Here is a 56,847-nt window from a genome sequence, read left to right on the forward strand (position 1 = left end):
AATCGACCATGGCGAAGAAACTATCGCGCGCCTCGTCCAGCTTCGACGCACATCCCGTCATCGCACATCACCCACACCTGATCAGGAGCCGTGGTGCATCGACCGGTTGACCCCGCCTGAGCTGAACGTGTGTGACATTCGTCGGGTCGCATGTTTGACAACTCGACCATGCCTCCTGCATTCTCGATTCCAGGTCACGAGTACCAGCGTCAAGCCCCGGCTAGCTGGTCGGCAACCCTCCACCGCGGCGGGGTGCTCCGGGTGACGACCGGGCCGAGGTTCGAACCCGAATCCGGCAAGCGCGGACTCCGAGTAGTCACCCCGCAGTGCGGGATGTCTTGCGACGGGTCCCATGATGACGAGGGATGTCGTGATGACTGTTCTGTCGACCGCTACTGCTCCACTTGCCCGCGTGACGGGCGCCGACCTGTGCGTTCCGATCGAGGACGGCAGCTTCCGGACCTACGCGAACTTCGACTACGCAGCGAGCGCACCTGCGTTGGCCCAGGTGGCGGCACGAGTCGACCAACTGCTCCACACGTACTCGAGCGTCCATCGTGGAGCCGGTTACGCCTCGAAGGTGTCGACCGACAACTACGAGAACGCCCGCGACGTCGTGGCTCGATTCGTCGGTGCCACCGACGATCACGTGGTGGTGTTCACTCGCAACACCACTGATTCGTTGAATCTGCTGGCCGGATGTGTTCCGGGATCCGTGGTGGTACTCGACATCGAACATCACGCAAATCTTCTGCCGTGGAAGGGGTCTCGCATCGTTCGGGCTGCGGACACCGTCGAGGAGACCATTCGAGCCCTCGTCGCCGAGCTGTGCGCCAGGCCGGCTGCCCTTGTTGCGATCACGGGCGCATCGAACGTCACCGGCGAGGTACTTCCCATCGCCAGGATCGCGGATATCGCGCACCGACTCGGTGCCCGAATTCTGGTGGATGCGGCGCAGTTGGCGCCGCATCGCGCGATCGACATCGATGCGTGGGGCGTCGACTACCTGGCGTTCTCCGGCCACAAGCTGTACGCCCCGTTCGGTGCCGGTGTGCTCGTCGGTCGACGCGACTGGCTCGATTCGGCAGATCCTTACCTCGCCGGTGGGGGAGCAGTTCGCGAGGTCACCGTCGAGGCGACGAGGTGGGCGCCATCGCCGGCCCGGCACGAGGCGGGGACACCGAACGTACTTGGTGCCGGAGCGCTCGCGGCGGCGTGCGAGACGATCGAAGATCTGGGATTCTGCGCGATCGCCGAACACGAAGGTGTCCTGCGTGAGCAGTTGGTGGCCGGTCTCGAAAGTGTGCGCGGCCTGGAGTTTCTGAGCCTGTGGCCGGACGCCTGCGAGAGTGTCGGGATCGTCACCTTCACGATCGCCGGGTACGAGCCGAGGGCGATCGCAACGTACCTCTCCGATGCGCACGGCATCGGAGTCCGCGACGGACGCTTCTGCGCACACCCGCTTCTCGCCAGGCTGGGACACGCGGAAGGTGCGGTGCGTGCAAGCATCGGACTCGGAACGAGTTCCGTCGACGTCGAGCGGTTGGTCGAGGCTCTCCGCACACTCGTGTCGGAAAGCGCGCTAGCATGAGCGGCATGGCATCGCAGGCAGGGACCACGCACGTGGCTCACTGGTGCCGTCGGCACGTGGATCTGTGCCGAACCGCCTCGGGCATGTGTTTCGGCTGACGATCCGTCAGCTCGCATCCACACATCACTTCCCCGAGGAGAACCCATGTCTCGAGTCGATTCCGCATTCACCCGTCCGCTTCGTGTCGCGGTCGAACTGACCGGAGCCGGTCATCATCCTGCCGCTGCGTTGGCACCCGGAAACCAGGCAGTGCCCGAGGACTACTGGGTCGAATTGACGGCCCCCGGTGTCACTTCCGCGCTGGACCTCACGTCGAATCCGGCACAGGTCGTCCGCATCCGGGCCGGCGACCTGCGGGAAGCGCAGCAACAGCGCACCCGAATCAGGGCCGCTGCGGCCGAGGACGGGCGTGATCCCGACTCGATCACGGTCCTGGTCGATGTCGAGGTCCTCGTCGCCGACGAGGCGCGAGCGGCTCGAAAAGAGTTGGCGCAGTTGGACAGTGCTCTCGAAGTGGCGCGAGTCCCGAGATCGTTGCAATACATCGGAACGGGGTCGGGGCTTGCGGGGCTGATCTCGGACATCCAGGCAGCTGGTGTCGCGGACGGCGTGACGCTGCTTCCGTTGTCACTGCCTCGGGTGCTGCAGAAGCTGGTCGACGTCACGCTGCCGCATCTCGGCGATCGGGGAGTGGAACTGGCTCCCGGTGCCGCCGACGACGCGTTGGCCCGATTCGGCCTTTCACGCGATCGTCGGGTGCTGGCGTCCTGAGAACCCGGCCTACTCCGTGATCGGGGTAGGCCGGTAGTACCGGCCCTCGTGGTAGAGCAACGGCGCCGCAACGGTTTCGTCCACCGTGTCGCTGTGCACGCGGGTGACGAGGCCGATGACGAGTGTGTGGTCGCCGACCGGAATGAGCTGATCGACGTTCACGCGTAGCCAGATCGGCGTGCCGTGCAGTACTGGCTCGCCACTGTCGAGTCGGGTCCACAGGGACTCGTCGGCGAACCGCTCGTCTGCGCTGCGCGAGAAGCGCTGGGCGAGATGCTGCTGATGCTCACCGAGCAGGTGAATGACCAGCGTGTCCGCGGCGTGCACCGCGTCGATGCTCGACGACGTGTTCGCGATGTTCAGCGACACCAGCGGCGGGTCCAGCGAGAGGGATGCGAACGACGTGGCCGTGAACCCGACCGGCCCGGAGCCGACGTCCAGGGTCACGATGGTGACTCCCGCAGGGTGTCGGCGCAGGGCATCGCGGTATTCGGTGGCCCCGATACCGCCACTGCGGTACTCGGACAGATTCTTCACTGGTTCGGACAACGATTTCTCCGTGTTTTTGCGTGGGTCGTATCAGGGGTGGTCGCACTGCGGGGCAGGCGAACACAGAGATGCCTCTGTACGGCACAGGTCGACGTGACGTCGGCTCCACACTCGGATCGTCATGATGACTCCACTATAGGTCAGCAACGGAAGCGGGCCCGGCCTGCAGGGCGGTGATCACGCCATGTCGACGGCGAGGCCTGCGGTGATGCGGAGAAGTTCGGAAAAGGTCGTGCGGAACACGAAACTCGGATGTCCCGCTGCTGCCCACAGTTCTCGGTGGTCGCGGAGTGCGGTGTCCACGAAAGTGGGCAGGTTGGTGGGGTGGCCGAGTGGCGCGACGCCTCCTACCGGCTGAGCGGTCGCCGTGGCCACCATCTCCAGCGACGCCGGCGTGAGCGTCCCTTCGAGCTGCTTCCCGGCCGTGCGCAGATCGACCCGATGGGCACCCGACACCAGAAGCAGAACGGGTCCGTCGTCGAGGAGGAACACCAGCGACTTCACGATCGCGCCGACTTCGGTGTCGAGTGCAGTCGCTGCCTCGGCCGCGGTGTGCGCGGCGTCGGGGCTCGCCACGATCACGCCGTGATGGCCGCGGGCGATCAAGGTCTCGGAGACGTGCGCCGCATTGGGATGCAGTGTCGTCGACATGATCTCAGGGTAGGTCGACTCCGTGTGGGGTAGCGGCCGTACGAGGTCACGGCTTGGCGAAGACGGTCAATCTTTGCTGCGCCGCGCCCGCAGGAAGGCCCGAATCCGGTACTTGACGAGCGCGAAGCCGATGTCGACGACGTAGAACTTCGCGGTCACCAGGAACTGCTGGAAACCGTTTCGGTGGATCGCGAACTCGAGGGCGCGGACCAGGTCGGAGTCGGTTTCGCCCTGGGCGCGAAGGCGTTCTACGTTCTCCTTCGCGAAGAGTTCTCCGCCTTCACCGCCTGCTCGGAGGTACATCCATCGGACACTTCGCGGGCTGATCTTCTTCGGCAGGCTTTCACACCGGCCCCCGGCGCCCACGATGTGCAGTCCGATCATCGTTCGGATGCACTTCTCGCAGATGCCGCAGTTGTATTTGCCCGACAGATTCGACCAGCACACCCGCAGGTGCCGCATCGCGGTGGGCGAGTCCTTCAGAACCGCCAGTTTGGCGACTCGATCGGCCTCGATGCCGTCGTGAACGATCGTGACCTGGCTGCTCGACCACAGCGGATCGAGATCCGGGTGGGTACCCAACGGGGCCAGGCGCGTCTCGTCGTCCGAGGCCGGAATGAAGACCTTCCCGAGGACCGGAGACAACAGCAGGGAAATGTGGGCGAGGAAGGCCCCGTGCGCCTGGTTCTGCCAATGCGGACCGTGCTTCGCATGTAGATACCGCATGTTGGAGCGAACCTCGATCAGTTCCTTGCCCAGATCGGCCGCCATCTTGCGAGCGCGTTCGACGGCCTCGTCCCAGAGCGCCTCGTTGTCGAGGCTGATGTCCAAGCCGTGGATGATGATCAGGTGGGTGATCTCGTCGATGTGCTTCAGCGCCGTGTAGAACGAGTCGACACCGCCGGAGAAGAAGCACCCGACGCCTCGAGTGTCGGGCCTAGTGCGCTCGGGCGTGGCCGTCTCGGTTCGGGTGGCACTGCGCTGTAGCTGGTCGGGATACCAACCGAGGAGCACTTCCTCGGCAGCAAGGCTTCCTGTCAGCGCGACCTCGTCGACGGCCGGTGTGACGTCGAGAGTGAGCCCCTTCGGCATCGACGTCACACGTAGCGGCGGCAACCACGGTGTTCCGGTGACGTCGATATCCACGTTGGACTCGGTCCACACCGTGAAAGGTTCACCTCCGATCGTCAGTTCGGCAGTGGAACGGCGCCCCCGACGGTCGGTCGACACCGACGCAGAGAGGTCAGTCGACACTGACGCAGAGAGGTCGGTAGACATGGTGAAGCCTTACTGTCGGTGGAATTGTCCGATTGTCGAATAGTTTACGCAGGTACGCGATTGCGAACACGTTCTACTGCTGCGTGAATTTCGTCGACGACGAGGTTGGGCTCGGCCAGTTGAATATCGTGACTCGAATGCCTCGAATAGAGGTGTCGCCCCTCGGGCGACAATTCGGCGATACGTGCGTGCGCTGCGCCGAGAAAGTCCCGATGGCGATCGCGTTCACGGCTCATGCGATTCGAGGAAATGCTCGTCAGCGGGACGTACGGAACAATCGGGCCGTTCGCATGCAGCTTCTCGAAACTTGCTCCGAACGAACGCCACTCTTCGCGGGCCGCCCGCACGGAATCCAGCCGTGCTGCCTCTGCTGCTGCAGCCCGTGCCTCGTCCTCGTTCAGATCCGAGAACCGAAAACGCTCGAGCAGCGGGGCGAGAAGGCCGAGCCGCGCCAGTAACACCTGGGCGCCGTAGATGAGGGAGGCGCCACGCATCGCGGCCGACATCTGTGCCGGGTCGCACGTCTCGGGAACCTCGTCCACCAGCGTCAATGCATCGTAGGTACCCGGGCGCACGCTCTCGGTCATCCGTACCAGGGGGCCGCCGTAGCTGTGGCCGACACCCACCGTCGTGCCGTCAGTCGCCGCATCGACGACGGCGAGGTGGTCCGACAGCAACCTGTCGAAGTCTCGGCCCTCCAGGTCCGGATCGCTCAGTCCGTGCCCCGCGCGGTCGTAGACGACGGTGCGCGCGAACTCGGCAACCCGCGGCTGTACGAGAGCCCACGTCGACCGGCTTCTTCCCATTCCTGCCTCGAAAAATACAGTTACCGGGCCCTCCCCGGCCGTCTGATAATGCAGGCGACGACCACCCAATGAAACGTAATTCGAGGAGCCTGTAATACCCATGTGGAAACGAGACTCCCTTCGTGTGACGTGGGTCGCATTATCGGGTGTTGATGCGACTTGTCCGCGTACCACACTGATGGACTCGCTTCGATCAGTCCAGTTACCTACGGGTAATCGAACGGATCGTTAACGGAACGTGAATTGATGTTCGAATCCCGAAAAGAATGGGAAGAATCGTCAAATTCGGGCGAATCAGGCGGGTACGGCCGAGGCCTCGTTCAAAAAGGTATCGATGTGTGACCAGGAGTTCTCCCGGGCTCCGGGGCCGGCGACGATTCCCAGATGACTGCCGGGCGAGGTCTCGACACGGACGTGCGGTGAGCCTGTGAGTACGGCCTTCGCGTGTGCCACGCATTCCACGGGCGCAAGAACGTCGTCGGTGCCGCCGATTGCGAGGACCGGGACGCGGACGTCTGCGAGGTCGATGCGGCGGTCGCCGAACTGCACGCTGCCGCCGGCGAGTGAATTGTGCAGAACGAGTTGCGAGGCCATCTGCTCGAAGAGGCGTGCCGGGTACCCGGGCATATCCGACTGGAACCGATCGATGGCTTCCATGCGCGCGAGAGTCTCTACGTCGAGCAGGTTCTTTGCGACGAACCACGGCTTCGTGATCTCCCGCTGCAGCGCCGTGAATCGGTAACCGGCCTGGACCAGCGGCGCGGGGAGACCTCCCAGCGCCCCGGTGAGTGCAGTGAGCGGCTTTTCGGAGGTGAATCTGCCGAGGGCGCGTGGCGCCTCGAGAATCGGAATTCGGGCGTAGTCGAGGGGAGTGCCGAGTGCGGTCACGGAGCCGAGTGGTAGTTCCGGGCGGGACGCCGCAGTCAGTAGCGAGATGGTTCCGCCGAGGCTCCATCCGATGAGGTCCACGCCGGCGCCCCCGTGACTGGCGCTCACGCGGCGAATCGTGTCCGGAAGTACGTTCTCCGTCCAGTATTCGAAGCCGAGTCGCCTGTCGGAATAGTGCATCGGGCCGTAGTCGACGACGTAGGTCGGCCGACCCTGTTCTGCCAGATGCGCCGCGAGGCTCTGGCCGGGCCTGAGGTCGAAGCACTGAACCGGGGCGGCCAGTGGGGGTACGAGCAGCACCGGAGCCTTCGTGCCGTCGTCGTCGCCGTCGAATCGGTACAGGTCGCGGTGGTGGCCGGTGAAGACGGCTTCGGACGGGGTCCGTTCGATCGGTGCGATCCCGTCACCGAAAGTGAGGTTCCACGCGTTGCGTGCGGCGTCGGTCAGCTGCCTGGGGCTCGGCACCTGGTCTCGGATGATGTCGAGCACGAGGGTTCCTCTCGGGGCGAAGCGCGAATCTAAGTGTGACGGAAATCTACAGGTACTTCCTTTGCTGCTCGAAATCGCTACCCTCGACCAATGACTGCAGAGAAGAGCTGGAACGCATTCACCGTCGAGACGAAGGCCAACGTCGCCCAGGTGACGCTGATCGGCCCCGGCAAAGGCAACGCGATGGGACCCGACTTCTGGCAGGAGTTGCCGGAGATCTTCGCGGAACTCGACGCGGATCCCGAGGTGCGGGCCGTCGTGCTCGCCGGTTCCGGCAAGCACTTCTCGTTCGGGTTGGACCTGCCTGCGATGAGCGGCGAGTTCGGTGCGGTGCTCGCGGACAAGGCGCAGGCGGGTCCGCGAACCAAGTTCCACGACATGATCAAGCGGATGCAGGCATCGATCAACGCGGTGGCCGACTGCCGCAAGCCGGTGATCGCGGCAGTGCAGGGGTGGTGCATCGGTGGCGGCGTCGACCTGATCACGGCCGCTGATTTCCGCTACGCGAGCGCCGACGCCAAGTTCAGCATCCGCGAGGTCAAGGTCGCGATCGTCGCCGACATGGGCAGCTTCGCTCGCCTCCCCGCGATCATCGGCGACGGCCACCTCCGGGAGTTGGCGCTGACCGGCAAGGACATCGATTCCGGATTCGCGGAGAAGATCGGGCTCGTCAACGCCGTGTACGGCGACGCCGAATCGGTGCTCGCCGCCGCTCACGAGACCGCCGCACAGATCGCAGCCAACCCGCCGCTGGTGGTGCACGGAATCAAGGACGTTCTGGATCACTCCCGTTCCGCCGCAGTCGACGACAGCCTTCGTTACGTCGCTGCGTGGAACGCGGCATTCCTGCCCTCACAGGATCTCACCGAGGCGATCACTTCGGTGTTCGAGAAGCGTCCGCCCGAGTTCAAGGGCGAATAGCGCTCGGTGTCGGGTATCGGCGGGCGTGCGACATTCGAGTCGCGCGCCCGCCGATCTGCGTTCGAACCGTGTTAACAGTCAACATGTTTCGAATGGAGGGCCCGCGTTACACACCTTGGGTGTGATGTATGTCACATTCACCAATCGGTCTCAGTCCCCCCTCCGAAGTACCGGTAGTGCCCGGTACGAACGCCATTCAGGCCGAGGAGGAACATGGACCGCGCAGAGGCAGCAGGCAGTCGATTCGGCGGGACTGCGGATGTCGATCGAATCCATCGATTGTCCGGTGCGCAGCAAGGAATTTGGTTCGGCCAGCAGGTGGCACCGGATAGTCCGCTCTTCAATATTGCGCAGTACCTGGACCTGCGCGGCGCAGTCGACGTCGAGGCGCTCGGTCGGGCCTCGCGGCAGATGTTCGTCGAAGCTCCTTCCCTTCGAGCACGTTTCGTCCACACCGGCAGTGCCTCAGGCCAGGTCATAGACCCGTTCGACGGCTGGACCATCCCGTGTATCGACCTTCGAGACGAAGATGATCCGCTGGAGAGCGCGCTCACCAGGATGCGCGAAGACGCGACCACAGCACTCGATCCCCTCTCAGATGCGTTGCTGCGTACCGAATTGATTCGGATAGAGGACGAGCGCTATCTGTTCTATCTACGCGCGCACCACCTCATGGTGGACGGATTCGGTGCCGCCATGCTCGTGCTTCGTGCTGCGAGCGTCTACACCGCAGAACTCGAGGGCGTCGATGCCGGGCCCGGCTTCTTCGGCGATTTCACCGATCTGATGAAAGAAGACGCCGACTTCCGCGAGTCCGAGGAGTTCGAGACGGACCGACGTTTTTGGTGTGACCGATTCTCCGATCTCCCGGAGGCCACCGCGCTCAGTTCGTCTGCCGCCCCGATGGCGGCGTACTGCCTGCATCGGTCCGCTCGGCTCGACACGGCCGAGGCTGCCGAGGTGACGGACGCGGCGCAGACAGCGGGGACCAGCTGGTCGCCGCTGATGGTCGCTGTTCTGGCCGCCTACCTGCACCGCGCCACGGGCGCTCGCGACGTGGTGCTCGGGCTGCCCGTGAACGCGAGAGTCACTCCGTTGCAACGCACGACACCGGCGATGATGTCGAACGTGCTGCCGCTGCGTCTTGGTGTGGCGCCGGGAACGACCATCTCCGAGCTGGTGCAGCAGACGTCGTCGGAGATCAAGGCCGTTGTGAAGCATCAGCGTTACCGCGGCGAGGAGATGCTGCGCGACCTGGGTCTACCGCGTAGCCGTCGGCTGTTCGGTCCGACCATGAACGTTCTGCCTTCGATCGGTGAGATGCAGTTCGGTCCGCACCAGGCGACGGTGCGGAATCTCTCGGTGGGCCCGGTCGACGACCTGTGGGTCGTAGTGCAGGGCATCTCACCGATCGACGGGATCACGATCGACTTCTATGCGAACCCCGACAGATACTCCGAGGCCGAACTCGACGGGCATCACCAGCGGTTCATGCGTGTGCTTCGCAGTGCCGTTGCCGATCCGAGCCTTCGGATCGGAGACATCGAAATGCTCTCCGAGGAGACACGCCGGGACGTCACGGAGAAATGGAACGGCGCGGAGAACGTCGGCCGGCCCGCCGGCGTCGCGACCGTTCCCGACCTGTTCGCCGAAGCGATGCGAAGGGCGCCGCATGCCGTGGCAGTGTCCGATCGCGACCACGCCTATACCTTCTCCGACCTGGACTGCATCTCGGCGCGAGTCGCGAGTTCTCTGGCTCGCGCCGGATGTGGCCGTGGGGATCTGGTTGCGGTGGCGCTCACACGATCGGCGGACTCGATAGCCGTGATTCTCGGCGTCCTGCGCAGCGGCGCGACGTATCTGCCGCTCGACAGAAGTCACCCGGCTGAGCGTATCGGGCGCATCTTGCGTGACGCTGCACCCGCCGCTGTGGTCGTCGAGGACGGTGAGGAGATGGAAGGACTGTCGTCGCTCCGCGCGTCCGAGATGCTGCACGGGCAGGTGGTCCGCCCGGCCGCCCCACTGCGCGAGTTCTCGGCACGCGACGCGGCATATCTGACCTACACCTCCGGATCCACGGGTACACCGAAGGGCGTGCTCGTCGAGCACTCTTCGTTGGTGAATCTCCTGTATTCGCACGAACAGCGGATCTTCGGGCCTGCCGTCGAGTTCACGGGCCGCGACCGGCTCCGCGTGGCTCATCTCTCCGGTCCTGCGTTCGACGCTTCCTGGGATCCGTTCCTGTGGATGATCGCCGGACACGAAGTACACATGGTTCCCGACGACGTTCGAACGGACCCACAGGAATGTGCCGGATACCTCGTGAAGGCGTCGCTCGACGTGATCGAAACCACGCCGTCCTATCTGCAACAGTTGTTCGACGGAGGGCTGAAGACATCTCGGACGGATGAAGGCCCGTCCGTCCTTGCTGTCGGTGGCGAAGCTGTGGACCCATCGTTGTGGCAGCGCCTTGCGCAAGCAGACGTGTTGGCGTTCAACCTCTACGGCCCGACCGAGACGACGGTCGACGCGACGGCCGCCGTGATCGAGGGCAGCACGCCACACCTGGGCGCGCCGGCCGGCAACGTGACCGCCTACGTACTCGATGCTGCACTTCGTCCGGCCGACGTCGGCGCACGCGGAGAGCTGTACCTCGGCGGGCCGGGTGTGGCGATCGGGTACCACTCCAGGGCAGGTGCGACGGCCACTTCATTCGTGGCAGATCCCATGGCGGGAGTCGGGAAGCGCCTGTATCGGACGGGTGACGTGGTGCGGTGGAACAGAAGCGGCCGTATCGAATTCATTGCCCGCGCGGACTCTCAGCTGAAGATCCGTGGATTCCGTATCGAACCTGCAGAGGTCGAGGCCGCCCTGCAGGAGCTCGCGGGGGTCACGGGTGCCGCGGTACTACCGGCAGGCGACGGCGAGAACCGCCGCCTGATCGGATACGTGCAACACGCTGATCCGGCCGCAGCCGACTCGGCGGCATTGCGTGCGGAGCTACGAGCGACCCTGCCGGACTACATGGTGCCGCAGCAGGTGGTCGTGCTCGACGTACTTCCCCTCACCCCGAACGGCAAGCTCGACCGCGACCGCCTCCCGGCCGCGGCCGATGTCGCGCAGTCGTCACACGGACGTGCACCGGCCGACGCGACGGAAGCCGCCTTGTGTCGGATTTTCGCGTCCGTACTCGAACAGCCGGTGGTGGGCCCGGACGACGACTTCTTCGATCTCGGCGGCCACTCCCTGTTGGGTAATCGGTTGGTTGCCCGGATTCGCTCGGAACTGTCGGCGTCCGTGAGTATTCGGATGCTGTTCGACAGACCGAGTCCGGCGGCTCTTGCTCCCGCCGTCCTTGCGAGCACCGCCGGGGACGGAGTGCCCGTTCTGCGGCGGCGTGATCGTCCGACTCCGATTCCGCTGTCGGCTGCTCAACGTCGGCTGTGGTTTCTCGAGCGTATGTCCCCGGGGACACCGGAATACAACATGCCCGTGGTTCTGCGCCTCAACGGCGTGCTCGACCTGGAAGCGATGCGGGGAGCACTGGCGGACCTCGTAGCCCGTCACGAGAGTCTGCGTACCCGCTTCTTCGAACAGGACGGTGAGCCGTACCAGTACGTGATCGACGCGCAAGAGGCCGTTCCCGAGCTTCGTTCGACCATGGTCGCGCCCACTGCGGCCTACGAGAAGGTCGTGGATCTTGCCGGTACCGGATTCGACCTCGCGGTCGACCTACCGCTGCGAGCGGACGTGCTCGAGACAGCGCCGGACAGTCATGTGCTCGTATTGGTTCTGCATCACATCGCAGGGGACGGGTGGTCCTTCGCCCCGCTCGCCAGGGACCTCGCGCAGGCCTACCAAGCGCGCGTGCGCGGAGATCGCGCCGCCCAGCAGCCGTTGCCCGTCCAATACGTCGACTATGCGCTGTGGCAACAGGAACTGCTCGGGTCGGAGGACGACCCGGACAGTGTGGTGTCCCGCGAGCTGGCTCATTGGCGGTCCGCGCTCGCCGGTGCTCCGGACGAGACTGTCCTCCCGGTCGATCGTGCGCGGCCCGAACGTCCCACCGGCGCCGGTTCGTCCGTGCCGGTGGAGATTCCGGAAGCACTGCACCTGAAGCTCGGCGAATTCGCAGCCGAGAGCGGCTCGAGCCTCTTCATGGTGCTTCACGCCGGTTTCGCTGCGGTTCTGGCTCGCATGGGTGCCGGTGAGGACGTGGTGATCGGGACCCCGGTGGCAGGACGCCCGGACGAGGCTCTGGACGACCTGGTCGGGTTCTTCGTGAACTCGCTCGCGCTGCGCACCCGGATGAAACGGAACGTGAGCTTCCGCGAGTTGGTCGCACACGTGCGGGACGTCGATCTGACGGCTCTCGGACACCAGAGTGTGCCTTTCGAGCGCGTCGTGGAGGACCTCGCTCCCGCGCGTCGTGCAGGTCGAAATCCCTTGTTCCAGGTCCTGTTCACACTGCAGAACGCCACCGAACCCACCATCGCGCTCGACGGTCTCGAAGTGACGGTGGAGTCCGCTGACGTGACCGCGGCGAAGTTCGATCTCTCTCTCACTCTCTCGGAGGGAGGACGAGCCGAGGATGCGTCGGGTATGACCGGCCAACTCGATTTCAGCACCGAGCTGTTCGATCGCCGAACAGCGGAGACACTGGTGGAGTACCTCGTCACGCTCGTGGACAACGCGCTGCGGTCGCCGGACTCGCCCGTGCGAAGCTCACATCTGGTCTCTGCCGCCGAGCGAGAGGTACTCCTTGCTGCTGGGCACGGTCGACGGGTCCAGCACGAGCTGCTCACGTTGCCTGCCCTGTTCGCCGACACCGTGACGACGCGAGGCGACCGCACTGCCGTCGTTGCTGGGGCCGAGACCTTGACGTTCCGCGAGTTGGGCGGTCGGGTGAACCGACTGGCACGCGCGCTACGGGTGCACGGTGTCGGCCCCGGACGTCGTGTGGCCGTTGCACTGCCCCGCTCGGCGGACACCGTGGTGGCTCTCTTCGCGGCGCTGAGTGCCGGAGCCGTGTACGTGCCGATCGACATCGAGCATCCCGATGCTCGCATCCGGTACCTGCTCGAAGACGCGGCACCGACGATGCTCGTCACGCTGTCGGCTCTGTCCGAGCGGCTCGACGTCGACTGCCCGCAACTGTTGTTGGACGATGCGGAGGCACTCGCGGAGCTCGGTTCCGTTGCTGTTCCTTTCGCCCCCGTGGCACCGAGAGGAACCGACAGCGCCTACCTGATCTACACCTCCGGTACGACGGGGCGACCCAAGGGCGTGCTCGTCGATCACGACAGCCTCACGAACCTCTTTCACAGTCACCGTGATCGCCTGTACGGGCCGGCCGTGGAGCACGTGGGGTCCAGAAGCCTCAAGGTCGCTCACGTCGCAGGCGTCGGATTCGATGCGGCCTGGGATCCGATTCTGGCACTCGTGGACGGGCACGAAATTCACATGGTGGACCAGGGGACACGGCGTGACGCGCAGGCGCTCGTCGACTACATCCGTAACGAGGCGATCGACTTCCTCGAGACCACTCCGTCCTACATTCGGCTGTTGTCGGCTTCGGGACTCTTCGACGACGACACCCGGCGCCCGGGTGTGGTGGCGCTCGGGGGAGAAGCCGTCGGCGAAGCGCTGTGGGAAGACTTGGTCAACGATCCGGACGTGCTGGCGTTCAATCTCTATGGACCCACAGAGGCCACGGTCGACGCGATGAGTGTCCGAATGCGAGACTCGGGCACCCCGGTGATCGGTACTCCCGAGCACAACGTGCGGGCCTACGTGCTCGGCGACGATCTCGAACTGTGCCCGACCGGCGGCGTCGGTGAGCTGTACTTGGCGGGGGCCGGCCTGGCCAGGGGGTACCGAAACAGAGCGGGGCTCACGGCCGACCGGTTCGTCGCAGATCCGCATACCGGTGCGGGGGAGCGCATGTACCGGACCGGTGACCGTGCCCGCCGGAACTCGGCCGGAATGCTCGAATTCTTGGGACGCAACGATTCCCAGGTCAAGTTGCGTGGACACCGGATCGAGCCGGCCGAGATCGAGGCGGCACTCGAACAGTGTGCAGGAGTACGCCGTGCAGTCGTCGTCGTCGCGGGCACGGAGGACGAGGCAAGGCTCCTCGGGTACGTGGTTGCGGACGAGGACGTGAACGTCTCGAGCCTTCGGGACCTCGCCGCGGCGCATCTCCCCGGATACATGGTTCCGCAGGCGATCACGTCGATACCCGAGGTTCCGCTGACGGTGAACGGCAAGCTGGATGTCGCCGCCCTACCCGATACCGTCGTACACGGCGGCCCCGGGCGCGTACCTGAGACCGCGCGAGAGCGCGAACTGTGCGAATTGTTCGCCGTCACACTGGGAGTCGAAGATGTCGGCGCGGACGACGACTTCTTCGCTCTGGGCGGCCATTCGCTCTTGGTGACGAAATTGGTCAGCAGGATTCGTACGCGACTGGGTGTCGAAATTCCGATCCGAGCTGTTTTCGACGCGCCGACACCCGCTGCCCTCGCGAGGGTCGGGGCCCACATCCGGTTGCGTGACCCCTTGGTCCGCGCGAAGCGGCCCGAGCGGATTCCCCTGTCCGCCGCTCAGAAGCGGATGTGGTTCCTCAACACCTTCGAGGAGTCTGGCGCGGCCTATCACATTCCGATGGTGATCGAGATGGAGGGCGAGGTCGATACTGCGGCCCTGCGCTCTGCGCTGCGCGACGTGATCGCTCGGCACGAGGTGCTCCGCACGGTGTATCCGGTCGTCGGCGGCTCACCTCATCAGCAGATTCTCGATCCGCACGACGTGAGTTCGGACCTCCCCGTCGTGTCCGTGGACGAGTCCGTTCTCGGTACGCGGATCGCGGAGCTGATGACGGTGACATTCGATCTGTCCGTAGATATTCCGCTGCGCGCGGTTCTCTACGACACCGGGCCGAAGCGCAAGGTTCTGGTACTCGTCGCGCACCACATCGCTACCGACGGCTGGTCTTCGGCCCCTCTCGCTCACGACCTCACCGTTGCGTACGCCGCTCGGGCACAGGGGGAAACGCCGCAGCTCCCGCAGCCGGCAGTCCAGTACGCCGATTACGCGCTTTGGCAGGATCGGATGCTGGGAGACGAGTCCGATCCGGACAGTACATCGCGTTCTCAGCTCGACTACTGGAGCGACCATCTCGCGAATCTGCCGGACGGGCTGCTTCTTCCGTTCGATCGACCGCGACCCGACACGGCGAACCGACCGGCCGGTGAGGTGTCGGTATCCATCGACGAATCCGTTCACGAAGCCTTGGCGGACGTCGCATCCAACCATGGTGCGAGCCTGTTCATCGTGGTGCACGCCGCTCTCGTGGCGACGTTGGACCGCCTCGGCGCGGGGCCGGACATTCCAATCGGCACTGCTGTGGCCGGCCGCCGCGACGAAGCGCTCCACGATCTGGTGGGCTTCTTCGTCAACACGCTAGTCCTCAGGGTGGACGCGTCGGACGATCCCGACTTCCACGAGCTCGTCGACCGTGCACGCACAACCGATCTCGGTGCCTTCGACAACCAGGACGTGCCGTTCGAGCGGGTCGCCGAAGAGTTGTCGCCGCGTCGAGTTCCGAATCGGCACCCGTTGTTCCAGGTGATGTTGGTCCTGCAGAACACGCCGCCCGCGACGCTCGAGCTCGACGGTCTCGACGTGAGCTTTCCCGACAGCGGTGGCTCGGTCTCGGCGAAGTTCGATCTGTCGATCACTCTGCAGGAGAAGCCTGCGGGCGAGCCGGTGGGACTGTCCGGGAAGATCGAGTACGACGCCGCGATCTTCGAGCGGTCGACGGCCGAGAGGATCGCCCGGTGGTTCGAGCGGATGCTCGAGGAACTGTCGAGGCACCCGGATCGTCCCATCAGTCTCGCGCCGATGCTGACCGCTGCGGAGCAGCATGTGCTCATCGAGGGCAGAAACGACACCGGGCGAGACGTGACGGATGCGACGGTGGTGCACTCGTTCGAGCGCCAGGCCGCGATGCATTCCCACTCGATCGCGATGGTGTCCGAGGGCATGGAGATCACGTTCGGTCGACTCGATCGTGATGCGAATCGGTTGGCGCGGGTGCTGGTTCGCCGTGGCGTCACGTCGGGATCCGTCGTCGCGGTGGCACTTCCGCGTTCACCGGCCGGCATCACCGCTCTTCTCGCGGTATTGAAGGCAGGGGCGGTATACGTGCCCATCGACGTGACGCACCCGGTGTTGCGCATCGAGTACGTGCTGGACGACGTGTCACCTGCACTCGTTCTCGTCGATTCGGCCACACCGGAATCCGTGAAACGCCTGTCGGGGGGCGCATCTCTGACGGTGGACGACCCACTGGTGTCGTCGGAGTTGTCCGAGACCAGCTCCGGTCCGCTGCGGGACTCGGAACGAACTCACCCGTTGACCGCAGGAGATCCGGCTTACGTCATCTACACGTCGGGGTCCACGGGGAGACCCAAGGGTGTTGTGGTGGAACATGGTTCGTTGTCGAATCTTCTCGGTCACCATCTGAACGACGTGTTCGACGCGTCGAACCGAGTGTCGCTTCGGGTGGCATTCACGGCTGCGCTCACTTTCGACGCGTCGTGGGATCCGATCCTCGCGATGGTGGCCGGCCACGAACTACACCTCATAGACGACGCGACCAGACGTGACCCGGAGTCGTTGGTCGACTATGTGCGGCGCTGTGGGATCGACATGATCCAGACGACGCCGTCGTTCGCGAGGCAACTCGTCGGTGCAGGTCTGACTGCACCGGGCCGCCACCGGCCGTCCGTGATCACTCTCGGCGGCGAAGCGGTCGACGAAGCCCTGTGCGACGAACTCGGGGACGTTCCGGGCCTCGTCGTGCACAACTTCTACGGCCCCACCGAGTCGACCGTGAACTCGGTGACCACCCGGATCACGGAGGACACCGGCCCGCAGATCGGTCGTCCCGTCGACAACATGCGGGCGTACGTGCTCGACGGAAACCTCCAGCCGGTTCCCGACGGGGTGCCGGGCGAGCTGTACCTGTCGGGCCGCGGCGTCGCCCGCGGCTATCTCGGCAGGGAGTCGATGACCTCCGAGAAGTTCGTCGCCGATCCGTTCGTGCCCGGTGGCTGTCGCATGTATCGGACCGGCGACCTGGCGCAGTGGCAAGCCGGGGGTGATCTGGAATTCCTCGGTCGACTCGACGACCAGGTGAAGCTTCGTGGATATCGAATCGAACTCGGGGAGATCGCTGCGGTTCTCACAAGGCAGCAGGCTGTCGCCGATGCGGCGGTCATCGTCCACGGTCGAGACGGCGCGCTGCAGCGTCTGACCGCATACGTGGTGCCTTCTCCCGGGACCTCGCCGGAGCCGGCGGATCTCCGACGGGCGGTCGCTCTCGAGGTGCCGGAACACATGGTTCCTTCCCACTTCGTCCCATTGGACGGGCTGCCACTCACCGCCAACGGAAAGCTGGATACGGCGGCGCTCCCGGAGCCGTCCGCGGCGCACGCTGCCGAATCGAGCAGAGTCCGGCGGGCCCCACGGTCGCCGGGCGAGGCCGTGCTGTCCAGGTTGTTCGCGGACACGCTCGACGCCGACGAAATCGGTATCGACGACAGCTTCTTCGAGCTGGGCGGCCATTCGCTGATGGCAACCGGACTCGTGGCGCAGATTCGCGAGACGTGTGGCGTGAAGGTGACCGTGCGTGACCTGTTCGCGGCGCCGACCGTCGCCTCGCTCAACTCGCGAATGAACGGGGATGCGAGCGGTGACCGAGACTTTCTCGCGGTACACCTCCCGTTGCGCACGTCGGGATCGCTGCCCCCGCTCTTCTGCCTTCCGCCCGGAAGTGGATTCGCGTGGTCGTACGCCGGCCTCTTGCCTTACCTCGACCGCGATCAGCCGGTGTACGGCCTCCAATCACCCCGACTGACGGACTCGAGCTACGAGCCGGTCGACATCGCCGCATACGCAGCGGATCTGGTGCAGGTGATCAGGCGTACCCGGCCGGTCGGCCCGTATCGATTGCTGGGCTGGTCGTTCGGCGGAAACCTCGCACACGAAGTGGCTGCTCAGCTGCAGGCCGCCGGCGAGGAGGTCGAGTTCCTGGCCCTCCTCGATTCGTACCCGTACGAGAAGGCGGGCACGTTCGACATCACCGACGAGAGCGTCGTTGCCGCAGTGTTCATGGCCAGCCAGCGGCTGATGCCGATACCGACCGATCGACCCGTGACGCGTGCCGACCTACTGGAGGCGTATCAGGCCAACGGGAGTCCGCTCGGCGGTCTGGACGAGGAGTCGATCGGTGCCATGCTCGCAGCATTTCGCACGGTGGTGCGGCTCCGGGAGACCTCGACGCCCTCGCGTTACCAGGGGGACATCACCTTCTTCACGGCCCGAGAAGGACGTAACGAGTGGACGCCCACAGTCGACGACTGGCGGCCGTTCGTCGAAGGATGCATCGACGAACACGACGTCGCGGCCACACACGACCAGATGACACAAACCGAGGGGCTGGTGACCGTGGGTCCCGCTCTCGCATCGCTGTTGAAGGCAGTACCTGCCGGATCCGAAGCTCACCACACAGGAGGAGAAGGAGCATGACCACCAACGCCACCAACCCGTTCGACAACGATTCGGGCGCATTCCTGGTCCTCACCAATCATGAAGAGCAGCATTCGCTCTGGCCTTCGTACCTCGTGGTGCCGGACGGCTGGAAGGTCGCATTCGGGCCGAGTGAGCGTTCGTCGTGCCTCGACTATGTGACCGAGCACTGGAGGGACATCACCCCGAAGAGCCGGCGGCTCGGACGGTTCGCGGCCGGCTCCGATCTGGGTGAGGCCGTATGAGTGGTGCCGAACAGTCGTCGCCGGCCATCGTCATCGAGGGACTCCGAAAGTCCTTCGGCAAGAACACCGTGCTCGGCGGAATCGATTTGGAGATGCCCGCGGGCAAGGTGTTCGGGCTCCTCGGCCCGAACGGTGCGGGTAAGACCACGATCGTCAGGATTCTGTCCACTCTGCTTCGTGCGGATTCCGGGCGCGTGAGGGTCGGTGGATTCTGTACGCGGACACAACCGAACGAGGTTCGTCGCTCGTTGGGGCTGTCCGGGCAGTTCGCGTCCGTCGACGACAAGCTCACCGGATACGAGAACCTGTACTTGGTGGCGAAGCTCTACGGAATGCGGAAGAAGGAGGCCGCCACCACCGCGAACGAATTGTTGCGGCGTTTCAAGCTGGACGACGTCGGTGATCGACTCGCTGCCGCGTATTCCGGTGGAATGCGTCGTCGACTCGATCTCGCCGGCGCTCTCGCCGGTTCTCCGAGCGTGGTGGTGCTGGACGAACCGACGACCGGACTCGATCCGCAGAGCAGGGTCGACACCTGGGACATCGTCGGGGAGTTGGTGGACGGCGGCACGACGGTACTGCTCACCACGCAGTACCTCGAGGAGGCCGATCAGCTTGCCGACAACATCGCGGTGCTCGATCACGGTGAGGTGATCGCGCTCGGTACCCCGGACGAGCTGAAACGTCGGATCGGCGGCGACCGACTGGAGATCATCGTCTCCGATCGTCTCGAACTCGATGTCGCGTATCGAACCCTCGCCGAAATAGGTGACCACGCCCCGACTCTCGACGCTCGAATGTGCCGAGCCGAAGTTGCGGTGCGGGACGGCCAGGCCGCTCTCGGACGAGCCGTCGTCGGTCTCGAGCAATCCGGCGTCCGTGCACTCGAGATCGGCTTGCGTCGCTCCACTCTCGACGACGTGTTCCTCGGGCTCACCGGAGACAGCGCGCCGACCGAACCCGAGGATTCGGAACAGGATTCGAACAGCGACAACCGGGTGGAGGTGTCGGCATGACGGTCATGACCCGCATCGCCACGGACAGTAGTTCACTCGCATGGCGCAATCTTCTGCACATCAGGCGCACCCCGGGGTCTCTCGTGGCCAGCGTCGTCAACCCGATCATGTTCGTCATGTTGATGGGGTACGTCTTCGGGGGCAGCCTCGGCGGCGAGCCGTACCGCGAGTTCATCATGGCCGGCATCTTCGCTCAGACCGTGACTTTCAATGCTTCCTTCACCACCATCGGCTTCGCGAACGATCTACAGAAGGGTGTGCTGGACCGTTTTCGAGCACTCCCCATTTCTCGTGTCGCAGTTGTGTTGGCGCGCACCACATCCGATCTCGTGACCAGCGTGGTGAGTCTCCTCGTGACCACTGTGTGCGGTCTGGCGATCGGCTGGCGCATCCGGGGGAGTTTCGTCGACGCCGTGTTCGCGTTCGCGCTGGTACTCATGTTCGCCTTCGCGATGTCCTGGGTGGGCGCCTACATCGGACTGGTCGCTCGCAGCGTGGAGGTGGCGCAGAGCATCGGGCTCGTGTGGCTGTTCCCGGTGACGCTCGTGTCCTCGGCGTTCGTGTCTGTGGACGGATTGCCGGCGCCACTGCGCACCATCGCGCAATGGAACCCGATCACTTCACTGTCGAACGCGGTGAGATCCCTGTTCGCCAATCCCACGCCCCCCGGAATCACCCAACCGGACAGTTGGCCTACCCAACACCCGATCCTCTACACCGCGCTCTTCTCGGCGGGAGTCGTCGCAGTGTTCATGACACTCGCCGTCCGCCGCTACATGCGCATCGCCAATCGCTGAAAATCACTCGAGAAACCGGAGATCAAGAATGCTCACACGTATCCGCCGAATTGCCGTCACGCTGGCTGTGGCGACGGCAGCCATGGCCGCGCCGATGCTCGCTCAGGCTGCGCCCGCGAATGCCCACCCCGGAATGCCGGTGTCTGCCGTCGCGCCGAGTGGTGAACTGTTCGTGGTCGATACCCCCGGAAACCGGGTGATGAAGTTCGCGCCCGGTCATCTCGCATCGACCGATCTGCCCTTCGACCGTCCGACGAACGTCGCAGTCGGTCCGGGCGGAGCCGTCGTGGTCACGGACGCCGCAGGGGATCACGTTCTCGCCGGGCCGCCGCCGGCCGCTGCGCCCACTCCGCCTGCGGCCCCCGCTCCGGCCCCCGCTCCGGCCGCCCCGTCGGAGGCACCCGAGCCGCCCGAACGGGTGATGAAGAACTGCATCGGCTTCGTCGTGGTCTGCTGACCGCCGGACCGGACGACTACGGCCCCGAGGCGCGATGCCTCGGGGCCGTAGTCGTGAGGTACTTCAGTGTCCGCCGTTGTCCTTCAGACGCTGGAAGGAAGCCTCGATCTCGGCCTTCGCTTCCGCGACGCCGACCCAGTCGGCAGCCTCGACGTGCTTGCCCGGCTCGAGGTCCTTGTAGTGAACGAAGAAGTGCTTGATCGCATCGAGTTCGAACTGCGAAACGTCCTTGATGTCCTGGATGTGATCCCAACGGGTGTCTCCGGCAGGAACGCAGAGAACCTTGTCGTCGCCGCCGGCCTCGTCGACCATCTTGAACATGCCGACGGGGCGTGCCTCGACGATGACGCCGGGGAACACCGACTCGGGGAGCAGCACCATGGCATCCAGCGGATCGCCGTCCTCGCCCAGGGTGTTCTCGATGAACCCGTAGTCGGCGGGGTACCCGAAGGCGGTGTAGAGGTAGCGGTCGAGTTTGACACGACCGGTCTCGTGGTCGACCTCGTACTTGTTTCGCTGACCCTTGGGGATCTCGATGGTGACGTCGAACTCCACGCCGATTCCTCGCTGTCGTGTCGGTAATGATTCGTCGGAAGAATATCGGGTCACCGCTACTGTTGTGTGTGCACCCGGCAATCAGGTGTGCGTGCACACGGTGATCACAGAAAGACGGAGGGGCGTTGGCGGGCCAGGAGAAGAAGAAGGTCGGCTCGTTGCAGGGGCGCCGTAGGCGCAACATCCGCATCCTCGTCGCGTCGATAGTGACCGTGTTGCTGGTGGCTGCGCTGCTGGTCGTTGCGGTGAACAGGATGGCGGGTGACGATCGCGGCGAACTGACGGTCGCGCCGCAGCCGGCACCGGTGACGGCGGCGCCTGCCGTGGTTCCCGTGCCCCCGGACTCCCCGCTGCCGTCTGCGCAGGGCATCGCGGCTGCGATCGGACCGGCGCTCGCCAACCCCGACCTCGGCAAGTTCAGCGGCACGATCGCCGACGCCGCCACGGGTCAGATCCTGTGGGCCGCCGATCCGACGGCACCGATGGTTCCGGCATCCACGACGAAAATTCTGACGGTGGCGGCCGCGCTCACCGCGCTGCCCGCCGACGGACGGGTCACCACGAAGGTGGTTCAGGGTTCGCGGCCGGGTGAAGTGGTTCTCGTCGGCGGCGGCGATCCCACGATCACGGCGAAACCTCCGGGCGAGAACGGGTACTACCCGGGCGCGGCGCACCTTTCGGAACTCGTCGATCAGATCCGGGCTGCCGGAACTCCCGTGGACAGCATCGTCGTCGACACCAGCCTGTACTCGGGCCCGACGATGGCGCAGGGATGGTTGCCCACCGACGTGGCCGCCGGATTCATCACGCCCACGGAGCCGCTGATGATCGACGGCGGACGTTCCGACCCGCTTGTCGACGAATCGCCTCGAACCAACACCCCGGCGCTCGACACCGGACGAGCACTCGCCGCAGCGCTCGGCATCGACCGGAACGCCGTCGAATCGGGAGTGGCGACGCCCGGTGCCGCGCAAGTCGCGGCCGTCCGATCTGCTCCACTACGTGACCGACTGCGCCAGATGATGGAACACTCGGACAATGTGCTGGCCGAAGCGATCGGGCGGGAGGTTGCGATGAAGACCGGAGCGGATGCATCCTTCAGCGGCGCTGCGGCATCGGTGTCCCAGACGCTGTTCTCGGCGGGCTTCGATCTCACCGGCCTCGAACTTCACGACACCAGCGGACTGTCAGTCGACGACCGCATTTCGGCGAAGACACTCGACCAGGTCCTGACCGCTGCAGCGGGTGAGGGGCACCCGGAACTGCGTCCGATGCTCGACTACCTTCCGGTGGCCGGCGGCACGGGAAGTCTCGCCGATCGATATGTGACCGGGAATCGTGTCGGAGCCGGTTGGGTGCGAGCGAAGACGGGCACGTTGTCCGGCGCCAGCGCACTTGCGGGTTACGTGCTCGACCAGAGTGGCAGGGTGCTGACCTTCACCTTCATGTCCAACGATCGTCCGCCGGACGTGAGCCGACCGGCGCTCGACGCACTCGCGTCGTCGCTGCGAACCTGTGGATGCACCTGATGGCCGACAACTCGCTCAGCGGCGTCGTGGACTGGAAGCTCGCAGCCAAGACGGGCGCCAAGCTGGCCCGGAGTGGGCCGGCGACCTCGCGGTACACGGCGGAGAAGGCCGTTGCGGATCTCGCCGACGCATCGGTGCGCGCCGAAATGCCGGTACGCGAGGTGACCGGTCTGGCCGACGGTCTACCCATCCCCACCGCACGGATTCTCGACCGGGCCGGCTGGATCGAAGCGGCAGCGCAGTCGATGGCACAGCTCACCGGTGACGACGGTGAACCGGGATTGCTCGTCGGAAAACCGGCGGGCCTCCAGGCGGGCGCGATGCTGGCGTATCTTTCGTCGGCGATTCTCGGCCAATACGACCCGTTCACGGGGGAAGACGGGACGCTGTTGCTCGTGTCCCCGAACGTCATCGCCGTCGAACGTGCGTTGCGGGTCGATCCGCAGGACTTCCGCTTGTGGGTATGCCTGCACGAGGTGACGCACCGAGTCCAGTTCTCGTCCTCACCGTGGTTGTCCGGGTACATGCAGGAAGCCGTGGAAACCCTCGGCAGCGGCGACGACGAACCGCTGACCGACAGCATCGGCAGGCTGTCCGCTCTGCTCCGCGACCGTGGCCGCACCACCGAGGGCGCCGACGGTGCTCCCGGTGGAATCGTCGGTCTCCTTCGCGCCACGCAGGCCGAGCCGCAACGCGAGGCACTCGATCGACTGCTCGTCCTCGGAACAGTGCTCGAGGGGCACGCCGACCACGTGATGGACGCCGTCGGTCCGGCGGTCGTGCCGTCCGTCGCGAAGATCCGGCAGGCGTTCGACGGCCGTCGGCACCGGAAGAGCAATCCGGTGCACCGGCTGATCCGCGCGCTGCTCGGTATGGACGCCAAGATGGCGCAGTACGTACGCGGAAAGCAGTTCGTGGACACCGTGGTCGCGCAGGTCGGCATGGAGCGGTTCAACACCATCTGGACCGGGCCGGAGACCATGCCGAAACTGTCCGAGATCGACAACCCCGGGGCCTGGACGACTCGGGTCCTCGGCTGAATCGAGACGGTGCACGATGGGCGAGCAGGTGATGCTTCCGGAGAAGCCCGCGATCCTCGAGGTACGGCACGCCGTGCGCGCATGGATTTCCGAGCACGAACGCGGGTCCGAACTGGCGGTCGCATTGTCGGGCGGCGCCGACTCGATCGCGATGACCGCGGCCGCAGCCGCCGAAGCGGCCACCGTCCACGCCCTCGTCGTCGACCATCGACTGCAGGACGGATCGGACGCAGTCGCGGCCAGAGCCTGTGAGCAGGCACTCGCCCTCGGGTGCGCCTCGGCGACCGTGTTGCAGGTGGACGTGAAGGGAAGCGGGGGAATGGAGGCCGCCGCGCGGGCGGCGCGGTACGACGCGCTCGACGGCGCCCGTCGTGGCCGCCCCGTGCTCGTCGGACACACTCTCGACGATCAGGCCGAAACGGTGCTGCTGGGGCTCGCCCGCGGCTCCGGTGGTCGGTCCATCCGGGGAATGAGTCCGTACGAGGAGCCGTGGGGCCGACCGTTGCTGGGCATTCGCAGGCGTGTGACCAGGCAGGCATGTGACGAGTTGGGTATCGATCCGCACGAGGATCCGCACAATTCGTCACCGGACTTCACTCGGGTCCGTTTACGCACCGAAGTGTTACCTCTTCTCGAAGAAGTGCTGGGCGGGGGAGTCGCCACGGCACTGTCCAGGACCGCGAGCCAACTGCGCGAGGACGGCACTTACCTGGACTCGGCCGCCTCGGTCGTGGCCGCGAACGCCGTGGTGGGCTCGGATGTGAGTGTGGACGCACTCGTCGGCGAACATCCGGCTGTTCGTCGGCGCGTGCTGCGCACCTGGTTGCACGAGGGCGGTGCAAAAGGGCTGACCGACAAGCAGTTACGAGCAGTGGACGACCTCGTCGGGCGTTGGCGTGGGCAGGGCGGCGTCGCCGTCGGCGGTGGAAGGCCGAACGCGAGGTTGGTGGTCCGACGGGAACGTGGCAGGCTGAGAGCCGGTTTGGAAGGCACCGGACCGGACGACGAGCGAAGGGTTTGACGCGTGTACGACGGCGACATCGCATCGGTTTTGATCTCCGAAGAACAGATTCGTCAGCGCACTGCGGAGCTCGCTGAAGAGGTGGCCGCCCGGTATCCGGCTGGTGCCCCCGAAGGTGACCTGTTGCTGGTCGGTGTCCTCAAGGGCGCGATCTTCTTCATGACCGACTTCGCGCGGGCCCTGTCGATCCCCACCCAGATGGAGTTCATGGCGGTCAGTTCCTACGGATCGTCGACCTCCTCATCGGGAGTGGTCCGGATTCTCAAGGACCTCGACAAGGACATCGCCGGCCGTCACGTCCTGATCGTCGAGGACATCATCGACTCCGGCCTGACGTTGTCGTGGCTCATGCGCAACCTGTCCACTCGCAACCCGGCCTCGCTCGACGTCATCACGCTGCTCCGCAAGCCTGATGCGATCAAGGTCGACATCAACGTCGAGAACGTCGGTTTCGACATTCCCAACGAGTTCGTCGTCGGATACGGCCTCGACTACGCGGAGCGCTACCGCGACCTGCCCTACATCGGCACCCTCGAACCGCGCGTCTACGGCGGCTGACGAGAATCGCCCGTCACGACCTCGTGCGCCACGACGTGCTCGAGGGCGGTGAGGTCCTGCTCCAGTTCCCGGAACAGCCAGTACACGCCGACGAAAGCCAGTATCCCGCCCACGCAGAGGATGCGAACGGCCACGATCACCATCGTGATCTCGGTCGGTGACAGAAAAGTGACTCCGGCCACGCCGGCCAGTGGAACCGAGGCGGCGAGAGCCAGGTATCGGGTGCTGCGGCGGGCGAGTCCACGAAGCTTTCTGGCATCGTCCGAACCGGTGATCTCCTGCGGAAGCAGGACCGGATAGATGTAGCGGACCGAGAGGAACGCCACGATGAAGAACGGGTACGCCACCGAGATCGCACCGCACACGACGAGTGAGGCGAGGAAGTGCACGTATGCGCTTCGCGGCACATCCCCGGCAGCGATCTGCAAGGTGATCGGGTAGGCGATTCCGGCGATCACCCACAGGCCGAACACCACCATCACGACGCGATCGCCCAGAAGCAGGGTGTCGGTGCGCGCCCTCGCCAAGGTCGCCTTGGCATAGGTCTTCCCCGAGCGCAGACCGTGCGGCACGAGTAGCGGATACCGACAGAGATAGACCAGGACGATTGTTCCCAGCGGAAACGCTATCCCGTTGATCACGGTCTGAATCGCTTCGAAGGAGCGTCCTGCTTCCGGTGACAGCGCGCTGATGATCAGCATCTTGTTGTGGTGATAGTTGTAGGCGGCTGCCAGCGCGTTCGGAACGGCGATGCCGAGGATCAGCAGGACCACCGCCCACCGGCGCAGGCGTAGCCGACGACTTCGCGGCGGCGGGTCGACGAGTTCGCGGGCGCGCGAATCGAGACACAGGTCGAACTGATGAGCCAATTCGCGGCCGCTGGACCAGCGATCCTGCGGACGCGGCGCCAGGCAGGTGAGCAGAACGCGTCGGAGCGCGGCTGGGCAGTCGGCCGGGAGTAGATCCACGAACCTGTCCGTCACGCCGTCGCTACGCCGATCCAACATGCCCTGCAGTGCGACCAGCGAATTCGCCGACGCAGGATCGTCCTCGAACGGCCGCCGCGCACTCACCAACTCCCACAACATGACGCCGAGAGCGAAGATGTCGCTGCGGGTGTCGAGGTCGGCGGCAGTGCCCGGAAGGTCGCGATGGCACGCCGCGAGTTGCTCGGGCGACATGTACGCGAGCGACCCGCCGAAGTAGGAGAGCGGCGACGAGCCCGTCACCGTCTCCGAGAAGCTGATGTTGAAATCGGCCAGTTTGGGGACACCCTCGGCTGTGAGCAGGATATTGGCCGGTTTGATGTCGCGGTGCAGCACGCCGTGCCGGTCCGCGTGGTCGAGGGCGTCCGCGAGTCGACGCCCCAACCAGGCGACCGTTTCCGGCCAGCTCAGTCGCGCGATCTCGTCGCGCACGCTCGAATCGGTGGGATGGATTTCGCCTTTGCCGCCCATCGTCTCGTCGACGACGTCCAACAACAGCTTTCCGGAGCGCTCCTCCACGGGAGTGTTGCGGACCCGCTCGAGCACCCGCAAGAGAGTGCCGCCCGGTAGGTACTGCATGTAGAGCAGTCGTAGTTGCTCTTCCGGTAGGACTCGCTGATCGAAGACTCGGACGATGTAGTTGTGGTCCAGGCGAGCGAGCGTCTGCGGTTCGGTGCTGTGATCGCGCGATATCTTCACCGCGACCAGGCGTTGCATCGATTTCTGGCGGGCGAGGAAGACTCTGGCAAACGCACCTCTTCCCAGTGCGACGAGCAGATCGAAGTCGTCGATGGAGGTCCCGACCGCGACGTCGTCGAGCGCTACCCCGGCCGGGGCGGCGGTGAGGGTTCCGTCGGATTCGGCACGGGTGCGCTCGGCGCGGGCCGTTTCGGTCGGCTGCGCAGCGGTGTCGAGAGTTGGCTCAGCCTGGGCCGTTTCGGTCGGCTGCGCTTCGGGACCTGCCATCTCGCATCGAGCCCCCGTTCCTCGGGTCAATTCGAATCGTAACGCCGGACGGGGCGCCGAACCCAGAGGTGAACATATGATCGACTCATGAGGAGCGATTCGGATCACGACGATGCCGGACGGAACGCCGTCGACATCGCGCGCGCGGTCCGGTCCGGTGCACTGTCTCCGTCGGCGCCCACGGAGCTGTCGTTGGATGCGATCGCGCAGCGCGACGGAACTGTTCGTGCGTTCGCGAGAGTTCGTGACGAGGCTCGTGTGGATGCGGAAGCACTTGCAGGCCGAGCCGACCTCACGGATCTTCCGCTCGCCGGAGTCCCCGTTGCCATCAAGGACAACGTGGCCGTCGCCGGTCAACCGGAGACCGACGGATCGATGGCGACCTCTCGTGAACCGCGCACATCCGATCACCCGGTCGTGGCGCGTCTGCGCGCTGCCGGCGCGATCGTGGTCGGTGTGACAGCAGTTCCGGAACTCTGCATCTTCGGCACCACCGACTCGCCCGGGTCGATCACCCGCAATCCGTGGAACCCGAGTCTGACTCCGGGGGGCTCGTCCGGTGGCTCTGCGGCCGCAGTCGCCGCCGGCATGGTGCCGCTGGCCGTCGGAAACGACGGTATGGGGTCCATTCGGATTCCGTCCGCCGCATGTGGAGTGTTCGGAATCAAACCGGGGCGCGACGTCGTCCCGGCGGAACTCGGCGTCAATTCCTGGTTCGGGATGTCGGAGAACGGGCCCATCGCCACCACGGTCGCCGACGCGGCCCTCATGTTGTCGGTGATGGCAGATCGCCCCGACCTCGCCGTCCCGGGCGAACCGGAACCGATGCGAGTAGCCGTCGCAGTGGGTTCGCCGACTCCGCTGACGACGGTGGACGACCAGTGGCGGGCGACGACCGAACGGATCGCTGCCCTGCTGTCGGGGGCCGGTCATCGAACGCATCCCGCGAAGATTCCCTATCCGGTGAACCTGCTCCCGTTGCTTGCGCGCTGGACGTCGGGAGCTGCGTCGGACGCGGCGGCGCTCGACCCGGCACTGCTGCAACCTCGGACGCGGCGGCACGTGGCGCTCGGCCGACTTCTCGGGAGGTTCGTGGACCCGAAGCAGGTGTCAGATCTGGAAGCGGACCTGTGGCGGTTCTTCGAGAATGCCGATGTAGTGATCACCCCCGCGCTCGCTCGTCCACCGGTGCCCGCCGTTTCGTGGAGCGAAAGATCCTGGCTGTCCAACATCGTGTCGAACGTCCGATTCGCTCCGTTCAGCGCCTTGTGGAACATGGCCGGCTGGCCCGCTGCGAGCGTTCCGGTGGGACGGCATCACGGTTCCGGAACTCCGATGGCCGTACAGATCGCGGCGCCACCTGGCGGAGAGGCGAAGATTCTTGCGTTGGCCGCCCAGATCGAGCAGCTGGAGAACTGGACCAAGGTGGCCCCGCTCGCCTGACAGCGTGATAGGGAACCATGAGAGGCCGACGCACGTTGACAAGTCAGGTGCTTACGCTTCGAACCAGGTGAATGCTGCCCGAACGACCGGTTCGGCATTCGCGGTAACCTGGTTTGTCCGGTTGGCAGCCGGAAAAGTACCTCCGGAGACCCGAACTCTCGAAAGGACCGGCCACCTCGGTCGACCTGTATGAACCGTAAGACTGTGTTTCGTAACCTGGCGATCGTTGCCGGCATCCTGTTGGTGATCTATGCCTTCAGCTATTTCGGCAACGACACCCGCGGATTCGAAAGTGTCGACACCTCGGTGGCGATCGCGCAACTCGACGGAAACAACGTCAAGGAAGCGCAGATCGACGACCGCGAGCAGCAGATTCGTCTGTGGCTCGAGGATGGGAACGACGACACCTCGGGCAAGACCGAGATCCTCGCCAAGTACCCCGCCTCCGCCTCCGAGCAGATCTTCGACTCCGTGAAGAGCAAGGGCCTCGAGAAGTACAACACCACGGTTACACAGGAGAGCTGGTTCACCTCGATCCTGCTGTTCGTGCTGCCGATGGTGATTCTGCTCGGCATCTTCTTCTTCGTGATGAGCCGAATGCAGGGCGGCGGACGCGGCGGCGTCATGGGCTTCGGCAAGTCCAAGGCGAAGCAGCTCAACAAGGACATGCCGACCACCACGTTCAACGACGTGGCAGGCGCGGACGAGGCCGTCGAAGAGCTGTACGAGATCAAGGACTTCCTGCAGAGCCCTGCTCGCTACCAGGCGCTCGGCGCCAAGATCCCCAAGGGTGTGCTGCTCTACGGACCGCCCGGAACCGGTAAGACACTGCTCGCTCGGGCCGTGGCCGGAGAAGCCGGCGTCCCGTTCTTCACGATCTCCGGTTCGGATTTCGTCGAGATGTTCGTCGGTGTCGGCGCGTCCCGTGTTCGTGACATGTTCGAGCAGGCCAAGCAGAACAGCCCCTGCATCATCTTCGTCGACGAGATCGATGCGGTCGGTCGACAGCGTGGAGCCGGTCTCGGCGGTGGTCACGACGAGCGTGAACAGACCTTGAACCAGTTGCTCGTGGAGATGGACGGATTCGGCGACCGCACCGGCATCATCCTGATCGCCGCGACCAACCGCCCCGACATCCTGGACCCGGCGTTGCTGCGACCCGGTCGTTTCGACCGCCAGATCCCGGTCGGCGCGCCGGACCTGGCCGGTCGTCGAGCGATCCTCAAGGTGCACTCGCAGGGCAAGCCGATCGACCAGCACGCCGACCTCGAGGGCCTGGCGAAGCGCACCGTCGGAATGTCGGGTGCAGACCTTGCGAACGTCATCAACGAGGCTGCTCTGCTCACCGCACGTGAGAACGGTGCGGTGATCACCGAGGCGGCTCTCGAGGAGTCCGTCGACCGTGTGGTCGGTGGGCCGCGCCGCAAGAGCCGCATCATCAGTGAGCACGAGAAGAAGATCACGGCGTACCACGAAGGCGGCCACACGCTTGCCGCTTGGGCGATGCCGGACATCGAACCCGTGTACAAGGTCACGATCCTGGCGCGTGGACGCACCGGTGGACACGCGATGACGGTGCCCGAGGACGACAAGGGCCTCATGACGCGGTCCGAGATGATCGCTCGACTCGTCATGGCGATGGGTGGACGTGCGGCGGAGGAACTCGTGTTCCACGAGCCCACCACAGGTGCGTCTTCCGACATCGACATGGCCACGAAGATCGCCCGCTCGATGGTCACCGAGTACGGCATGAGCGCCAAGCTGGGTGCGGTGCGGTACGGGCAAGAGGCCGGCGACCCGTTCCTCGGCCGATCGATGGGCCAGCAGTCCGACTACTCACACGAGGTTGCGCGTGAGATCGACGAGGAGGTGCGCAATCTCATCGAGGCCGCGCACACCGAGGCGTGGTCGATTCTGAACGAGTACCGCGACGTGCTCGACGTGCTGGCGACGGAACTGCTCGATCGTGAAACCCTCACGCGCAAGGACCTGGAACAGCTGTTCCACAGTGTCGAGAAGCGCCCTCGCATCACGGTGTTCAACGACTTCGGTGATCGCACACCCTCCGACAAGCCGCCGGTGAAGACGCCACGAGAGTTGGCGAGCGAACGCGGCGAGGAGTGGATCGAGAAGCCCGAACCGGTATTCGCACATCCGGTGCAGCAGAACGGTGGAGCACCGGCGGGACAGAACGGTGGAGAAGCGCAGCACGCGCGACCGGATCAGCCCCAGCCGGATCAGGCCCAACCAGGCCAACCGGGCCAGCAGGGCCAGCAGCCCTACCCCTACGGCGGCAATCCGTACGGCGAGCCCGTATACGGCCGGCCCCAACAGGGAGAGCCGCAGTACCAGTCGCCGTCTTACGGCTACCCGCAGCCGCAGTACCAGCCGCCTGCCAACGGACACCCGCAGCCTGATCAGCGGCAGCAACCGTACGCACCGCAACCCGGTAGCGGGCAGCAGCCCGCGGAACAACCTCGCCCCGATTACGGCGCCCCGGCCGGTTGGTCGGCACCCGGTTGGCCGCCGCGCGAGCCGTCCGGAAATCAGTGGACGCCGCCGTCCCCGCCGCAGCGGGAGCAGCGGCCGGACACCGGCGACGACGAGCAGCCCCCGACCATGCCGTGGGAAGGCCCGCCCGGTCAGCGCTGATCGGGACGACAGTAGGCTGTTGAGCTTGGGCGAACGGCCCTCGATGCTGGAGGAGTAGTCGGTTGTCGGTGAATCATCTCGATACTGAGCCGGTGGCGCTCGCGACCGGTCGTGGGTTCGATCAGGCCCGGGCCGAGGCAGCAGTCCGCGAACTGCTCTTGGCCGTTGGCGAAGACCCGGATCGGCAGGGTTTGCGCGACACTCCGGCGCGAGTTGCCCGGTCGTATCGAGAGATCTTCGCCGGTCTGTACACGGACCCGGACTCGGTGCTGAACACCACGTTCGACGAGGGCCATCAAGAGCTGGTTCTGGTCCGAGACATCCCGATCTACTCGACCTGCGAGCATCACCTGGTGTCGTTCCACGGAGTCGCCCACGTCGGCTACATTCCGGGAAAGTCGGGCAAGGTGACCGGGCTGTCGAAGCTGGCTCGTGTCGTGGATCTCTACGCCAAACGTCCGCAGGTGCAGGAAAGGCTGACCAGTCAGGTCGCGGACGCGGTCATGCGCAAACTCGACCCGCGTGGCGTGATCGTCGTCGTGGAGGCCGAGCACCTGTGCATGGCGATGCGTGGAATACGCAAGCCCGGCGCGAGTACGACCACCTCGGCGGTGCGTGGACTTCTTCAGTCCAGTCCCGCTTCTCGGTCGGAGGCCCTGGACCTCATCTTGCGGAAGTGACCGTGTCGGACAACAAAGTGGCGCTTCCGAATCCGGGCCGGACGGCGGTGATGGGCGTACTGAACGTGACGGCCGATTCGTTCTCCGACGGTGGGCGCTTTCTCGATCGAGACGATGCCCTCGCGCGTGGACTCGAGCTGAAGCGACTGGGGACCGACATCATCGATGTCGGCGGTGAATCCACCCGCCCCGGAGCGGTGCGAGTCGACCCGAAGGTCGAGGCGGCGCGAGTGGCCCCGGTCATCGCGGACCTGGTCGCCGAGGGAATCAGCGTGAGCGTCGACACGATGCGCGCTTCGGTGGCAGCTGCGGCGATCGAGTCGGGCGCCACCATCGTCAACGACGTGTCCGGCGGCCGAGCCGATTCCGACATGGCTGCGGTCGTCGCGGATGCAGGGGTTCCCTGGGTGCTGATGCACTGGCGGTCGGCGGCCGACTACGTGCATCGAGGCAGCGCAGATCATTACGACGACGTGGTTCGTGAAGTGACCGACGAGCTGATGACTCAGGTCGACGTCGCCATGAAGGCAGGCGTCGATCCGGCTGCGATCGTCCTCGATCCTGGGCTCGGTTTCGCGAAGAGCGCGGCACACAATTGGGCACTGCTCGAGGCATTGCCTCGGATGCGTTCGCTCGGGTTCCCGATCCTCATCGGAGCGTCGCGTAAACGCTTTCTGGGGTCGTTGCTCGTGGACGAGGCGGGGGAGAGCCGCCCGCCGGCCGGCCGCGAGACGGCGACGGCCGTGGTGTCGGCGCTTGCAGCCACGCACGGCGCGTGGGGAGTCCGCGTGCACGATGCACAGGCGTCTCTGGATGCCATTGCCGTTGCCGATGCGTGGTTGGGCGGGGGTTCGAATGCCTGACCGCATCGAACTGCGTGGACTCGAGGTTCGTGGCTATCACGGAGTCTTCGACCACGAGAAGCGCGACGGTCAGGACTTCCTTGTCGATCTGCTGGTCACGATGGACCTTTCACGCGCCGCCGAGTCGGACGATCTGTCGGACACCCTCGATTACGGGGCGCTTGCGCAGCGAGCCGCGGCAATCGTGTCCGGACCGGCCCGCGATCTCATCGAGACGGTGGCCGCGGAGATCGCGGACGACGTCATGACCGACGACCGGGTCGACGAGGTCGAGGTCGTGCTGCACAAGCCGTCCGCGCCCATCCCGCTGACCTTCGCAGACGTCGCCGTCGTGGCGCATCGGGTGAGGTCCTCGTCATGAGCCGGGCGGTGTTGTCGATCGGCTCCAACGTGGGAGACAGTCGAGCACACCTGCAGTCGGTGCTCGATGCGCTCTCGAACCGAACCGTCGGGGTTTCCCCCGTGTATTCGACCGCGCCGTGGGGCGGCGTCGAGCAGCAGGACTTCCTGAACGCGGTGGTGATCGCAGAAGATGCCGAACTCGACTGCCGCGGTTGGCTCGGCTTCGGCCAACGGCTCGAAGCGGCTGCGGATCGGGTACGTCTCGAGCGCTGGGGTCCGCGCAGCCTCGATGTCGACATCGTCACCTGCGACGACGTTCGTAGCGACGACCCTGCGCTCACCCTCCCGCATCCGCGTGCTCACCTGCGGGCGTTCGTGCTGGTCCCGTGGCTGGACGTTGATCCGAACGCACACCTGGTCGTCGACGGCTGCCGGGTGCGTGTCGACGAGTTGCTGGCCGGTCTGAACGCGGACGAACGCGCGGGTGTGCGGCGAAGCGAGCTGGAACTGAAGGGGACGCCGTGAAAGCGACCCGCGTCTGGGATCTGGTGTTGCTGGGTGTGACGGCCCTCGCGATCACCTGGATTCTGGTCCAGGCCTTCTACGGTTCGGTGCCCCCGATCCCGATCTTCGCGGGCGCATCCCTGTACCTGGTTGCTGCGATCGAGACGGTGCTCGCCTTCATGATTCGGTCACGGATCAAGGATCACCGCATCGGGCCCGGACCTCAGCAAATACATCCGATCACGGCGGCACGCGCTGCCGCGCTGGCGAAGGCGTCGGCGCTCGTGGGCGCTGCCACGGCCGGGGTGTGGTGCGGCTTCTTGATCTATCTGGTTCCCCAACAGTCGGTCCTCGACGCCGCCGCCGCCGATTCGCCGGGCGTGTGGGTGGGATTGCTGGCCGCCCTCGCGGTGATCGCGGCAGCCCTGTGGCTCGAGCACTGCTGCCGGACCCCCGACGACACGAACGACGAACCGGCACACTGACCGGTACGGAAACCACGGGTTAGCCCGTAGCGACCAGTACCCTTGGCAGCATGACGAATCCTGGTCGCCTGAAGGCGTCGCGCCGCCCGAAACGCAGCGCCAGCCAGATGATCGTTGCCGGGCTTCTTGCGCTGGCGGTCGTGGCATCGCTCTTCCTGATCTTCAGTGACAGCGTGCAGTTGCTGCGCGTCGGTCTCGTCATCGCCCTGTGGGCGGCCACCCTCGGCGCGATCGCGATGACGAAGTACCGCCGAGAGTCTGCGCTGGACAAGGCCAAAGTCAACGATCTGCAGACGGTCTACGAACTACAACTCGAGCGCGAGATCTCGGCCCGTCGCGAGTACGAGCTGACCGTGGAGAAGCGCGTCCGGTCCGAGGTTCGTGCCGACTCGGAGGAGTTGGCCGCGCTGCGCGCCGAACTGTCTGCACTTCGAAAGAACCTCGAAGTGTTGTTCGACGGAGCGATGCCGACGGAGCGGACGGCGCTGCGCGCAGACTCCACCCGAGTTCAGGAACTGGCGCGGGGCGCCTACAGCAGTTATCAGCCAGCAGCCTCCGGTCTGTACGTTCCGGGGTCCAATGGCAACCAGTCGAGCTCGACCGGGTCCCGGCCCTACTCGCACGGAGAGTCGAGCGGGTTCGCCTCACCCGAGGACGACCCGGTCACAGCCGAGACCACGATCGTGCCCGGTGACTACGGCCGGGAATCCACTCGCGCGCCCGAAGAGAGCAGGTTCACGGTCGACGGCTATCCGCGCGAGGCTGCGGCGACCGATGTGGAAGAGGCAGATACCCGCACGGACCCGCAGATGCAGGCTGTCAGCCGCGATGACGGTCAGGCGGCCGGCCGCAGTGATGTCGGTGCGTCGCCGGAACCTGCCGTTGCTCCGTGGAGTGCCGAGGCCGGGGCCCAGCAGTCGAGAATTCAGGAGTCGGCGCGCGAGTCCGAGGTCGCCGACATCGAGGAAGCCGAGGTCGAAGAGGTCCAAGCGGAGGAGTCGCCTGCGGCCTCCGAAGGCGAGAGTGCCCCGCAGCAATCCGGCCGTCGGTCCCGACGTGCGCCGGACCCCGACGACGAGGAATCTTCCGGCGCACATTCGAGTGGGCTGACCGTTGCCCAGATCATGGCGAACATGAAAGCCGACTCCTCGGCGCAGGATGCCTCGAAGCAGAGCACGGGCGGGCGGCGACGTCGCGCCGAGTGAAGTGACCACGGTCGTTCGGCGAGAGTGCACCTGACCGCTCGGTGAGTCGCATATCACTGCGCTGCGGCGTGGCGGGTCGGCCTGCGCGCGGACTATTCTCTCGTCAGGACGTCTGGTACCCGCACAGCGGGACTGGAACGAACGAGAGGACGACTGTGACTTCCTTCGGGATCACGAATGGGCCTGCACCTGCACGATTGACGGTGGGAATCGTCTCGGCGGGAAGGGTGGGCACCGCTGTCGGCGCCGCGTTGGAGCGGGTCGGTCATGTTGTCGTCGCCTGTTCGGCCGTATCCGAAGCGTCCCGATCGCGCGCGAAGTCACGACTTCCCGAAACCGAGGTCCTGCCTGTCGACGCAGTGGCCGGCCGGGTGGAACTGCTCGTACTCGCGGTACCCGACACCGAACTTTCCGCGCTCGTCGGCGGTCTCGCCGCAACCGACGCGGTCGGACCCGGCACCATCGTTGTCCACACCTCGGGCGCGAACGGGATCGGGATTCTCGCCCCGCTCGCAGCCAAGGGTGCTCTCCCGCTCGCGATCCATCCCGCGATGACGTTCACCGGTCACGACGAGGACACCGCACGCTTGTCGTCTGCGTGCTTCGGGATCACCGCGGCCGACGACATCGGGTACGCCATCGCCCAAGCCCTGGTCCTCGAGATCGGTGGCGAGCCCGTCCGTGTGGACGAGGCCGTGCGGCCCCTCTATCACGCAGCACTGGCACACGGCAGCAATCACTTGGTCACGCTCGTTGCGGACGCAGTGGAGGCATTGCGGGTCGCGTTGGAGGGGCAGGAACTGCTCGGCCAGGAATTGGTCGGCGACGAGCCTGGTGGAGTGGCCGAGCGTGTCATCGCCCCGCTCCTCACGGCTGCACTCGACAACGTGTTGCGCCGGGGACCGTCGGCCTTGACCGGTCCGGTGGCAAGGGGCGACGTCGAGGCCGTCGCGACACACTTGCAGACCTTGTCCGATGTGGACCCGAGAATCGCGGAAGGGTATCGGGCGCTCTCGCTCCGATCGGCGCAGCGAGCGCGCAGCAGTCGCGACATGATCGATCTGTTGGAAACACCGACGGTTACGAAGAGTGGAGGTGAGTCCTGTGAGTGAGCTTCAGGGCGGATACACGCGCGGTGAACTCACCGTGCATCACGACCCGCAGATGCTGCATCGTGTGACCAAGGCACTGCGCGGAGTGGGCCGGAAGGTCGCGCTGGTGCCGACCATGGGCGCGTTGCACGCCGGACACATGGAACTGGTGGATCAGGCCAAGATCACCGGCGCCGTGGTCGTGGTGTCGCTTTTCGTGAACCCACTGCAGTTCGGTTCCGGCGAGGATCTGGATGCGTACCCGCGCACCGTCGAGGCCGATCTCGAGCTGCTCCGTGAGGCAGGTGTCGAACTCGCGTTCGTTCCCACCGCCGCGCAGATGTACCCGTCGGGACCTCGGAGCACGATTCATCCGGGTCCGCTGGGTGGCGAATTGGAAGGTGCTGCTAGGCCGTCGCACTTCTCCGGGATGCTCACCGTGGTCGCGAAGCTCCTGCAGATCGTGGCGCCGAACTTCGCGGTCTTCGGCGAGAAGGACTATCAACAGCTGATATTGGTCCAGCAGATGGTGCGGGACTTGAACTTCGACGTCGACATCTTCGGAGTCCCGACGGTCCGTGAGCACGACGGACTGGCTCTGTCCTCGCGGAACCGCTACCTCGATGATGCTCACCGCGACGCGGCTACCGCATTGTCCGCAGCGCTCATCGCGGGTGCGCATGCCGCAGCCGGGGGAGCAGAGGCGATCGTCGCCACTGCCCGTGAAGTGCTCGCCGCCGTGCCGGAAGTCGAGATCGACTACCTAGAGGTGCGAGGTCTCGACCTCGGATCCGCCCCGGAGCGTGGCGACGGCAGACTCCTGGTCGCGGCGCGTATCGGAACCACTCGACTGATCGACAACGTCGGGGTCGCAGTCGGAACCGGCTTTCTCGAACGTGACACCGAACCCGACCCGGCATCCGCCGACGATCTCCTCACCCGATAGAAAGCAGTAAGGACCACAACATGTTTCGCACCATGATGAAGTCGAAGATCCACCGCGCCACCGTTACTCACGCCGACCTGCACTACGTCGGTTCCGTCACGGTCGATCAGGACCTGATGGATGCCGCCGATCTGCTCGAGGGTGAGCAGGTGTGCATCGTCGACATCGACAACGGTGCTCGCCTCGAGACCTACGTCATCGCCGGTGAGCGCGGCAGCGGAGTCATCGGAATCAACGGTGCAGCAGCGCATCTGGTCAAGCCCGGTGACCTCGTCATCCTCATCGCATACGGCGTGATGAGCGAGGAGGAGGTACGCGAGTACCAGCCGCGCGTCGTCTTCGTGGACTCCGACAACAAGCAGGTGGAGCTGGGATCGGATCCGGCACATGCACCGGAGGGCTCCGGCCTCGTGACGCCCCGCATGCTCTCCGAGCTGGACAGCCCGCGCGAATCCAGCCTGGTCTGACCATGCTGTTGGCCGTCGACGTCCGGAACACCAGCATGGTGCTCGGCCTCTTCACAGGGGTCGGTGAGCACGCAACGCTGGTGCAGGACTGGCGGATGCGTACCGATTCCCGAATGACCGCCGACGAGTTGGCGCTGAAGTTTCGCGGACTGCTCGGTTCTCACACGGAGCAGATCGTGGGCGTGACCGCGTTGTCCACGGTGCCTGCCGTCCTTCGGGAGATCCGGGTGATGCTGGATCGGTACTGGGGTCATGTTCCGCATGTGGTGGTGGAACCCGGTGTGCGAACCGGAGTTCCGCTCCTGGTGGACAATCCGAAAGAGGTCGGCGCCGACCGGATCGTGAACAGTCTTGCGGCGCACCATCTGTACGGCACTGCCGCGATCGTCGTGGACTTCGGTACGTCGACCTGCATCGACGTCGTGTCCGCGAAGGGTGAGTTTCTGGGCGGCTCCATTGCGCCAGGGCTGACGATTTCCACCGACGCACTGGCATCGCAGTCGGCAGCTCTGCGCAAGGTGGAGTTGGTGCGCCCGCGATCGGTCGTCGGCAAGAACACCGTCGAGTGCATGCAATCGGGGGCCGTGTTCGGATTCGCAGGATTGGTGGACGGCCTCGTGCGCCGGGTGCGAGCCGAGCTGCCCGCCTTCGCCGGACCCGACGTGGCAGTCATCGCCACGGGGGACACCGCACCCCTGATCATTCCCGAATCCGAGACGATCGAACACTACGAGAGTCACCTGACCCTGGACGGACTGCGGCTGGTGTTCGAACGCAACCAGACACGTCGCGGTCCTGGTCGGCGGCCTGCAAGTCAGTAGCCGGGGGTTTCGTCCGGGCGAGACTTGTGTCAGACTGTTCGACGTGAACTTTGTCGCGGGTGCTCAGGAGTGTTGTCGAGGCTGAACGCTGCCTCGACCAATTTTTCACACTCCTGGAGTCTCATCCGTGCTCTCTACATATTCTTCTTCTGCGTCTGCACCCACTCGCTTGCGCCCGGTCGACCTGTTGCGTATCACCGATCAAGGTGCCGCCGAGGTCCTCGACGGGCGTTACGACCACCGACTTCCCAGCGCGTGGCCAGAGAGTGAGCGCTGGTCCACGCGTCTGTATTCCGACGACGATCTCGACGTCTGGTTGATCAGCTGGGTTCCCGAACGTAATACCGAATTGCACGACCACGCAGGGTCTTTCGGGGCTCTGACCGTGCTGAGTGGTTCTCTTGCCGAGTACCGCTGGTCCGGCAATCAGCTTCGCCGTCGCACTCTCGATGCCGGCGATCAGGCGTCCTTTCCGCTCGGCTGGGTCCACGATGTGGTTCGTGCACCGGAACCCACCCACGTCACACCGACACTGAGCGTCCACGCGTATTCACCACCGCTCACCGCGATGTCCTTCTACGAGGTGACACCGCACCGCACTCTGCGCCGTACGCGAACCGAACTCACGAACGTCCACGAGGGAGCACTCGGATGACCATCGAGGACATGCTCGCCGAGGCTCGGTCTCGGATCGACAGGATGTACGCATTCCAGCTCTCGGACGCTCTCGCGCGCGGCGCAGTCGTCGTGGACATTCGGCCGCAGGCTCAGCGGCAGCGTGAGGGAACGCTGCCCGGGGCCCTCGCGATCGAGCGCAACGTGCTCGAATGGCGTCTGGATCCGTCGAGCAGTGCGCGGTTGTCGGCGGCCGTGGATCACGAGGTCGAATGGATCATCGTGTGCTCCGAGGGGTACACGTCCAGCCTTGCCGCTGCCTCGCTGCAACAGCTCGGTCTGCGCAATGCCACCGATCTGGTCGGTGGATACCAGGCGATCAAGGCTGCCGGCCTCGTGGGCGCGCTCGTGGCGACCCCGCATTGCACACGCGAACTCGCGACGGTGGCCGCGCACTGACGTCCGGTGTAGCGAGCCGCCCCGGGTGACCTCGGGCTGCCTACCGGCAGGTATTAGGCTGGTCTCTCGTGAGTGAAGTAGCAGCGCAGCCAGTCGACGACACCCCCGAGCAGCTCCGCATCCGGCAGGAGAAGCGGGAGCGCCTTCTCGATGAAGGGCGTGAGGCCTATCCGGTGTCGGTGCCGCGCACTCACTCGCTCGCCGAGATCCGCGCGAAGTACCCGGAGCTGGAGGCCGATACGGCCACCGGCGACGAGGTCGGCGTGGCGGGGCGCATCATCTTCATGCGCAACACCGGCAAGCTGTGCTTCGCGACCCTCCAGGAAGGTGACGGCACGCAACTGCAGGCCATGATCAGCCTGGCGGGCGTCGGTGAAGCGGCACTCGCCGCGTGGAAGTCGGACCTGGACCTCGGTGACTTCGTGTTCGTACACGGTGAAGTCATCAGCTCGCGCCGCGGTGAACTCAGTGTGATGGCGGATTCGTGGGAGATCGCGTCCAAGTCGTTGCGTCCACTGCCGGTTGCGCACAAGGAGATGAACGAGGAGTCTCGCGTCCGGCAGCGGTATGCGGACCTGATCGTGCGCCCCGAAGCACGCGAGAATGCCAGGAAGCGCGTGTCCGTGGTCCGTGCGTTGCGCGATTCGCTCAATCGTCGCGGCTTCCTCGAGGTCGAGACCCCGATGCTGCAGACCCTGCACGGTGGCGCGGCGGCGCGGCCGTTCGTGACGCACTCGAATGCACTCGACATGGATCTGTACCTCAGGATTGCACCTGAGCTGTTCCTCAAGCGCTGCGTGGTCGGTGGTATCGAGAAGGTATTCGAGATCAACCGGAACTTCCGCAACGAGGGGGTCGATTCCACCCATTCGCCAGAGTTCGCGATGCTCGAGACGTACGAGGCTTACGGCACGTACGACGACTCGGCAGTCATGATCCGGGAACTGGTCCAGGAGGTTGCCCAGGAGGCGTTCGGCACACAGGTCGTGACGCTGGCCGACGGCACGGAGTACGACCTGAGTGGCGAGTGGAAGACCCTCGAGATGTACCCGTCGCTGTCCGAGGCGATCGGCGTCGAGGTGACCCCGGAAACCACCGTCGCAGAACTCCTGGCCCTGGCGAAGAAGGTCGGTCTCGAGATCCCGGAAGGAAAGGGCTACGGGCACGGCAAGCTGGTCGAGGAGCTGTGGGAGCACCAGTGCGGTGACCAACTCTTCGCGCCGACGTTCGTTCGGGACTTCCCGGTGGAGACATCACCGCTCACTCGTGACCACCGCAGCAAGGCGGGCGTCACGGAGAAGTGGGATCTGTACGTACGCGGGTTCGAACTGGCGACGGGCTACTCGGAACTCGTGGATCCGGTCATCCAGCGTGAACGATTCGTCGATCAGGCGCGTCTCGCATCGGCCGGTGACGACGAGGCGATGGTTCTCGACGAGGACTTCCTCGCCGCGATGGAGCAGGGCATGCCGCCCACCACCGGTACGGGAATGGGAATCGATCGACTTCTCATGGCACTGACCGGTTTGGGAATCCGCGAAACAATTCTGTTCCCGATTGTTCGACCTGGTGCGCGCTGATTCTTCGCATTCAATACGTTCGACCGATTCACATCTGATCCACTCCCCATTTGTGGGTATTCTCTGACTCGGGTATCGGGGTAAGGTTGCGCACGGGTACAGCTCGCGTTGCAGCAGTCATGCCGTTTCATTCGAGAGGAATAACATCCCATGGCCAAGAAGGTCACAGTGACGTTGATCGATGACGTCGACCAGGACAAGTCCGCCGACGAGACCGTCGAGTTCGGGTTGGACGGTGTGCAGTACGAGATCGATCTTTCGTCCGAGAATGCCGCAAAATTGCGTGGTGAGCTGGATGTATGGGTTTCGAACGCGCGTAAGACAACGGCACGTAAGCGTGGCCGCGCAGCGGTAACGGCTGCTGCCGGTAAGTCTCGGGTTTCGGTCGATCGTGAGCAGAGTGCCGCAATACGCGAGTGGGCACGAAAGAACAACAAGAAAGTATCGGCGCGTGGTCGCATATCCGCCGAAATTATCGAGGCGTACAACAACGCCAACTGATCGAATCCGACGCCAGCTGAAAGATAACTGGCGTCGGATTTTCTTTGATTGCGGCTTCGTCGTCCTGTGAGTGGTCAGCGAGTCCAGGGACTCGTCGACCACTCACAGGTTTATTCCCAGTCGAGATTCGAATCGGCGATGCGGGCGAGGTCGGCAGCCTGATCGCACCACTTCAGGTTCGCGTTGGCTTGGTCGGAAGCCTTCGCCTGGGCGGTCGGCGTCACCGACACCAGCAATGTCCGATCGTTGCCGTACTGCACCCGAACCGTGCAATTGCCGGGGGTGCCGCTCGCCAACTGGATGTCCTTGCCGCCGGCGTCTCCGATCACTTCGTAGTCCATACCCGTGTCGGGACCGACCATGAACGCGAGGCTCGCGGTGCCCTCGCCGAAGCCGCCCCAGTCGCAGCCGGTGATGTCCGGTGAATCCTGTGGGGAGCGTTGCGCCGAGATTTCCGGAACCCCGGCTGCCTCCGCGGCCTTCTCGGAAGGGACCAGACTGCACGGATCGACACCTTCGAAGGCCGGCGACGCTTCAGCTTTTGCAGCCTCCGATGTGGATGCCGAGGGCGACCCTTCGGCTTCGTTCGACTTGTCGGAATCGCTGCCGCATCCTGCGATCGCGGCAATCGACAGAACCACGGATGCGGCGGCAACGATTCGTTTGCGATCCGAACGGGTGACCGACAGGGTCATATCGAGTTCCTTACTGAGACGACGCGCCGCTGCGGCAACACGACACTTCGGACTTTGGCGCTGCCAGCGTAGCGGGGCATTCGAGGGCATCGATCGCGGCTTGTCGGGGCTGTTCGCTCCCGGCGTACACGGTGGGGGAAACGAATGTCCTAGCTGCGACGTTATGCAGGGTGAACGGATTCGAACCTTCACCGATCCGGGTGGAGGGGCACCGGTCGGATGGTCGTCCCACTAGAGTATGAGGTGGGGTCGTGGAACCTGAAACGGTTCGACGCCATCCGCCACTTGTGCCGGAGCGAAACGCGGCGGACGGGGACGAGACATCCGGTCTCGTGATCGGTCGTCGGAAAGTGTGAGGGAGAGCGATGTTCGAGAGGTTCACCGATCGCGCACGGCGCGTTGTTGTCCTGGCTCAAGAAGAAGCCAGGATGCTCAACCACAACTACATCGGTACGGAGCACATCCTGCTCGGCCTCATTCATGAGGGCGAGGGTGTCGCCGCCAAGTCGCTGGAGTCGTTGGGCATCTCCCTCGAAGGAGTGCGCAGCCAGGTCGAAGAGATCATCGGTCAGGGTCAGCAGGCCCCGTCCGGTCACATCCCCTTCACCCCGCGCGCCAAGAAGGTCCTCGAGCTCAGCCTGCGTGAGGCGCTGCAGCTCGGACACAACTACATCGGCACGGAGCACATTCTGCTCGGCCTCATCCGCGAGGGTGAGGGCGTGGCGGCCCAGGTTCTCGTCAAGCTCGGTGCAGACCTCAACCGGGTGCGTCAGCAGGTCATCCAGCTGCTCTCCGGGTACCAGGGCAAGGAGCCGACCGAGGCGGGCGGCGCCCGCGGCGAGGCCGGCACCCCGTCGACTTCGCTGGTCCTCGACCAGTTCGGTCGCAACCTCACCCAGGCTGCCCTCGAAGGGAAACTGGACCCTGTCATCGGCCGCTCGAAGGAGATCGAGCGTGTGATGCAGGTGCTCTCGCGCCGCACCAAGAACAACCCGGTGCTCATCGGTGAGCCCGGTGTCGGTAAGACGGCCGTCGTCGAAGGCCTGGCGCAGGCGATCGTCAACGGCGAGGTCCCGGAGACCCTCAAGGACAAGCAGCTCTACACGCTCGACCTCGGGTCGCTCGTGGCCGGCAGCCGTTACCGCGGTGACTTCGAGGAGCGCCTGAAGAAGGTTCTCAAGGAGATCAACACCCGCGGCGACATCATCCTGTTCATCGACGAGCTCCACACTCTCGTGGGTGCAGGTGCCGCAGAGGGCGCCATCGACGCGGCCTCGATCCTCAAGCCGAAGCTTGCCCGCGGCGAGCTGCAGACCATCGGCGCGACCACCCTCGACGAGTACCGCAAGTACATCGAAAAGGATGCCGCACTCGAGCGTCGTTTCCAGCCGGTGCAGGTCGGCGAGCCGTCGGTCGACCACACCATCGAGATCCTCAAGGGACTGCGCGACCGCTACGAGGCGCACCACCGCGTGTCCATCACCGACGGTGCCCTGGTTGCGGCGGCGACCCTCGCGGACCGCTACATCAACGACCGCTTCTTGCCGGACAAGGCGATCGACCTCATCGACGAGGCCGGTGCCCGAATGCGCATTCGTCGGATGACCGCTCCGCCGGACCTGCGCGAGTTCGACGACAAGATCGCCGATGCCCGTCGCGAGAAGGAATCCGCGATCGACGCGCAGGACTTCGAGAAGGCTGCGAACCTGCGCGACAAGGAGAAGACGCTCGTCGCTCAGCGCGCAGAGCGCGAGAAGCAGTGGCGTTCCGGTGACCTGGACGTCATCGCCGAGGTCGACGACGAGCAGATCGCCGAGGTTCTGGGCAACTGGACCGGTATTCCCGTCTTCAAGCTCACCGAGGAGGAGACCACCCGTCTGCTCCGCATGGAGGAGGAGCTGCACAAGCGGATCATCGGCCAGGAAGACGCGGTCAAGGCGGTTGCGAAGGCAATCCGTCGTACCCGCGCCGGCCTGAAGGACCCGAAGCGTCCGTCCGGCTCGTTCATCTTCGCCGGCCCGTCCGGTGTCGGTAAGACCGAGCTCGCGAAGTCGCTCGCCAACTTCTTGTTCGGCGAGGACGACGCCCTCATCCAGATCGACATGGGCGAGTTCCACGACCGCTTCACTGCTTCGCGGCTGTTCGGTGCCCCTCCCGGGTACGTCGGCTACGAAGAGGGCGGCCAGCTCACAGAGAAGGTGCGCCGCAAGCCGTTCAGCGTCGTGCTGTTCGACGAGATCGAGAAGGCCCATCAGGAGATTTACAACACGCTCCTGCAGGTGCTCGAAGACGGCCGTCTGACCGATGGTCAGGGCCGCACCGTGGACTTCAAGAACACGGTGCTCATCTTCACCTCGAACCTCGGTACCTCGGACATCTCCAAGGCTGTGGGCCTCGGCTTCACCACAGGTAAGGGCGACGAGTCGAACTACGAGCGGATGAAGCTCAAGGTGAACGACGAGCTGAAGAAGCACTTCCGGCCCGAGTTCCTCAACCGTATCGACGACATCGTCGTGTTCCACCAGCTCACCACGGAGCAGATCGTGGAGATGGTGGATCTCATGGTGGCGCGCGTCGAGAAGGCACTGAAGAACAAGGACATGGCCATCGAGATCACCGACAAGGCGAAGGCACTGCTCGCCAAGCGCGGATTCGATCCGGTGCTCGGTGCGCGTCCGTTGCGTCGCACGATCCAGCGCGAGATCGAGGATCAGCTGTCGGAGAAGATCCTCTTCGGAGAGATCGGCCCCGGCCACATCGTGCTCGTCGACGTCGAGAACTGGGACGGCGAAGGCCAGGGCGAGGACGCCAAGTTCACGTTCGCGCCGAGCGACAAGCCGGTCGAGGTTCCGGATTCGCCGGAGACCGTGCTGTCGAGCACGTCGGGCGAAGGTGAAGGAACCAGCCAGGAGTCCTGACACCCAGGCAACGAGAGCGGGCCACCAGCATCACGCTGGTGGTCCGCTCTCGTTTGGCGCACTGGTGATCAGGTACGGCTGAGCCAGGTGACTACCGCGCCGTTGTCGAACTGCTCCGATCCGGTCGGGTGGAACAGCGTCGGATCGAAGGCGCCGTCGAACACGGAAAGACCCGATCCCGCGACCACCGGGTACCGTTTGATGATCATCTCGTCGATTTCCGGGAGGAGCGCACCTGCGAGTTTGCCCCCGCCGGCGAGCCAGATGTCCAAGCCGGACTCTTCCTTGAGTTGGTGTATCAATTCGACCGGGTCGGTGGCGATGGTGACGGCAGGGTCGTCCGAATCGCCGAGAGTTTTCGACACCACGTACTGCCGAAGGTGGGCGTACGGACTCGTGATGCCGATGGCGAGTGCGGGGTCGTACGTGGCCCGGCCCATGACGACGGTGTCGAAGGCCTGATTCTCGGCGTCGGTCAGGCCGAAGGGCTCTCGCAAATGGGTGGGCACGGTGTCGGGGTAGCGCTCGTTGATCCAGCCGGCCATCGTCTCCGACACGGGAAAGAACTCGATCTGTTCGTCCGGTCCGGCGATGTAGCCGTCGAGGGTGGTGCCGACGTAGTAGACGAGCTTTCGCATTACCACTCCATTCGTAGTACTCTGTCTGTAGTTCGAGAATGTACTACAGATGGAGTGGTGTCAAGTGCGTCGAAATCCGGAACGTAGAGCAGCTCTTGTCGATGCAGCTATCGAGGTGCTGGCCGACGAGGGGGCTCGTGGGCTCACCTTCCGTGCGGTGGATGCGCGCGCTGCGGTGCCCAACGGGACGGCCTCGAACTACTTCGCCAATCGCGACGACCTGTTGACCCAGTCGGGCGGGAGAATCTACGAGCGCCTCGTGCCCGAAAGTGCGGTTTTCGCAGATCTGGCGAAGGGTGCTCACGACGTCGCCCACCTGACGAAGTTGATGCGCGAGACCGTCGAGAGAGTCGCAACGTTCCGGACCGGGTTCCTCGCTTTGCTCGAGCTCAGGCTGGAGGCGACCCGTCGCCCCGAACTTCGCCGCGTCCTCGGAGAACGTGTACGCGCCGACCTCGACTTCAACATCGAGAACCACCTCGCTTCCGGTATGCCGGGCGACGCCACCACGGTGGAGTTGCTGTATTCGGCACTCAACTGGATGGTCGTCGATCGCCTGACGTTGCCCGACCTGCACGACGAGGCGCATTTCGACCGCCTCGTCGCTGCCGCCGTGGAGCGTTCACTGCCCCGATGACGAGCCCTCCCGGCGTCCGTGGCCGGACCAGTTCGCCAGCTTCTCCGTCGGACCTGCATCCGGTGAAGATTCGACGACTTCGTCGAAGGGGATGAACCCGCCACGTGGCGAGGCGGGAATCATCGCGCGGGCCATGGTCAGTGCGGCCTCCGCCACGTCGGGCGCGGCCTCGGGCTTCTGCTGCGTTGCCACGGCGAGGTCCCAGCCGTGCACGAGCGTCTCGTTGAGGTAGCCGCCGATGGCGCCGCGGCCGGGTACCGGGCCCCACGGGGGAGTCACCACGGTGTCGAGGAGGGCGTCATCGTTCCAGACTGCCCACATCCGCTCGGTGGCCGAGCGGTAGGCGTTCCCGTAGTCACCATCGGCGATGTCGGTGAGAACCAAAGGGACGGAAGCGGGATCACCGCCGGCGCCGATGACTCGCGCACGCTCCACGGTGGCGACGAGGTGCCCGAGCAAGGTGCGAACGTCGAATTCGACGCATGGGGTAGGGAGGGGTAGCTGGTCCGTCTGCACTCCGTCGATCAATTCGGAGACCCAGGCGAGGGCATCGCGGTAGAGGGGGCGAGGGTCCGTGTGTGTCGCTGTGTTGGTCATGAGGTCTACTTTCGACCCCATACATGACATCTTCTGTCATGTATCTCTGAAAGACTTTCCGTATGCGCGCAGACCGTCTCCTCTCACTCGTTCTCCTGTTGCGCAATCGTGGTCGCATGTCGGCGTCGGCCCTCGCTCTGGAGTTGGAGGTGTCGCCGCGAACCGTCCTGCGTGACATCGAGGCGCTGTCCACATCCGGGATCCCGGTCTACGCAGAGCGGGGCCGCGACGGCGGCTTCGAGCTCCTACCCGGATTCACGACCGATCTCACCGGCCTCACGGTCGAGGAGTCCAAGGCCCTGCTTGCCGCAGGTTCGGCAGGGACGTCCGAAACGTTGGGGATGGCACCTGCCTTCGCGTCGGCGATGCGAAAGGTGATGGCGGCGATGCCGGAAGCCCACCGCGCCGCGGCGTCGAAAGTTGCCGAGCGCATTCTGGTCAGCGAGAGCGGTTGGTTGATCGACCCGCATCGTGACGAGTACCTCGGACTGGTGCAAGAGGCGGTGTTCGTCGGCCGCCGCATACGTATGACGTACGCGGCCGCCGACAAGGAGCCGTCGGTTCGTGTCGTGGACCCGATCGGATTGGTGAATGCCTCGGGCCATTGGTACCTCGTCGCACTGCATGACGGACAGGAGCGCACCTATCGGCTGTCGCGGATGACGGACGTGTCGATGCTGGACGAGCTGGCGAATCGGCCGGCGGACATCGATCTGCGGGCGATGTGGGTATCGCGTCGCGAACGGTTTCGAGCGACGCGGGACTTCGTCACTGCAGTTCTGCGAATACGTACCCACCGGGTGGAAGCGATCGCGGGCACCACGATTGCGATCGTGTCGAACACCGATCGAGGCGATGGGTGGTCCGTGGTGGAAGCGGAGTTCGGGGGCGTGGCGCACGTCGCGAACACGGTGTGGCGCTACGGGGACGACTGCGAGGTCGTGGCACCTGACGAGGTGCGGCAGGAAGTACGGGAACGGGCCCTCCGGGTGGTGGCCCGGCACGGTAGTGGTGACGGGTGGGCAGGACTCTCCTGAACGAGTACGTTTCGGGATGGACGTAATTCTCGACTCCGATCAGGAATGAGGAAACGCGATGCCCACACGGACCGCACGCACTGCTTGGAACGGAACTCTCGAACAGGGAAGTGGGCAGGTCGAACTGTCCAGTTCCGGGGCAGCCACTTTCGAGGTCTCGTTCCCCAAACGCGCGGCGGACGACGCCGGCGGCACCACCAGCCCGGAGGAACTGATCGCCGCCGCCCACTCGTCGTGCTACGCGATGCAGTTGTCGGCGCTGGTCGCGGAAGCAGGTGGGACGCCGCAGAGTCTCGAGGTGAAGGCGGAGGTCTCGCTCGGCCCGGACGATCCAGGATTCAAACTGACGGGGATCAAGCTGATCGTGCGCGGCGAGGTCGACGGGCTCGATGCGGACGGCTTCGCGAAGGCGGCGCAGGCAGCGAAGGAGTCGTGCCCGGTGAGCAAGGCGCTCACGGGCGTCGAAATCTCGCTGGATGCAGCGTTGGAAAGTTGATCGTTTTAGTAGCTAATTGGAAGCTGCACCTGCGTAAACCGGAGGTTCCGCACGAACGTGTCGGTGGCACCTGATAACTTCTCATTGTTCGGCCGGGTCGGGGCTTAACAAGAGGGGGCTTTCGCAATGGATGCCGTTGTCGAGACCAAGTGTGTGAATATCCAGGCAGCCTTGTCGCATCGCGAGATCGAGGTGCTTCGCGAATGGTTGCGTTGCGAATCGAAGATCGAGGTGGCCCGGCGGCTCTACATTGCCCAGGGCACGGTCAACACCCACCTCGTGCGGATTCGCGACAAGTATGCCGCCGCCGGCCGTCCGGCCACCACCAAGACTGCTCTGCTCGTGCGGGCGTTGCAGGACGGGCTGATCACGATCGACGAATTGTGATCAGCCCTGGCTCCAGCGGTCACGAATCTCGTTCATCTTGGCGGTGAGTTCGTCTTCGCTGACGACCCCTCGATCGAGCAGTTCGTGGGTGGTCGCCACGACCGATCGGCTGTGCACGGGAAAGTCTCGATAGACGGTTTCGCCGAGTTGGTCCTCGGCGTTGCGGCGTTCGAGGTTGTCCCATGCGCCTCGCCACGAGAGGCACTCGCAGACGGCCTGCATGCTCGATTCCCACGGGGCCGGCTTGCGATCCAGATCGGTGAGTCCGGTGTCGGTGCGAACCTGATCGGGTGGGAGGGCTTCGTGTAGGACGCGATAGCCCTCCGCCCTCGTCACGCGGCACCTCCGCTGATCTCCGAAGGCGGCTGCTGCGCCGTCCAATCGGCCCGTGGGAGTGCCACGCCGATCATCGTGTCCCTCGTGACGATCTGGACGAGTTCGTCTTCGCTCCAGCCTTCGGTTCCCTCGGGTCGCATCGGCATCACCATGAACCGTGACTTCTGATTCGAGTCGTGCACGCGGACTTCGACGTTCGGCGGCATGTGCAGTCCGAACTCGGCCAGAACTTGGCGTGGCCACCGCACCATCCGGCGACGGTAGTTGGGGGTGCGATACCAGTCGGGGGACATGCCTAGGACCGGTCTGGGGTAGCACGAGCACAGGGTGCACACGATCACGTTGTGGACCTCTGGGGTGTTCTCGAGGACGTAGAAATAGGTGTAGTCGCTGGGCGTGCCGGACCCGGTGGGGTCCCGCCAGTCGATGCCGATTTCCTTGCACGTCTCGGTCCCGTCCTCGAGTAGCCGCTTCTTGAACTCGGGATCGACCCAGGACTTCGCGACGAGACGCGAACCGCCGGACGGACCCACGGATTCTGCCCATTCGAGGAACATCCGGTGGTCTTCCGTGGAGAACAGGCCCTTCTCGATGGACAGCTCGCGAACTGCCGCCTCGAGGACTTCGAACTCGCTGATCTCTTCCGATTCCCGTATCGGCGCGTGATCGCCGTGGTCACCGCTCATGGGGCTGCCTCCAACCAACGCTCGGAACATTCGGTTTCCAGGGTGTCGACCTCGAATCCCGTGTATCGGTCCCACAGGTCGGCTTGCTTGAATCGGACAACGTAGAACGGTTCCTGTCGGCCGTCCTCTCTGCCCCACGCTTCGTCCTCGGGGATGACCCACTCGGGTCGGTGTTCCACGATCACGCCGGTGTGCCCGCGGATGAAGGCCTGGGTGCGGGTGTGAAACATGGACGTGGACTCGCGGACTCGCACGCGGTCCCCGATCTCGAAGCTTCTCATCGCTGGGCCTCGTGCATTCGCGCTCTCACTTCGTCGAGCTTGGCCGACAACTCGTCGGGTGTGATGACGCCCTTGTTGACAAGAGTCTTCGCGGCGACCGTGATCCACCGCGCGTAATAGGGGAGCCCGAAGTACAGCGTCGCGCCGAGGTCGTTCTCGGCTCGGCGACGTTCTTCGGAATTCCACACCCCTCGCCATCCCAAACATTCGCAGGTGACGTAGGTGTTCATCTCCCAGTCTTCCTCGACCTTCTCCTTGTACTCGACGGGTAGTGCGGGTTGTCCCCCTACGTCGTGGAGTACATGCCGGAGAGCATCGAAGGACTCGTTGGACAGCTCGTACGGGGAGTCGAGGGACTCGCCGCGTACGGGGTTGTATTCGGCTACGCGATCGGACACCGAGTCGAACTCGGCTCGGGTGGACTGAGTACCCATCTATTGCTCCGCTCGGGATGATCGGAGGCACTTGCACACCTGGTCAGTGGCAGGGGAGTCCCATCAGGTGGCGGCCGTCGTGCATCAGTTCGTGCATGAACATGCCGCTACGGGAGATTGCTCCCTGGTCGAATCCGACCAGGTACAAAGTGAGTAGTGCCAGCAAAACGGCACCCACCGCGAACAGTGCGATGCCGATGGAGTCGGTGATGTGCCGGTTCGGCGTATATACAAGAGCCATACGTGCCCCCTGAGGGTGAGCGCCGCGTCTCGTCGAGCGCATGCCCGACTCGTTCGACGTTACTCCGCGGACCCGAGCGCGCGGAGTCGATTCGAGCGCCGCTGCGAACCGAAGTATCGGTTGGCTTCAGGAGCGAGCATGAGTACGACGGCACCGACCACCGCCACGATGTGGATTGTGCGGGCGCACGCGATCACCGCCAATTCTTGCGTGAGCGTCGGCAGGGGGTCACCGGAGAATGCCCAGGCGAGTGGTTCGCTGATCAGGGAAGCGATCCCCGCGACGCCCAGTCCGAACCCGAGGGCCATTCGCGCCCAGCGCTTGCCCTGACGAAAACGACCCATCACGAAGAGCACAGCCGCGTAGACGGTCAGTCGCATGCACAACTGCAGCGACAGCATCGGAACGTCGACCTCTGGTTGCTGTAATGCAGTGGACGCCTGCGCGATCATCTCGACCACACCGGCCGCGAGTGCGAGTACGAGCAACCAGTAGGCGCGATCGACGGATCGCGGAACGCTCGAGGCTTCTACCTGTTCCGTGGACATACTTCGATGTTCGTGCGCTGAAAACGGATTCACATCACCCAGGAGAGTGAGTCGCTACCCGTACCAGAGGCCGAGACACCGGACCTGTCGGGAGTGCCTCGGAGCTCCGCTCGTCGTCTATGGATTCGCGACGGTGGTCTATCGGCGCACGTTCTCCTGAGCGACGACGGCACCCTTCGCTGCGCGATCGGTGAGGAAAGCGAATGCCGCGCCCAACACCAACCAGAGCGTTGCCTGGGTCGCGAGGGACGACAGCCTGAACTCCCACAGGAGAGTGGCGGGGAAATCTTCGCCGACCTCGTTGATGCTCGGCAAGACCAGGTACCCGATGACGACGACCGCGAGGAATGCTGACACCGGGGCGATGACCCGAAGCGAGAGGAGATTCCCGTTGTTTACGCGCCTCGCGACGAACACGGCGACGGTGACAGCCAGCAGACCGAGGAGAACGGTGGCGAGCCACAGCCACGTGCGCTGATCGATGGTGTCGGGATCGCCGACCGCAGGCGGATTGGCCGGGTACTTGAAGAAGGGAACCGCTTCGATCGCCAGCCAGCCGAGACCGGCGAGGATCATCGCAAGAAGCGCGCCGGAGATCGCAGTGAGGCGCCGGGCATAGTGCAGAACCACCGCGAAGATGGCGCCCAGTGCAAGCCCCGCCAACGCGGTCGCCAGGAAGAGGCCGCCCTTCTGGCCGTCGCGGCTGACAAGTGCGTCTTCTTCGTCGTGCGAGTGCCCACCTTCGGCAGCTGCTTCGGCGGCGCCGTGATCGTGGCCTTCGGCCGCAGCCGATTCCTCCAGCGCGATCGCAGAATCCACGTGCGGTTCGCCGAGCACGAATGCCACGCCGCCGGCGAGGATTCCGGCGATCAGGCCGGCAAGGAGACCGCGGATCAGGAGCTTGGTGAAGGACTCCGACTGGATGTGTGCACCAGTCGTCAGTGGCAAGGCAGACCCATCAGGTGGCGCCCGTCGTGCATGAGCTCGTGCATGAACATGCCGGTACGAGACACTGCTCCCTGGTCGAACCCGACGATGTACAGCGCAAGCATCGAGAGCAGTACGACTGCAAAGGCGATGACGGCCAGCTTGGAGCCGTCGATCCGGGTATCGGGAGAGTAGGCAATTGCCACGGTGGTTCCTCCTGGGATTTCGCGTCCCCTAGGTCCTGGCGACGACCGACAGTATCTGGCTGTTCAGTGGCGCGACCGCTCCGGAATTGCACCGGATTCCTGTCGAATCATCGCGTTGTCCTGCGAACTTTGACACCGGCAGGCAGTCGGTGTCAATCAGCTCGGGTGTCGGTCAGCTCTTGGCGGCGACGTCCAGCACGACCTCGAACTCGAGCAGCGACGCACCGGAGGCGACAGGCTTCTGGCGTTCACCGGCGTGTGCGTCGCGTGCGGGGCCGTCGCGCCACTCTGCGAATGCCTCCTCCGTCTCCCACTGGGTGACCACGAAGTAGCGGTTCTCGCCCTTGACGGGGCGCAGCAGCTGGAAGCCGAGGAAGCCCGGTGAATTCTCGACGGCGTGCGCGCGATTGGCGAAGCGCTTCTCGAGCTCGGCGCCCGCACCCTCGGGGATTTCGATTGCATTGATCTTGACGACAGCCATGTCGGTGAGGCTACTCCGCTAGCGTGGCACCCGTGTCGGACGATGGTGCGCTTCACGACGAGGGCGGGGACGGCCCGCCGATTCTGCTGTTGCACGGCTTGATGGGCAGCGCCCGAACCTGGCGCCGTCAGGTCCCGTGGCTGCGAAATCACGGTCACGTGTACACGTTCGATGCCGCCGGGCACGGTCGGCCGGAGCCGGACGAGTTGACCACCGAGTCGTTCGTGATGGATCTCGACACCAATGTGAAGTCGATTCGGGAACCGATGATCGTGATCGGGCATTCCATGGGTGCTCTGCACGCGTGGACGTTCGCGGCAGCCCGTCCCGAGAGGGTTCGCGCACTCGTATTGGAAGACATGGCACCCGACTTCCGTGGCCGCACGGCACGCGATTGGGCGGCGATGATCGAGGAATGGCCGCAACCGTTCCCGACCGAAGCGGCGGCCATCGAATACTTCGGGCCCGTCGCGGGTCGCTACTTCCTCGATGCGTTCGAAGAGCGGGCCGACGGTTGGTATCTGCACGGTGAGGTCGCGACGTTCCGCGACATCTCCGAGGAGTGGGGTGGACGGCACTTCTGGGATCAATGGTACGACGTCGAGGTGCCGGCGTTGTTGATCGAAGGCGAGTACACGATTACGCCGGCCGGACAGATGCGGCGTATGGCAGACGATCATCCTGCGGCGCAATACGTACGTATAGCCGAAGCCGGCCACCTCGTGCACGACGATCAGCCGGATCGATACCGCGAGGTCGTCGAACGTTTCCTCCGAACCCTGCCCTGACCCCCTCCCGCCCCCGGACCAATGTCACACACGTTCAACCCACGTGAACCGGTGTGACATTGGTCGGGGGCAGGGGAGGGAAATCGAGTCAGCCTTCGCCGGCCAGGGCGAACAACCCGTCGTCGGTCTGCTCGACGAGGCCGTCGACGAGCAGCGAATGCAATGCCCGATCCCGCTGCCCAGGATCGGTGAGCCACACGGTGTCCAAGCGCGCGCGCTGCACCGGCGTCTCGCTCTCGCGCAGCACCGCCATCAGCTTGCCGCGCACCTGACGGTCCGTTCCGGCGAACTTCTGGACCTTGCGACGTTCCCCGGTGTACTCGGGCCTTCCGGCTTCCGTCCAGGCGCAGTCGGGAAGCGGGCACCTCTCACATGCGGGGTTGCGTGCCGTGCAGACAGTCGCGCCCAGTTCCATGAGGGCGGCCGAGAAGGTCGCGGCACGCGCTCGTGTGCGGGGGAGAAGCTTCTCGACCGCCGCGAGGTCTCGGGTCGTCGACGGGTTACCCGGTTCCGCCGAACCGTCCACTGCCCGTGCGACGACGCGCCGCACGTTGGTGTCCACCACCGGAACCCTCTGGCCGTACGCGAAGCAGGCGACGGCTCTGGCTGTGTAGGCGCCGATTCCCGGAAGGCCGAGCAACGTGTCGACATCGCCGGGCACCACATCGCCGTGCGCCGACGCGAGTACTCCTGCGCACTCGTGCAGCCGCATCGCGCGTCGGGGATATCCGAGTTTCCCCCAGGCCCGGAGCACGTCGGCCTGGCTCGACGCAGCCATCGCGGAAGGCACGGGCCACCTCTCGACCCATTCCTCCCAGATCGGAGCAACTCTCGCGACGGGCGTCTGCTGCAGCATGATCTCGCTCATCAGGATGTGCCAGGCCGTGACGTTCTCCTGCCGCCACGGAAGATCACGGGCGTGGGTCTCGTACCACGCGATCAGGGCCGATGTATCGACGGTCACGTGTTCTCACACTCTCCCTCGCGGTTGTGTCAGTCGGATTTCGGATACCGGTAATGTGCCCGCCCAACAGCTGAAACAGCGCGGGTGCACAATGGCTCCATGCCCAACTCCAACCCGATATCGGCCTGGAAGTCACTGCGCCAGGGTAACGATCGTTTCGTCAACGGTGCATCGCTCCATCCCAGCCAGGGAATCGCAGACCGTGCGAAGCTCGTGAACGAGCAGCACCCCACAGCGGTCATCTTCGGTTGCGGTGACTCGCGAGTGGCCGCCGAGATCATTTTCGATCAGGGGCTCGGGGACATGTTCGTGGTCCGAACCGCCGGTCAAGCTATCGACGACGCGGTGCTCGGATCGATCGAGTACGGGGTGGAAATCTTGAACGTGCCGCTGGTCGTGGTTCTCGGGCACGAGGGCTGCGGCGCAGTGAAAGCAACCCTGGATGCGCTCGACAACGGCAACATTCCGAACGGATTCATTCGCACGCTGGTCGAGCGTGTCGCCCCGTCGATCCTCATGGGCCGTAACGAGGGGCTGACCACGCCCGACGAGTTCGTGGCGCGCCACACTCTCGAGACGGCGTCGTTGTTGCAGCAACGCTCTCGCATCATTGCCGAGCGGATCGAGAACGGCACCTGCGCGGTGGCGGGCGTCACATACAAGCTCTCCGACAGCCGAATGCACCTTCAGGGTGTGGTCGGCGACATCGGCGAGACTCCCAGCTGAGCGCGACACGCCGGACCTGGTGAGCCATAGGTCGAGCACCCCGAACTACCGTTGACACCGTGCTCGAACCAAATGGACCGTTGCCCCCCGAGATCTACTGGCGTCGCCGTGCACTCGCGATCGGTGTCGGCGTCGTCGTCGTGGCGCTCTTGGTGTGGTTGCTGAGTTCCTTGGGCGGGGGCGGAGACGATCCGGAGACGGGCGCGGCAGCGGCCACGTCTTCGTTGACTTCGGCTCCTGCCACCCCGAGCGAGAAGGCGGACGAGAAGGCAAGCGAGGGCTCCGGTGGCTCCGGTGGTACCGGCGACTCGAGCGGTTCCAGCGAGTCGAGTGGATCGGCGACCTCTTCGGGTTCCTCGTCTACTTCGTCGACGAGTGCAGAGCCGGTTCCTGCCGGCCAGTGCCCCGATCAGTCGCTGGCCATCAAGGCGACCGGCGAGAAGCCGAACTATGCGGCCGG

At 64.9% G+C, this 56,847-nt stretch carries 56 protein-coding genes and 2 riboswitches (1 of these 58 only partly in view); of the genes, 36 read left to right on the forward strand and 20 right to left on the reverse strand.

Annotated features, from left to right (window positions below):
* Positions 1-192: 192 nt before the first annotated feature.
* A riboswitch (SAM riboswitch) is annotated at positions 193-308 on the forward strand.
* Positions 309-373: 65 nt separating this feature from the next.
* Together ACZI8R_RS19430 and ACZI8R_RS19435 are read left to right on the forward strand one after the other, a co-directional pair.
* Positions 374-1,591 (forward strand): aminotransferase class V-fold PLP-dependent enzyme, encoded by a 1,218-nt coding sequence (locus ACZI8R_RS19430; RefSeq protein ID WP_463381306.1) that lies wholly within the window; start codon positions 374-376, stop codon positions 1,589-1,591.
* 144 nt (positions 1,592-1,735) lie between these two features.
* A complete protein-coding gene (locus ACZI8R_RS19435; RefSeq protein ID WP_463381307.1) occupies positions 1,736-2,362 on the forward strand; it encodes an LLM class oxidoreductase in 627 nt (208 codons plus the stop codon).
* A gap of 9 nt (positions 2,363-2,371) precedes the next feature.
* On the opposite strand, the gene ACZI8R_RS19440 is transcribed toward ACZI8R_RS19435, so the two are convergent.
* From ACZI8R_RS19440 to ACZI8R_RS19460, 5 genes are all read right to left on the reverse strand, one after another.
* Positions 2,372-2,911, reverse strand: a complete 540-nt coding sequence (locus tag ACZI8R_RS19440) for a flavin reductase family protein (RefSeq protein WP_463381308.1) — start codon at positions 2,909-2,911, stop codon at positions 2,372-2,374.
* A 177-nt stretch (positions 2,912-3,088) separates the two neighbouring features.
* Complete coding sequence (locus ACZI8R_RS19445) at positions 3,089-3,562, reverse strand: YbaK/EbsC family protein (protein ID WP_463381309.1); 474 nt, start codon at positions 3,560-3,562, stop codon at positions 3,089-3,091.
* Positions 3,563-3,628: 66 nt separating this feature from the next.
* On the reverse strand, positions 3,629-4,840 hold the full coding sequence (locus ACZI8R_RS19450) for an adenine nucleotide alpha hydrolase family protein (protein WP_463381310.1): 1,212 nt from the start codon (positions 4,838-4,840) through the stop codon (positions 3,629-3,631).
* Positions 4,841-4,884: 44 nt separating this feature from the next.
* Complete coding sequence (locus ACZI8R_RS19455) at positions 4,885-5,646, reverse strand: alpha/beta fold hydrolase (RefSeq protein WP_463381311.1); 762 nt, start codon at positions 5,644-5,646, stop codon at positions 4,885-4,887.
* A gap of 294 nt (positions 5,647-5,940) precedes the next feature.
* Entirely contained in the window at positions 5,941-7,023 is a 1,083-nt protein-coding gene (locus tag ACZI8R_RS19460) for an alpha/beta fold hydrolase (RefSeq protein ID WP_463381312.1), read from the reverse strand.
* 90 nt (positions 7,024-7,113) lie between these two features.
* On the opposite strand from ACZI8R_RS19460, the gene ACZI8R_RS19465 reads away from it, so the two are divergent.
* The 6 genes from ACZI8R_RS19465 to ACZI8R_RS19490 all read left to right on the forward strand — a co-directional run bounded on the left by ACZI8R_RS19465 (position 7,114) and on the right by ACZI8R_RS19490 (position 21,055).
* The gene (locus ACZI8R_RS19465; RefSeq protein WP_463381313.1) at positions 7,114-7,944 is read left to right on the forward strand and encodes a crotonase/enoyl-CoA hydratase family protein; all 831 of its coding nucleotides are present in this window, start codon (positions 7,114-7,116) and stop codon (positions 7,942-7,944) included.
* A 213-nt stretch (positions 7,945-8,157) separates the two neighbouring features.
* Positions 8,158-18,540, forward strand: a complete 10,383-nt coding sequence (locus ACZI8R_RS19470; RefSeq protein WP_463381314.1) for an amino acid adenylation domain-containing protein — start codon at positions 8,158-8,160, stop codon at positions 18,538-18,540.
* Positions 18,537-18,785 carry an MbtH family protein gene (locus tag ACZI8R_RS19475; protein ID WP_463381315.1) on the forward strand — a complete coding sequence of 83 codons (249 nt, stop codon included), beginning with the start codon at positions 18,537-18,539 and terminating at the stop codon, positions 18,783-18,785. Before ACZI8R_RS19470 ends, ACZI8R_RS19475 begins: the two co-directional genes overlap by 4 nt.
* Entirely contained in the window at positions 18,782-19,801 is a 1,020-nt protein-coding gene (locus tag ACZI8R_RS19480) for an ATP-binding cassette domain-containing protein (protein ID WP_463381316.1), read from the forward strand. The genes ACZI8R_RS19475 and ACZI8R_RS19480 overlap by 4 nt, the downstream gene beginning before the upstream one ends.
* Positions 19,798-20,598 (forward strand): ABC transporter permease, encoded by an 801-nt coding sequence (locus tag ACZI8R_RS19485; RefSeq protein WP_463381317.1) that lies wholly within the window; start codon positions 19,798-19,800, stop codon positions 20,596-20,598. The genes ACZI8R_RS19480 and ACZI8R_RS19485 overlap by 4 nt, the downstream gene beginning before the upstream one ends.
* A gap of 28 nt (positions 20,599-20,626) precedes the next feature.
* Entirely contained in the window at positions 20,627-21,055 is a 429-nt protein-coding gene (locus tag ACZI8R_RS19490) for an NHL repeat-containing protein (protein WP_463381318.1), read from the forward strand.
* Positions 21,056-21,118: 63 nt separating this feature from the next.
* On the opposite strand, the gene ACZI8R_RS19495 is transcribed toward ACZI8R_RS19490, so the two are convergent.
* The gene (locus tag ACZI8R_RS19495; protein ID WP_463381319.1) at positions 21,119-21,610 is read right to left on the reverse strand and encodes an inorganic diphosphatase; all 492 of its coding nucleotides are present in this window, start codon (positions 21,608-21,610) and stop codon (positions 21,119-21,121) included.
* Between the two features lie 125 nt (positions 21,611-21,735).
* On the opposite strand from ACZI8R_RS19495, the gene dacB reads away from it, so the two are divergent.
* The 4 genes from dacB to hpt are packed head-to-tail and all read left to right on the forward strand — an operon-like array spanning position 21,736 to position 25,758.
* Complete coding sequence (gene dacB, locus ACZI8R_RS19500) at positions 21,736-23,139, forward strand: D-alanyl-D-alanine carboxypeptidase/D-alanyl-D-alanine endopeptidase (RefSeq protein WP_463381320.1); 1,404 nt, start codon at positions 21,736-21,738, stop codon at positions 23,137-23,139.
* Entirely contained in the window at positions 23,139-24,179 is a 1,041-nt protein-coding gene (locus ACZI8R_RS19505; RefSeq protein WP_463381321.1) for a zinc-dependent metalloprotease, read from the forward strand. Before dacB ends, ACZI8R_RS19505 begins: the two co-directional genes overlap by 1 nt.
* A gap of 16 nt (positions 24,180-24,195) precedes the next feature.
* Positions 24,196-25,200 (forward strand): tRNA lysidine(34) synthetase TilS, encoded by a 1,005-nt coding sequence (gene tilS / locus ACZI8R_RS19510; RefSeq protein WP_463381322.1) that lies wholly within the window; start codon positions 24,196-24,198, stop codon positions 25,198-25,200.
* Positions 25,201-25,203: 3 nt separating this feature from the next.
* Positions 25,204-25,758: a hypoxanthine phosphoribosyltransferase gene (gene hpt / locus ACZI8R_RS19515; RefSeq protein WP_463381323.1), complete on the forward strand. Its 555-nt coding sequence runs from the start codon at positions 25,204-25,206 to the stop codon at positions 25,756-25,758.
* Here the strand turns inward: hpt and ACZI8R_RS19520 are convergent.
* Positions 25,746-27,710 (reverse strand): serine/threonine-protein kinase, encoded by a 1,965-nt coding sequence (locus ACZI8R_RS19520; protein ID WP_463381324.1) that lies wholly within the window; start codon positions 27,708-27,710, stop codon positions 25,746-25,748. The genes hpt and ACZI8R_RS19520 overlap by 13 nt on opposite strands.
* A gap of 87 nt (positions 27,711-27,797) precedes the next feature.
* On the opposite strand from ACZI8R_RS19520, the gene ACZI8R_RS19525 reads away from it, so the two are divergent.
* From ACZI8R_RS19525 to ACZI8R_RS19600, 16 genes are all read left to right on the forward strand, one after another.
* The gene (locus ACZI8R_RS19525) at positions 27,798-29,153 is read left to right on the forward strand and encodes an amidase (protein WP_463381325.1); all 1,356 of its coding nucleotides are present in this window, start codon (positions 27,798-27,800) and stop codon (positions 29,151-29,153) included.
* A gap of 189 nt (positions 29,154-29,342) precedes the next feature.
* Positions 29,343-31,805: an ATP-dependent zinc metalloprotease FtsH gene (gene ftsH / locus ACZI8R_RS19530; RefSeq protein WP_463381326.1), complete on the forward strand. Its 2,463-nt coding sequence runs from the start codon at positions 29,343-29,345 to the stop codon at positions 31,803-31,805.
* Positions 31,806-31,873: 68 nt separating this feature from the next.
* On the forward strand, positions 31,874-32,485 hold the full coding sequence (gene folE / locus ACZI8R_RS19535) for a GTP cyclohydrolase I FolE (protein ID WP_463381327.1): 612 nt from the start codon (positions 31,874-31,876) through the stop codon (positions 32,483-32,485).
* 50 nt (positions 32,486-32,535) lie between these two features.
* Positions 32,536-33,348, forward strand: a complete 813-nt coding sequence (folP, locus tag ACZI8R_RS19540) for a dihydropteroate synthase (RefSeq protein WP_463381375.1) — start codon at positions 32,536-32,538, stop codon at positions 33,346-33,348.
* Positions 33,341-33,709 (forward strand): dihydroneopterin aldolase, encoded by a 369-nt coding sequence (gene folB / locus ACZI8R_RS19545; RefSeq protein WP_463381328.1) that lies wholly within the window; start codon positions 33,341-33,343, stop codon positions 33,707-33,709. The genes folP and folB overlap by 8 nt, the downstream gene beginning before the upstream one ends.
* A complete protein-coding gene (gene folK, locus ACZI8R_RS19550; RefSeq protein WP_463381329.1) occupies positions 33,706-34,215 on the forward strand; it encodes a 2-amino-4-hydroxy-6-hydroxymethyldihydropteridine diphosphokinase in 510 nt (169 codons plus the stop codon). The genes folB and folK overlap by 4 nt, the downstream gene beginning before the upstream one ends.
* Entirely contained in the window at positions 34,212-34,679 is a 468-nt protein-coding gene (locus tag ACZI8R_RS19555; RefSeq protein ID WP_463381330.1) for a DUF3180 domain-containing protein, read from the forward strand. The genes folK and ACZI8R_RS19555 overlap by 4 nt, the downstream gene beginning before the upstream one ends.
* 50 nt (positions 34,680-34,729) lie before the next feature.
* Entirely contained in the window at positions 34,730-35,884 is a 1,155-nt protein-coding gene (locus tag ACZI8R_RS19560) for a DUF6779 domain-containing protein (RefSeq protein WP_463381331.1), read from the forward strand.
* Positions 35,885-36,039: 155 nt separating this feature from the next.
* Positions 36,040-36,996 (forward strand): Rossmann-like and DUF2520 domain-containing protein, encoded by a 957-nt coding sequence (locus ACZI8R_RS19565; protein ID WP_463381332.1) that lies wholly within the window; start codon positions 36,040-36,042, stop codon positions 36,994-36,996.
* A complete protein-coding gene (gene panC / locus ACZI8R_RS19570) occupies positions 36,989-37,921 on the forward strand; it encodes a pantoate--beta-alanine ligase (protein WP_463381333.1) in 933 nt (310 codons plus the stop codon). Before ACZI8R_RS19565 ends, panC begins: the two co-directional genes overlap by 8 nt.
* 20 nt (positions 37,922-37,941) lie before the next feature.
* On the forward strand, positions 37,942-38,388 hold the full coding sequence (panD, locus tag ACZI8R_RS19575) for an aspartate 1-decarboxylase (protein ID WP_463381334.1): 447 nt from the start codon (positions 37,942-37,944) through the stop codon (positions 38,386-38,388).
* Positions 38,389-38,390: 2 nt separating this feature from the next.
* Complete coding sequence (locus tag ACZI8R_RS19580) at positions 38,391-39,209, forward strand: type III pantothenate kinase (RefSeq protein ID WP_463381335.1); 819 nt, start codon at positions 38,391-38,393, stop codon at positions 39,207-39,209.
* Positions 39,210-39,336: 127 nt separating this feature from the next.
* Entirely contained in the window at positions 39,337-39,864 is a 528-nt protein-coding gene (locus ACZI8R_RS19585) for a cysteine dioxygenase (protein WP_463381336.1), read from the forward strand.
* Positions 39,861-40,283 (forward strand): rhodanese-like domain-containing protein, encoded by a 423-nt coding sequence (locus ACZI8R_RS19590; RefSeq protein WP_463381337.1) that lies wholly within the window; start codon positions 39,861-39,863, stop codon positions 40,281-40,283. The genes ACZI8R_RS19585 and ACZI8R_RS19590 overlap by 4 nt, the downstream gene beginning before the upstream one ends.
* Before the next feature lie 68 nt (positions 40,284-40,351).
* Positions 40,352-41,863, forward strand: a complete 1,512-nt coding sequence (gene lysS, locus ACZI8R_RS19595) for a lysine--tRNA ligase (RefSeq protein ID WP_463381338.1) — start codon at positions 40,352-40,354, stop codon at positions 41,861-41,863.
* 150 nt (positions 41,864-42,013) lie between these two features.
* Positions 42,014-42,364: a histone-like nucleoid-structuring protein Lsr2 gene (locus tag ACZI8R_RS19600; protein WP_463381339.1), complete on the forward strand. Its 351-nt coding sequence runs from the start codon at positions 42,014-42,016 to the stop codon at positions 42,362-42,364.
* Positions 42,365-42,474: 110 nt separating this feature from the next.
* Here the strand turns inward: ACZI8R_RS19600 and ACZI8R_RS19605 are convergent, their stop codons facing one another.
* Positions 42,475-43,059 (reverse strand): DUF3558 family protein, encoded by a 585-nt coding sequence (locus tag ACZI8R_RS19605; RefSeq protein WP_463381340.1) that lies wholly within the window; start codon positions 43,057-43,059, stop codon positions 42,475-42,477.
* A 365-nt stretch (positions 43,060-43,424) separates the two neighbouring features.
* Between ACZI8R_RS19605 and ACZI8R_RS19610 the strand changes: the two genes are divergently transcribed.
* Positions 43,425-45,977: an ATP-dependent Clp protease ATP-binding subunit gene (locus ACZI8R_RS19610; RefSeq protein ID WP_463381341.1), complete on the forward strand. Its 2,553-nt coding sequence runs from the start codon at positions 43,425-43,427 to the stop codon at positions 45,975-45,977.
* Positions 45,978-46,045: 68 nt separating this feature from the next.
* Here ACZI8R_RS19610 and ACZI8R_RS19615 read toward each other — a convergent pair whose 3' ends face one another.
* On the reverse strand, positions 46,046-46,615 hold the full coding sequence (locus ACZI8R_RS19615) for a dihydrofolate reductase family protein (protein WP_463381342.1): 570 nt from the start codon (positions 46,613-46,615) through the stop codon (positions 46,046-46,048).
* A 64-nt stretch (positions 46,616-46,679) separates the two neighbouring features.
* On the opposite strand from ACZI8R_RS19615, the gene ACZI8R_RS19620 reads away from it, so the two are divergent.
* On the forward strand, positions 46,680-47,252 hold the full coding sequence (locus ACZI8R_RS19620) for a TetR/AcrR family transcriptional regulator (protein WP_463381343.1): 573 nt from the start codon (positions 46,680-46,682) through the stop codon (positions 47,250-47,252).
* Here ACZI8R_RS19620 and ACZI8R_RS19625 read toward each other — a convergent pair.
* Positions 47,238-47,849 (reverse strand): TIGR03086 family metal-binding protein, encoded by a 612-nt coding sequence (locus ACZI8R_RS19625; protein ID WP_463381344.1) that lies wholly within the window; start codon positions 47,847-47,849, stop codon positions 47,238-47,240. The two genes, ACZI8R_RS19620 and ACZI8R_RS19625, sit on opposite strands and share 15 nt — an antisense overlap.
* Before the next feature lie 62 nt (positions 47,850-47,911).
* Here ACZI8R_RS19625 and ACZI8R_RS19630 point away from each other — a divergent pair, with 62 nt between their 5' ends.
* The 3 genes from ACZI8R_RS19630 (at position 47,912) to ACZI8R_RS19640 (ending at position 49,769) form a co-directional block, all read left to right on the forward strand.
* Positions 47,912-48,886 carry a helix-turn-helix transcriptional regulator gene (locus ACZI8R_RS19630; protein ID WP_463381345.1) on the forward strand — a complete coding sequence of 325 codons (975 nt, stop codon included), beginning with the start codon at positions 47,912-47,914 and terminating at the stop codon, positions 48,884-48,886.
* 58 nt (positions 48,887-48,944) lie between these two features.
* Positions 48,945-49,382, forward strand: a complete 438-nt coding sequence (locus ACZI8R_RS19635; protein ID WP_463381346.1) for an OsmC family protein — start codon at positions 48,945-48,947, stop codon at positions 49,380-49,382.
* Between the two features lie 126 nt (positions 49,383-49,508).
* A complete protein-coding gene (locus ACZI8R_RS19640; RefSeq protein WP_463381347.1) occupies positions 49,509-49,769 on the forward strand; it encodes a response regulator transcription factor in 261 nt (86 codons plus the stop codon).
* On the opposite strand, the gene ACZI8R_RS19645 is transcribed toward ACZI8R_RS19640, so the two are convergent.
* The 9 genes from ACZI8R_RS19645 to mhuD all read right to left on the reverse strand — a co-directional run bounded on the left by ACZI8R_RS19645 (position 49,770) and on the right by mhuD (position 53,909).
* Entirely contained in the window at positions 49,770-50,105 is a 336-nt protein-coding gene (locus ACZI8R_RS19645; RefSeq protein ID WP_463381348.1) for a ScnB, read from the reverse strand. It abuts the gene before it with no gap.
* Complete coding sequence (gene scnC, locus ACZI8R_RS19650) at positions 50,102-50,791, reverse strand: thiocyanate hydrolase subunit gamma (RefSeq protein ID WP_463381349.1); 690 nt, start codon at positions 50,789-50,791, stop codon at positions 50,102-50,104. Before scnC ends, ACZI8R_RS19645 begins: the two co-directional genes overlap by 4 nt.
* Positions 50,788-51,072 carry an SH3-like domain-containing protein gene (locus ACZI8R_RS19655; protein WP_463381350.1) on the reverse strand — a complete coding sequence of 95 codons (285 nt, stop codon included), beginning with the start codon at positions 51,070-51,072 and terminating at the stop codon, positions 50,788-50,790. The genes scnC and ACZI8R_RS19655 overlap by 4 nt, the downstream gene beginning before the upstream one ends.
* Complete coding sequence (locus ACZI8R_RS19660) at positions 51,069-51,506, reverse strand: hypothetical protein (protein WP_463381351.1); 438 nt, start codon at positions 51,504-51,506, stop codon at positions 51,069-51,071. The genes ACZI8R_RS19655 and ACZI8R_RS19660 overlap by 4 nt, the downstream gene beginning before the upstream one ends.
* Before the next feature lie 43 nt (positions 51,507-51,549).
* Positions 51,550-51,747, reverse strand: coding sequence for a CbtB domain-containing protein (locus ACZI8R_RS19665; protein ID WP_463381352.1), 198 nt, complete (start codon positions 51,745-51,747; stop codon positions 51,550-51,552).
* 59 nt (positions 51,748-51,806) lie between these two features.
* A complete protein-coding gene (locus tag ACZI8R_RS19670; RefSeq protein WP_463381353.1) occupies positions 51,807-52,295 on the reverse strand; it encodes a hypothetical protein in 489 nt (162 codons plus the stop codon).
* 138 nt (positions 52,296-52,433) lie between these two features.
* Positions 52,434-53,243 carry a CbtA family protein gene (locus ACZI8R_RS19675; protein WP_463381354.1) on the reverse strand — a complete coding sequence of 270 codons (810 nt, stop codon included), beginning with the start codon at positions 53,241-53,243 and terminating at the stop codon, positions 52,434-52,436.
* Positions 53,234-53,428 carry a CbtB domain-containing protein gene (locus ACZI8R_RS19680; RefSeq protein WP_463381355.1) on the reverse strand — a complete coding sequence of 65 codons (195 nt, stop codon included), beginning with the start codon at positions 53,426-53,428 and terminating at the stop codon, positions 53,234-53,236. The genes ACZI8R_RS19675 and ACZI8R_RS19680 overlap by 10 nt, the downstream gene beginning before the upstream one ends.
* Positions 53,429-53,458: 30 nt before the next feature.
* A riboswitch (cobalamin riboswitch) is annotated at positions 53,459-53,583 on the reverse strand.
* Positions 53,584-53,600: 17 nt separating this feature from the next.
* Positions 53,601-53,909: a mycobilin-forming heme oxygenase MhuD gene (gene mhuD, locus ACZI8R_RS19685; RefSeq protein ID WP_463381356.1), complete on the reverse strand. Its 309-nt coding sequence runs from the start codon at positions 53,907-53,909 to the stop codon at positions 53,601-53,603.
* Positions 53,910-53,941: 32 nt separating this feature from the next.
* Between mhuD and ACZI8R_RS19690 the strand changes: the two genes are divergently transcribed.
* Positions 53,942-54,697, forward strand: a complete 756-nt coding sequence (locus ACZI8R_RS19690; RefSeq protein WP_463381357.1) for an alpha/beta fold hydrolase — start codon at positions 53,942-53,944, stop codon at positions 54,695-54,697.
* A gap of 88 nt (positions 54,698-54,785) precedes the next feature.
* Here ACZI8R_RS19690 and ACZI8R_RS19695 read toward each other — a convergent pair whose 3' ends face one another.
* Positions 54,786-55,661: an HhH-GPD family protein gene (locus ACZI8R_RS19695; RefSeq protein ID WP_463381358.1), complete on the reverse strand. Its 876-nt coding sequence runs from the start codon at positions 55,659-55,661 to the stop codon at positions 54,786-54,788.
* Between the two features lie 99 nt (positions 55,662-55,760).
* Between ACZI8R_RS19695 and ACZI8R_RS19700 the strand changes: the two genes are divergently transcribed.
* Both ACZI8R_RS19700 and ACZI8R_RS19705 read left to right on the forward strand, forming a co-directional pair.
* Entirely contained in the window at positions 55,761-56,387 is a 627-nt protein-coding gene (locus ACZI8R_RS19700; protein WP_463381359.1) for a carbonic anhydrase, read from the forward strand.
* Positions 56,388-56,446: 59 nt separating this feature from the next.
* Positions 56,447-56,847 carry the 5' portion of a hypothetical protein gene (locus ACZI8R_RS19705; protein ID WP_463381360.1) on the forward strand. 340 nt of this gene lie beyond the right edge of the window, so the window shows 401 of its 741 coding nt (coding positions 1-401); its start codon is at positions 56,447-56,449; its stop codon lies off the right edge, out of view.

The sequence above is a fragment of the Rhodococcus huquni genome, assembly GCF_055231055.1.

Excerpts from the sequence above, each read along its gene's own strand:
- ACZI8R_RS19655 (WP_463381350.1), bottom strand. The coding sequence starts at position 51,072 with ATGAGAAGCTTCGAGATCGGGGACCGCGTGCGAGTCCGCGAGTCCACG.
- ACZI8R_RS19465 (WP_463381313.1), top strand. The coding sequence starts at position 7,114 with ATGACTGCAGAGAAGAGCTGGAACGCATTCACCGTCGAGACGAAGGCC.
- ACZI8R_RS19605 (WP_463381340.1), bottom strand. The coding sequence starts at position 43,059 with ATGACCCTGTCGGTCACCCGTTCGGATCGCAAACGAATCGTTGCCGCC.
- ACZI8R_RS19445 (WP_463381309.1), bottom strand. The coding sequence starts at position 3,562 with ATGTCGACGACACTGCATCCCAATGCGGCGCACGTCTCCGAGACCTTG.
- mhuD (WP_463381356.1), bottom strand. The coding sequence starts at position 53,909 with ATGGCTGTCGTCAAGATCAATGCAATCGAAATCCCCGAGGGTGCGGGC.
- ACZI8R_RS19560 (WP_463381331.1), top strand. The coding sequence starts at position 34,730 with ATGACGAATCCTGGTCGCCTGAAGGCGTCGCGCCGCCCGAAACGCAGC.
- folK (WP_463381329.1), top strand. The coding sequence starts at position 33,706 with ATGAGCCGGGCGGTGTTGTCGATCGGCTCCAACGTGGGAGACAGTCGA.
- folP (WP_463381375.1), top strand. The coding sequence starts at position 32,536 with ATGGGCGTACTGAACGTGACGGCCGATTCGTTCTCCGACGGTGGGCGC.
- ACZI8R_RS19455 (WP_463381311.1), bottom strand. The coding sequence starts at position 5,646 with ATGGGAAGAAGCCGGTCGACGTGGGCTCTCGTACAGCCGCGGGTTGCC.
- ACZI8R_RS19590 (WP_463381337.1), top strand. The coding sequence starts at position 39,861 with ATGACCATCGAGGACATGCTCGCCGAGGCTCGGTCTCGGATCGACAGG.
- scnC (WP_463381349.1), bottom strand. The coding sequence starts at position 50,791 with ATGAGCGGTGACCACGGCGATCACGCGCCGATACGGGAATCGGAAGAG.
- ACZI8R_RS19525 (WP_463381325.1), top strand. The coding sequence starts at position 27,798 with ATGAGGAGCGATTCGGATCACGACGATGCCGGACGGAACGCCGTCGAC.
- ACZI8R_RS19480 (WP_463381316.1), top strand. The coding sequence starts at position 18,782 with ATGAGTGGTGCCGAACAGTCGTCGCCGGCCATCGTCATCGAGGGACTC.
- ACZI8R_RS19640 (WP_463381347.1), top strand. The coding sequence starts at position 49,509 with ATGGATGCCGTTGTCGAGACCAAGTGTGTGAATATCCAGGCAGCCTTG.
- ACZI8R_RS19660 (WP_463381351.1), bottom strand. The coding sequence starts at position 51,506 with ATGGGTACTCAGTCCACCCGAGCCGAGTTCGACTCGGTGTCCGATCGC.
- ACZI8R_RS19625 (WP_463381344.1), bottom strand. The coding sequence starts at position 47,849 with ATGACCAACACAGCGACACACACGGACCCTCGCCCCCTCTACCGCGAT.
- ACZI8R_RS19430 (WP_463381306.1), top strand. The coding sequence starts at position 374 with ATGACTGTTCTGTCGACCGCTACTGCTCCACTTGCCCGCGTGACGGGC.
- ACZI8R_RS19700 (WP_463381359.1), top strand. The coding sequence starts at position 55,761 with ATGCCCAACTCCAACCCGATATCGGCCTGGAAGTCACTGCGCCAGGGT.
- ACZI8R_RS19630 (WP_463381345.1), top strand. The coding sequence starts at position 47,912 with ATGCGCGCAGACCGTCTCCTCTCACTCGTTCTCCTGTTGCGCAATCGT.
- ACZI8R_RS19635 (WP_463381346.1), top strand. The coding sequence starts at position 48,945 with ATGCCCACACGGACCGCACGCACTGCTTGGAACGGAACTCTCGAACAG.
- folB (WP_463381328.1), top strand. The coding sequence starts at position 33,341 with ATGCCTGACCGCATCGAACTGCGTGGACTCGAGGTTCGTGGCTATCAC.
- ACZI8R_RS19470 (WP_463381314.1), top strand. The coding sequence starts at position 8,158 with ATGGACCGCGCAGAGGCAGCAGGCAGTCGATTCGGCGGGACTGCGGAT.
- ftsH (WP_463381326.1), top strand. The coding sequence starts at position 29,343 with ATGAACCGTAAGACTGTGTTTCGTAACCTGGCGATCGTTGCCGGCATC.
- ACZI8R_RS19615 (WP_463381342.1), bottom strand. The coding sequence starts at position 46,615 with ATGCGAAAGCTCGTCTACTACGTCGGCACCACCCTCGACGGCTACATC.
- tilS (WP_463381322.1), top strand. The coding sequence starts at position 24,196 with ATGGGCGAGCAGGTGATGCTTCCGGAGAAGCCCGCGATCCTCGAGGTA.
- ACZI8R_RS19490 (WP_463381318.1), top strand. The coding sequence starts at position 20,627 with ATGCTCACACGTATCCGCCGAATTGCCGTCACGCTGGCTGTGGCGACG.
- ACZI8R_RS19610 (WP_463381341.1), top strand. The coding sequence starts at position 43,425 with ATGTTCGAGAGGTTCACCGATCGCGCACGGCGCGTTGTTGTCCTGGCT.
- ACZI8R_RS19505 (WP_463381321.1), top strand. The coding sequence starts at position 23,139 with ATGGCCGACAACTCGCTCAGCGGCGTCGTGGACTGGAAGCTCGCAGCC.
- ACZI8R_RS19670 (WP_463381353.1), bottom strand. The coding sequence starts at position 52,295 with ATGTCCACGGAACAGGTAGAAGCCTCGAGCGTTCCGCGATCCGTCGAT.
- ACZI8R_RS19520 (WP_463381324.1), bottom strand. The coding sequence starts at position 27,710 with ATGGCAGGTCCCGAAGCGCAGCCGACCGAAACGGCCCAGGCTGAGCCA.
- panD (WP_463381334.1), top strand. The coding sequence starts at position 37,942 with ATGTTTCGCACCATGATGAAGTCGAAGATCCACCGCGCCACCGTTACT.
- ACZI8R_RS19475 (WP_463381315.1), top strand. The coding sequence starts at position 18,537 with ATGACCACCAACGCCACCAACCCGTTCGACAACGATTCGGGCGCATTC.
- ACZI8R_RS19665 (WP_463381352.1), bottom strand. The coding sequence starts at position 51,747 with ATGGCTCTTGTATATACGCCGAACCGGCACATCACCGACTCCATCGGC.
- ACZI8R_RS19435 (WP_463381307.1), top strand. The coding sequence starts at position 1,736 with ATGTCTCGAGTCGATTCCGCATTCACCCGTCCGCTTCGTGTCGCGGTC.
- ACZI8R_RS19485 (WP_463381317.1), top strand. The coding sequence starts at position 19,798 with ATGACGGTCATGACCCGCATCGCCACGGACAGTAGTTCACTCGCATGG.
- ACZI8R_RS19600 (WP_463381339.1), top strand. The coding sequence starts at position 42,014 with ATGGCCAAGAAGGTCACAGTGACGTTGATCGATGACGTCGACCAGGAC.
- ACZI8R_RS19450 (WP_463381310.1), bottom strand. The coding sequence starts at position 4,840 with ATGTCTACCGACCTCTCTGCGTCAGTGTCGACTGACCTCTCTGCGTCG.
- ACZI8R_RS19580 (WP_463381335.1), top strand. The coding sequence starts at position 38,391 with ATGCTGTTGGCCGTCGACGTCCGGAACACCAGCATGGTGCTCGGCCTC.